The sequence below is a fragment of the Psychrobacter sp. DAB_AL43B genome, from assembly GCF_900168255.1.
GTDB lineage: Bacteria > Pseudomonadota > Gammaproteobacteria > Pseudomonadales > Moraxellaceae > Psychrobacter.
Window position 1 is genome coordinate 2,940,158 of the sequence record NZ_LT799838.1, and the last position, 57,671, is coordinate 2,997,828.

The 57,671-nt window shown below is 42.3% G+C and carries 52 protein-coding genes (1 of these 52 cut by a window edge); 30 read left to right on the forward strand and 22 right to left on the reverse strand.

Going from position 1 to position 57,671, the window contains the following annotated elements; translation table 11 throughout:
• The first annotated feature begins 78 nt into the window (after positions 1-78).
• Positions 79-1,050, forward strand: a complete 972-nt coding sequence (gene rsmI / locus DABAL43B_RS12505; protein ID WP_079692699.1) for a 16S rRNA (cytidine(1402)-2'-O)-methyltransferase — start codon at positions 79-81, stop codon at positions 1,048-1,050.
• Between the two features lie 54 nt (positions 1,051-1,104).
• The gene (locus DABAL43B_RS12510) at positions 1,105-2,124 is read left to right on the forward strand and encodes an adenosine kinase (RefSeq protein ID WP_079692700.1); all 1,020 of its coding nucleotides are present in this window, start codon (positions 1,105-1,107) and stop codon (positions 2,122-2,124) included.
• A gap of 135 nt (positions 2,125-2,259) precedes the next feature.
• Here the strand turns inward: DABAL43B_RS12510 and DABAL43B_RS12515 are convergent, their stop codons facing one another.
• Positions 2,260-3,570, reverse strand: coding sequence for an O-acetylhomoserine aminocarboxypropyltransferase/cysteine synthase family protein (locus tag DABAL43B_RS12515; RefSeq protein WP_079692701.1), 1,311 nt, complete (start codon positions 3,568-3,570; stop codon positions 2,260-2,262).
• Between the two features lie 315 nt (positions 3,571-3,885).
• The gene (gene nfuA / locus DABAL43B_RS12520) at positions 3,886-4,569 is read right to left on the reverse strand and encodes a Fe-S biogenesis protein NfuA (protein ID WP_079692702.1); all 684 of its coding nucleotides are present in this window, start codon (positions 4,567-4,569) and stop codon (positions 3,886-3,888) included.
• A gap of 719 nt (positions 4,570-5,288) precedes the next feature.
• Between nfuA and DABAL43B_RS12525 the strand changes: the two genes are divergently transcribed.
• From DABAL43B_RS12525 to DABAL43B_RS12545, 5 genes are all read left to right on the forward strand, one after another.
• Positions 5,289-5,636: a carboxymuconolactone decarboxylase family protein gene (locus tag DABAL43B_RS12525; RefSeq protein WP_079692703.1), complete on the forward strand. Its 348-nt coding sequence runs from the start codon at positions 5,289-5,291 to the stop codon at positions 5,634-5,636.
• A 183-nt stretch (positions 5,637-5,819) separates the two neighbouring features.
• Positions 5,820-6,830 carry an alpha/beta fold hydrolase gene (locus tag DABAL43B_RS12530; protein WP_079692704.1) on the forward strand — a complete coding sequence of 337 codons (1,011 nt, stop codon included), beginning with the start codon at positions 5,820-5,822 and terminating at the stop codon, positions 6,828-6,830.
• A 171-nt stretch (positions 6,831-7,001) separates the two neighbouring features.
• Positions 7,002-8,099: a bifunctional nicotinamide-nucleotide adenylyltransferase/Nudix hydroxylase gene (locus DABAL43B_RS12535; RefSeq protein WP_079693123.1), complete on the forward strand. Its 1,098-nt coding sequence runs from the start codon at positions 7,002-7,004 to the stop codon at positions 8,097-8,099.
• Between the two features lie 143 nt (positions 8,100-8,242).
• On the forward strand, positions 8,243-9,640 hold the full coding sequence (locus DABAL43B_RS12540) for a nicotinate phosphoribosyltransferase (protein WP_079692705.1): 1,398 nt from the start codon (positions 8,243-8,245) through the stop codon (positions 9,638-9,640).
• Positions 9,634-10,488, forward strand: coding sequence for an SGNH/GDSL hydrolase family protein (locus tag DABAL43B_RS12545; RefSeq protein WP_079692706.1), 855 nt, complete (start codon positions 9,634-9,636; stop codon positions 10,486-10,488). The genes DABAL43B_RS12540 and DABAL43B_RS12545 overlap by 7 nt, the downstream gene beginning before the upstream one ends.
• 134 nt (positions 10,489-10,622) lie before the next feature.
• On the opposite strand, the gene DABAL43B_RS12550 is transcribed toward DABAL43B_RS12545, so the two are convergent.
• Positions 10,623-10,904: a type B 50S ribosomal protein L31 gene (locus DABAL43B_RS12550; protein WP_011281173.1), complete on the reverse strand. Its 282-nt coding sequence runs from the start codon at positions 10,902-10,904 to the stop codon at positions 10,623-10,625.
• Between the two features lie 493 nt (positions 10,905-11,397).
• On the opposite strand from DABAL43B_RS12550, the gene DABAL43B_RS12555 reads away from it, so the two are divergent.
• Positions 11,398-12,021, forward strand: a complete 624-nt coding sequence (locus tag DABAL43B_RS12555) for a YceI family protein (protein ID WP_079692707.1) — start codon at positions 11,398-11,400, stop codon at positions 12,019-12,021.
• Between the two features lie 180 nt (positions 12,022-12,201).
• On the opposite strand, the gene DABAL43B_RS12560 is transcribed toward DABAL43B_RS12555, so the two are convergent.
• Positions 12,202-12,639, reverse strand: coding sequence for a hypothetical protein (locus DABAL43B_RS12560; RefSeq protein ID WP_079692708.1), 438 nt, complete (start codon positions 12,637-12,639; stop codon positions 12,202-12,204).
• 533 nt (positions 12,640-13,172) lie between these two features.
• Between DABAL43B_RS12560 and DABAL43B_RS12565 the strand changes: the two genes are divergently transcribed.
• On the forward strand, positions 13,173-14,750 hold the full coding sequence (locus tag DABAL43B_RS12565; RefSeq protein ID WP_079692709.1) for an FAD-dependent oxidoreductase: 1,578 nt from the start codon (positions 13,173-13,175) through the stop codon (positions 14,748-14,750).
• 163 nt (positions 14,751-14,913) lie between these two features.
• Here the strand turns inward: DABAL43B_RS12565 and DABAL43B_RS12570 are convergent, their stop codons facing one another.
• Positions 14,914-15,591, reverse strand: a complete 678-nt coding sequence (locus DABAL43B_RS12570; protein ID WP_079692710.1) for a TIGR00730 family Rossman fold protein — start codon at positions 15,589-15,591, stop codon at positions 14,914-14,916.
• Between the two features lie 343 nt (positions 15,592-15,934).
• Here DABAL43B_RS12570 and DABAL43B_RS12575 point away from each other — a divergent pair, with 343 nt between their 5' ends.
• Positions 15,935-16,831, forward strand: coding sequence for an alpha/beta fold hydrolase (locus DABAL43B_RS12575; protein WP_079692711.1), 897 nt, complete (start codon positions 15,935-15,937; stop codon positions 16,829-16,831).
• A gap of 34 nt (positions 16,832-16,865) precedes the next feature.
• On the opposite strand, the gene DABAL43B_RS12580 is transcribed toward DABAL43B_RS12575, so the two are convergent.
• The gene (locus DABAL43B_RS12580; protein WP_079692712.1) at positions 16,866-17,561 is read right to left on the reverse strand and encodes a putative quorum-sensing-regulated virulence factor; all 696 of its coding nucleotides are present in this window, start codon (positions 17,559-17,561) and stop codon (positions 16,866-16,868) included.
• A gap of 214 nt (positions 17,562-17,775) precedes the next feature.
• On the opposite strand from DABAL43B_RS12580, the gene DABAL43B_RS12585 reads away from it, so the two are divergent.
• On the forward strand, positions 17,776-18,366 hold the full coding sequence (locus tag DABAL43B_RS12585) for a M23 family metallopeptidase (protein WP_079692713.1): 591 nt from the start codon (positions 17,776-17,778) through the stop codon (positions 18,364-18,366).
• Positions 18,367-18,513: 147 nt separating this feature from the next.
• Here the strand turns inward: DABAL43B_RS12585 and phoR are convergent, their stop codons facing one another.
• From phoR to dtd, 3 genes are all read right to left on the reverse strand, one after another.
• Entirely contained in the window at positions 18,514-19,611 is a 1,098-nt protein-coding gene (gene phoR, locus DABAL43B_RS12590; protein ID WP_079692714.1) for a phosphate regulon sensor histidine kinase PhoR, read from the reverse strand.
• Positions 19,612-19,706: 95 nt separating this feature from the next.
• Complete coding sequence (gene phoB, locus DABAL43B_RS12595) at positions 19,707-20,411, reverse strand: phosphate regulon transcriptional regulator PhoB (RefSeq protein ID WP_079692715.1); 705 nt, start codon at positions 20,409-20,411, stop codon at positions 19,707-19,709.
• Between the two features lie 148 nt (positions 20,412-20,559).
• Positions 20,560-21,015: a D-aminoacyl-tRNA deacylase gene (dtd, locus tag DABAL43B_RS12600; protein ID WP_079692716.1), complete on the reverse strand. Its 456-nt coding sequence runs from the start codon at positions 21,013-21,015 to the stop codon at positions 20,560-20,562.
• 180 nt (positions 21,016-21,195) lie between these two features.
• On the opposite strand from dtd, the gene asd reads away from it, so the two are divergent.
• The 6 genes from asd (at position 21,196) to phoU (ending at position 27,511) form a co-directional block, all read left to right on the forward strand.
• Positions 21,196-22,029, forward strand: a complete 834-nt coding sequence (gene asd, locus DABAL43B_RS12605) for an archaetidylserine decarboxylase (protein ID WP_079692717.1) — start codon at positions 21,196-21,198, stop codon at positions 22,027-22,029.
• Between the two features lie 299 nt (positions 22,030-22,328).
• The gene (gene pstS / locus DABAL43B_RS12610; protein ID WP_079692718.1) at positions 22,329-23,486 is read left to right on the forward strand and encodes a phosphate ABC transporter substrate-binding protein PstS; all 1,158 of its coding nucleotides are present in this window, start codon (positions 22,329-22,331) and stop codon (positions 23,484-23,486) included.
• 180 nt (positions 23,487-23,666) lie between these two features.
• Positions 23,667-24,617 carry a phosphate ABC transporter permease subunit PstC gene (gene pstC, locus DABAL43B_RS12615; RefSeq protein ID WP_079692719.1) on the forward strand — a complete coding sequence of 317 codons (951 nt, stop codon included), beginning with the start codon at positions 23,667-23,669 and terminating at the stop codon, positions 24,615-24,617.
• An 87-nt stretch (positions 24,618-24,704) separates the two neighbouring features.
• On the forward strand, positions 24,705-25,619 hold the full coding sequence (pstA, locus tag DABAL43B_RS12620) for a phosphate ABC transporter permease PstA (RefSeq protein ID WP_079692720.1): 915 nt from the start codon (positions 24,705-24,707) through the stop codon (positions 25,617-25,619).
• Between the two features lie 231 nt (positions 25,620-25,850).
• A complete protein-coding gene (pstB, locus tag DABAL43B_RS12625) occupies positions 25,851-26,630 on the forward strand; it encodes a phosphate ABC transporter ATP-binding protein PstB (protein ID WP_079693124.1) in 780 nt (259 codons plus the stop codon).
• 143 nt (positions 26,631-26,773) lie between these two features.
• Entirely contained in the window at positions 26,774-27,511 is a 738-nt protein-coding gene (gene phoU, locus DABAL43B_RS12630) for a phosphate signaling complex protein PhoU (protein ID WP_079692721.1), read from the forward strand.
• 22 nt (positions 27,512-27,533) lie between these two features.
• On the opposite strand, the gene DABAL43B_RS12635 is transcribed toward phoU, so the two are convergent.
• From DABAL43B_RS12635 to fadB, 6 genes are all read right to left on the reverse strand, one after another.
• Entirely contained in the window at positions 27,534-28,139 is a 606-nt protein-coding gene (locus DABAL43B_RS12635; RefSeq protein WP_079692722.1) for a DUF1287 domain-containing protein, read from the reverse strand.
• 101 nt (positions 28,140-28,240) lie between these two features.
• Positions 28,241-28,870, reverse strand: coding sequence for an HD domain-containing protein (locus DABAL43B_RS12640; RefSeq protein WP_079692723.1), 630 nt, complete (start codon positions 28,868-28,870; stop codon positions 28,241-28,243).
• A 187-nt stretch (positions 28,871-29,057) separates the two neighbouring features.
• A complete protein-coding gene (locus DABAL43B_RS12645; RefSeq protein WP_079692724.1) occupies positions 29,058-29,633 on the reverse strand; it encodes an isochorismatase family protein in 576 nt (191 codons plus the stop codon).
• 202 nt (positions 29,634-29,835) lie between these two features.
• A complete protein-coding gene (locus DABAL43B_RS12650) occupies positions 29,836-31,548 on the reverse strand; it encodes a rhomboid family intramembrane serine protease (protein WP_079692725.1) in 1,713 nt (570 codons plus the stop codon).
• A 204-nt stretch (positions 31,549-31,752) separates the two neighbouring features.
• The gene (fadA, locus tag DABAL43B_RS12655) at positions 31,753-32,925 is read right to left on the reverse strand and encodes an acetyl-CoA C-acyltransferase FadA (RefSeq protein WP_079692726.1); all 1,173 of its coding nucleotides are present in this window, start codon (positions 32,923-32,925) and stop codon (positions 31,753-31,755) included.
• A 143-nt stretch (positions 32,926-33,068) separates the two neighbouring features.
• A complete protein-coding gene (gene fadB, locus DABAL43B_RS12660) occupies positions 33,069-35,228 on the reverse strand; it encodes a fatty acid oxidation complex subunit alpha FadB (protein WP_079692727.1) in 2,160 nt (719 codons plus the stop codon).
• A gap of 736 nt (positions 35,229-35,964) precedes the next feature.
• On the opposite strand from fadB, the gene DABAL43B_RS12665 reads away from it, so the two are divergent.
• The 4 genes from DABAL43B_RS12665 to DABAL43B_RS12680 all read left to right on the forward strand — a co-directional run bounded on the left by DABAL43B_RS12665 (position 35,965) and on the right by DABAL43B_RS12680 (position 39,285).
• Positions 35,965-36,978, forward strand: a complete 1,014-nt coding sequence (locus DABAL43B_RS12665) for a polyprenyl synthetase family protein (protein ID WP_079693125.1) — start codon at positions 35,965-35,967, stop codon at positions 36,976-36,978.
• 77 nt (positions 36,979-37,055) lie between these two features.
• Positions 37,056-37,553 (forward strand): diacylglycerol kinase, encoded by a 498-nt coding sequence (locus tag DABAL43B_RS12670; protein WP_079692728.1) that lies wholly within the window; start codon positions 37,056-37,058, stop codon positions 37,551-37,553.
• Between the two features lie 45 nt (positions 37,554-37,598).
• Complete coding sequence (locus DABAL43B_RS12675; RefSeq protein WP_227516691.1) at positions 37,599-38,483, forward strand: DUF72 domain-containing protein; 885 nt, start codon at positions 37,599-37,601, stop codon at positions 38,481-38,483.
• Positions 38,484-38,544: 61 nt separating this feature from the next.
• Entirely contained in the window at positions 38,545-39,285 is a 741-nt protein-coding gene (locus DABAL43B_RS12680; RefSeq protein ID WP_079692729.1) for a DUF4145 domain-containing protein, read from the forward strand.
• Positions 39,286-39,365: 80 nt separating this feature from the next.
• Here the strand turns inward: DABAL43B_RS12680 and DABAL43B_RS12685 are convergent, their stop codons facing one another.
• Positions 39,366-39,995, reverse strand: coding sequence for a superoxide dismutase (locus tag DABAL43B_RS12685; protein WP_079692730.1), 630 nt, complete (start codon positions 39,993-39,995; stop codon positions 39,366-39,368).
• Positions 39,996-40,542: 547 nt separating this feature from the next.
• Here DABAL43B_RS12685 and rdgB point away from each other — a divergent pair.
• From rdgB to DABAL43B_RS12715, 6 genes are all read left to right on the forward strand, one after another.
• The gene (rdgB, locus tag DABAL43B_RS12690) at positions 40,543-41,196 is read left to right on the forward strand and encodes an RdgB/HAM1 family non-canonical purine NTP pyrophosphatase (protein WP_079692731.1); all 654 of its coding nucleotides are present in this window, start codon (positions 40,543-40,545) and stop codon (positions 41,194-41,196) included.
• A gap of 367 nt (positions 41,197-41,563) precedes the next feature.
• Positions 41,564-42,907, forward strand: coding sequence for a trigger factor (tig, locus tag DABAL43B_RS12695; protein WP_079692732.1), 1,344 nt, complete (start codon positions 41,564-41,566; stop codon positions 42,905-42,907).
• Positions 42,908-43,362: 455 nt separating this feature from the next.
• Positions 43,363-44,058 carry an ATP-dependent Clp endopeptidase proteolytic subunit ClpP gene (clpP, locus tag DABAL43B_RS12700; RefSeq protein WP_079692733.1) on the forward strand — a complete coding sequence of 232 codons (696 nt, stop codon included), beginning with the start codon at positions 43,363-43,365 and terminating at the stop codon, positions 44,056-44,058.
• 211 nt (positions 44,059-44,269) lie between these two features.
• Positions 44,270-45,583: an ATP-dependent protease ATP-binding subunit ClpX gene (gene clpX, locus DABAL43B_RS12705; RefSeq protein WP_079692734.1), complete on the forward strand. Its 1,314-nt coding sequence runs from the start codon at positions 44,270-44,272 to the stop codon at positions 45,581-45,583.
• Positions 45,584-45,826: 243 nt separating this feature from the next.
• Positions 45,827-46,846, forward strand: coding sequence for an SDR family NAD(P)-dependent oxidoreductase (locus DABAL43B_RS12710; protein WP_079692735.1), 1,020 nt, complete (start codon positions 45,827-45,829; stop codon positions 46,844-46,846).
• 473 nt (positions 46,847-47,319) lie between these two features.
• Positions 47,320-48,306 (forward strand): c-type cytochrome, encoded by a 987-nt coding sequence (locus tag DABAL43B_RS12715; protein WP_079692736.1) that lies wholly within the window; start codon positions 47,320-47,322, stop codon positions 48,304-48,306.
• 131 nt (positions 48,307-48,437) lie between these two features.
• Here DABAL43B_RS12715 and DABAL43B_RS12720 read toward each other — a convergent pair whose 3' ends face one another.
• From DABAL43B_RS12720 to argS, 3 genes are all read right to left on the reverse strand, one after another.
• Positions 48,438-49,535 carry a PTS transporter subunit IIC gene (locus DABAL43B_RS12720; RefSeq protein WP_264753823.1) on the reverse strand — a complete coding sequence of 366 codons (1,098 nt, stop codon included), beginning with the start codon at positions 49,533-49,535 and terminating at the stop codon, positions 48,438-48,440.
• Between the two features lie 102 nt (positions 49,536-49,637).
• Entirely contained in the window at positions 49,638-50,462 is an 825-nt protein-coding gene (locus tag DABAL43B_RS12725) for an SPOR domain-containing protein (RefSeq protein ID WP_079692738.1), read from the reverse strand.
• 69 nt (positions 50,463-50,531) lie between these two features.
• Positions 50,532-52,361, reverse strand: coding sequence for an arginine--tRNA ligase (gene argS, locus DABAL43B_RS12730; RefSeq protein WP_079692739.1), 1,830 nt, complete (start codon positions 52,359-52,361; stop codon positions 50,532-50,534).
• A gap of 426 nt (positions 52,362-52,787) precedes the next feature.
• Here argS and DABAL43B_RS12735 point away from each other — a divergent pair, with 426 nt between their 5' ends.
• Positions 52,788-53,006 (forward strand): DUF2788 domain-containing protein, encoded by a 219-nt coding sequence (locus tag DABAL43B_RS12735; RefSeq protein WP_079692740.1) that lies wholly within the window; start codon positions 52,788-52,790, stop codon positions 53,004-53,006.
• A gap of 24 nt (positions 53,007-53,030) precedes the next feature.
• Here the strand turns inward: DABAL43B_RS12735 and DABAL43B_RS12740 are convergent, their stop codons facing one another.
• The 3 genes from DABAL43B_RS12740 to cmoA all read right to left on the reverse strand — a co-directional run bounded on the left by DABAL43B_RS12740 (position 53,031) and on the right by cmoA (position 56,195).
• Positions 53,031-54,215: a DUF1176 domain-containing protein gene (locus tag DABAL43B_RS12740; protein WP_227516692.1), complete on the reverse strand. Its 1,185-nt coding sequence runs from the start codon at positions 54,213-54,215 to the stop codon at positions 53,031-53,033.
• A gap of 43 nt (positions 54,216-54,258) precedes the next feature.
• Positions 54,259-55,311: a tRNA 5-methoxyuridine(34)/uridine 5-oxyacetic acid(34) synthase CmoB gene (cmoB, locus tag DABAL43B_RS12745; RefSeq protein WP_079692742.1), complete on the reverse strand. Its 1,053-nt coding sequence runs from the start codon at positions 55,309-55,311 to the stop codon at positions 54,259-54,261.
• A gap of 83 nt (positions 55,312-55,394) precedes the next feature.
• A complete protein-coding gene (gene cmoA, locus DABAL43B_RS12750) occupies positions 55,395-56,195 on the reverse strand; it encodes a carboxy-S-adenosyl-L-methionine synthase CmoA (protein ID WP_079692743.1) in 801 nt (266 codons plus the stop codon).
• Positions 56,196-56,410: 215 nt separating this feature from the next.
• Between cmoA and msrA the strand changes: the two genes are divergently transcribed.
• Positions 56,411-56,932 carry a peptide-methionine (S)-S-oxide reductase MsrA gene (msrA, locus tag DABAL43B_RS12755; protein WP_079692744.1) on the forward strand — a complete coding sequence of 174 codons (522 nt, stop codon included), beginning with the start codon at positions 56,411-56,413 and terminating at the stop codon, positions 56,930-56,932.
• 183 nt (positions 56,933-57,115) lie between these two features.
• Positions 57,116-57,671, forward strand: the 5' portion of a protein-coding gene (gene tmpT / locus DABAL43B_RS12760) for a thiopurine S-methyltransferase (RefSeq protein WP_227516693.1). It continues 143 nt past the right edge of the window; 556 of the gene's 699 nt are visible here — the first part of the coding sequence; it begins with the start codon at positions 57,116-57,118; its stop codon lies beyond the right edge, outside the window.

Below are 57,671 nucleotides of genomic sequence, written 5' to 3' on the forward strand. Positions count from 1 at the left end.
TGATGTTTTATCAATCATCGCGCCGTATCCATTTATCTATCCCCTTTTTATCTATCAAATTAATGACCCGAGGTTTTCATGTCTAGCCCTACCGCGATGCCAGCTTGTCTATATATCGTTGCCACGCCGATTGGTAATCTTAGCGACATGACGCCGCATGCGATTGATGTCTTAAAGCAAGTCGCCATCATTGCCTGTGAGGATACGCGCACCTCAGGTAAGCTATTGTCACATTTTGGCATTGATACCAAAGGCGGTAAAGCTGACGATACAAAAGATGCCGCGGCTCATAACACTGAAATCAATACCGAAGATGGTGTTGCAAATGATGCTGATACCACATCAAAGCAAAAAGGACATAATAAGCTTTGGGCTTATCATGAGCACAATAGCGCCATTCAAACGCCTAAAATTATTGAGATGATTGAGCAAGGTCATTCGGTTGCTTTGATTAGTGATGCCGGTACGCCACTGATCAGTGACCCCGGTTATCAATTGGTACAAGCCGCCCATTCTGCAGGCGTTCGAGTATCACCTATTATTGGCGCCTCCGCTGCTATTGCTGCGTTATCGGTTGCAGGGCTGCCCTCAGATCGCTTTAGCTTCATTGGATTCTTACCAGCAAAAACGCATGGTCGCCAAAAACAACTCTCTACCCTAAATACGCGTACTGAAACTTTGATATTTTATGAAGCGCCGCATCGTATTATTGCCAGCTTAGAAGATATGGCCGCCATATTTGGCGCAGAGCGCGAAGTGACGTTTTGCCGTGAATTGACCAAAACCTTTGAGACGGTACGTAAAAGCACGCTTGGCGCTTTGGTTGAGTTTGTCAAAGCAGATGACAATCAGCAGCGCGGTGAGATCGTTGTGGTGGTCGCTGGGGTCAAGGTGGCACAAGATGATGACGATATCAGCATTCATGATAAATTATTACAACGCCTGCTAGAAGATTTATCCGTTAAAAAAGCGGCTGCCTTAGGCGCTGATATCACTGGGGTAAAAAAGAACGCCTTATATCAGCGCTTACTTGAGCTACAAGCCGAATAATTTTTAGATAAAAAAAACAGACACATTTATAAATTTATTAAGGAGACATAAGCAATGTACGACGTAATGGCGATAGGCAATGCCTTGGTTGACCACGAGTATGTGTTATCAGATGCAGCATTAGAAGAAACTGATCTGACCAAAGGTAATATGACGCTGGCAGGCATTGAAGAGCAACAGCAATTATTGGCTTATTTTAAACTCGCAGAAATCAAACCGTCAAAACACGCCGGTGGTGGCTCAGCGGCCAATGCGATGTACGCTTTTGCAAGTTTAGGCGGCAAACCTTTTTATGCCTGCCGCGTTGGCGATGATAAGCAAGGTGAGTTTTACCTAAAAGACTTGCATGAGGCAGGCGTAGCCACCTCTCCACAATCTATCCATGCAGGTGGTGTGACCGGCTCATGTGTGGTTGCAGTCACTGAAGATGGCGAACGCACCATGCAGACATTCCTTGGCACATCAAGTGATATTACCGCTGATAATGTCGATTTTGAAGCGCTAACACAGGCTGATTGGCTATATTTAGAAGGCTACTTAGCCATGTCTGAAGGTATCCAACCAGCGATGAACCAATTGCGTCAACAAGCAGGAATTCATGGTGCTAAGATTGCGGTGAGCTTTGCCGACCCAGCGGTGGTGAAGTTTGCTAAAGACGGTCTACTTAATATGCTCGGCAATAAAGTCGCGGTGATATTTTGTAATAGTGAAGAAGCAAAATTATTCACCGATAAAAAGCAGCATAAATCTGCTGCGCGTGCCTTACTTGAGCATTGCCAAACTGCGGTTGTCACTGATGGTTCAAATGGTGCCGTGATCGCTCATAAACCAAATGACGAGTCAGAGGTTGAGATTTACGACGTTCCTACGCCAGTAGTGACCAATGTCATTGATACCAATGGTGCTGGCGATAACTACTCTGGGGCGTTTTTATACGCATTATCGCAGCACTATAGTTTGTCAGAATGTGGTCGTCTTGCCAGCGAAGTCGCCGCACAAGTCATTCAACAGTTCGGTCCACGTTTAGAGTCGCAAAACTACCAAGAAATTGCAAAACGTGTATTGTCTGCTTAAGCAATCAGGCCCAACATTTAACAGTATTTAGCAACTATTTAGATAGTTTAACGAATAAAAAAAGCCCATATCAAATCGATATGGGCTTTTTCATTTATAAACGCTTATGCACTTAACGAAGCAAAAATCTGCAAACTAAGCAGAAGCCAATGCTTGCTCTAAATCTGCTTTGATATCTTCGATGTGTTCAATACCAATCGACAAACGAACCATATCGGTACTTACGCCTGCGTTTTCAAGCTCTTGCTCACTGAGCTGACGGTGTGTCGTCGTCGCTGGATGGCACGCTAACGATTTGGCATCACCAATATTGACCAAGCGCGTAATCAGCTGTAAGGCATCGATAAAGCGCGCACCTGCTTCGAGTCCACCTTTTACCCCAAAGGTCAAAATAGCAGATGGCGTACCCTTCATGTATTTTTTGGCAAGCTCATGATCAGGATGATCTGGCAAACCGGCATATTTTACCCACGCTACTTTGTCATGATCACGCAGATACTCAGCAACGGCCTGCGCGTTTTGTACATGACGCTCCATGCGTAAGCTTAAAGTTTCCATACCCTGCATAATACCAAAGGCATTGAGCGGGCTAAGTGCCGCGCCGGTATTACGTAGCGGCGCAACACGTGCACGAGCAATGAATGCAGCAGCGCCAACGTCCTTAACAAAGTTTACGCCATGATAACTGGCATCAGGCGTATTAAGTAGCGGGAAGCGCTCAGGATAATCGCCCCAAGGGAATGTACCGCTATCGACAATAGCGCCACCAATCGAGGTACCTGTACCGCTCATATATTTGGTCAATGAATGAATGACGATATCAGCACCAAACTCAAACGGACGACATAGCGCAGGCGTCGCAACCGTACTATCAATCACTACCGGTACGCCGTACTCGTGAGCGATATCACTAAGCACTTGGATATCCACAATATTACCCAGTGGGTTGCCAATACTTTCAGCAAAGACCATCTTAGTTTTATCATCGATTAAATCACGAATCGCTTCAGGATTTTTGTAGTCAAAAAAGCGTACTTCGATACCTTGACGCGACAGTGCATGGGCAAATAAATTATAAGTGCCGCCATACAAAGTCGATACCGCAACGATATTATCACCGGCTTCACAGATAGTTTGAATGGCATAAGTAATAGCAGCCATCCCTGACGCAACCGCAAGCGCACCAATACCGCCCTCGAGCGCGGCAACACGTTCTTCTAATACCGTATTGGTCGGGTTCATGATACGGGTATAAATATTGCCTGCAACCTTTAGGTCAAATAAATCTGCACCGTGCTGCGTATTATCAAACGCATACGAGCTGGTATGATAAATAGGCACGGCAACCGCTTTAGTCGTCGGTTCAACGCTATATCCGGCATGAATAGCCAGCGTTTCAAGACGTTGCTGGTGTTGTGGTTGGCTAACTGATTGTTCGTCACTCATCATGTGCTCCTAAATATAAGTTAAAAAGTTATTTATCAACAATATCGCTTATCTACAATATCGCTTATCAACAACATTACTAGCAAAATATTGCTATAAGCTGCTATAAAAAGTGCACTTTTAGCGTCGCTACAAAAACTGATACATAAAAAAAGCTGAGTTAATCATAACTCAGCTTCTATATGAATAAAACAGCAAATTTATCATCGCTTAATGACTAATATTCATAAGCAACCAAACTAATGAGACAGTTAAGAGCCATCTGCATTTTTTATTTAGCGGTTATTTAGCGGTTATTTAGCGGTTATTTAACTGTTATTTATAATAAGCATTTTCAGTACGAGTATGGTCAGTCTCATCAATTACTTGAGTCAGCTCTGGTATTTGCTGTTTCAACTGTACTTCGACACCTTGGCGCAACGTCATATCAACCGCCGAACAGCCTTGGCAACCACCACCGAATTTCAATACAGCGGTCAGACCAATACCTTCTTCTTCAATCAATTCAAGCAATTGCACGTCGCCACCATGCGCGGCTAAGCTTGGATTAATCTCAGACTGCAATACATAGTTGATGCGTTCTTCAACACTGGCATCCGAACCCACTTTTGGCACTTTAGAGTTTGGCGCACGGAAGGTCAGCTGACCACCAAAACGGTCTTTATTATAATCAATGACGGCATCCTCTAGATAAGGCACTGACGCCGCTTCAATAAAAGCAGAAAAATTATCGTAGCTAAATTTTAAATCAGCACTGTCTTCTTCGCCCGGCTGATTATAAGCCATACAACACTCAGCACGCGGTGTCCCTGGATGCTCAACAAAGATACGTACACCGATACCATCGGTATCTTGCTTAGATAGTAAATCCGCCAAATAACCTTGGGCGGCCTCAGTGATGGTGATGTTACTTTTGGTCTCAGCTTGCTCAGTATCTAACGCTGACTCGTAATCGGCAGCAGGGTCTACTTGAGTATCAGTTGAATTGTGTTCACTCATAATGCTTCCTATGTGTTATGACACAAGCGTTATATTGGTCACGTCTACTGTGTCGTCAAATGTAATGTGAGGTGGAGTTATATGGAGTCGTCCATCATTTTGGCTTATCATTTTATTTGTCTGACGGTGATGGTTGTCTATTGATACTACTCATTATAGCGCACTTGGTCGACTATTCCGACTGTGCCAGTGTGAATTAGCACTGACTCCGACAAATACTGGTTATTGACTTCTCTAATGACTGCTCTGCTACCTAACATAAAGACATTGAGACCAAGGTAATAGTAGCTTTTAGATAGTAGCTTTTAGATAGTAACTTTTAAATAACGCCCTTTAAATAGTGCGTTTGAAATACTGCCTTTGAACGGTTAAAACTGCTATCGAAAAGTATTGAAGAAACATAAAAAAATGTCAGAAAATAAGCCTCTATATCTTTTTGCTCTTCATTCTATATAAAGACCCAAAACATACTTATCAAGTTTATAAAAAATATCTTTTATAAATGCCTTTTGTCCCTACTCGTTTGGCGTGTCAGATGCTTTAGCTTCGAAAATAGCACCGCGATGAACGCATCAGTTCAGTCTTCAGTTAAGTAAATTCAGTCATTAGCTTGATTTAATATATAATTTTATATATTATAATTAAATATAACAATTTGAAAACTGTCAAACTTATATCTATTAGTGTACTAATTAATCTTGCTTAACAAGGAGCATCCCATGAGCAAATCATTTAAAGACATCACTAAACACGTTTCAACCAACTTAGCAAAACTACATAAGCATATCCCTGAAACCACTAAAGCGTTCTCGCAACTTGGTGCAGCGGCAACGGCTGATGGCGTTCTGGACAAAAAAACCAAAGAGCTTATTGCCTTAGCATTGGCAGTTGGCGCGCGCTGTGATGCCTGTATCGGTTTCCATACTAAAGCCTTAGTACAGCTTGGCGCATCTGAAGAGGAGGTCGCTGAAACATTGGGCATGTGTATCTATATGGGTGGTGGTCCTTCAATGATGTATGCCGCTGAAGCTGTCGCGTCATTCAATGAGTTTAGTAAAGAAAGCTAGTTTTTGGTTCGATAGATATCAAAAAACTGCCCATGGTTGAATGACTATTGGCAGTTTTTTTATGCTTGTGATTAGGATACTTATGATAAAGCTCACATGGGAAATAAATAAGTTATGCTATAACCTACTGAACACTTACAGCATCTTCTCATGAGAATGCGCTGACTTTAAAGAGATTCCTTTATGATGACAGAAAATCTAAAATTAGTGACCACTAAGGATCATGTGCAAATCGCTATTTGGGAGATTTTCGATAGCGAAAAATACCATGATTTATCTAACCTTTCTGCTCATAAAGCACAAAACATATTTTTAACACATGGTACATTTTCAGATAAAAAAACCTGCCTAAGAATCGCTGAATACTTGGCAACACTTGGACATCATTGTTACATTATGGAATGGCGCGGTCATGGCGCGAGCGAAATACCAAAAGATAAGTTTAATTTTGAGACCATCGCGACTTATGATTTCGACGCCACCTTTCGTTATTTGTTTGATGATTTAAAACTGGATAACTTGCACTGCGTCACCCATAGCGGCGGCGGCATTGGATTGACCATGTTTCTGATCCAAAATCCACTTTATATCGATAAAATAAATAGCATCAGCATGTTTGCCTGCCAAGCCTATGGCGCTGCACTGAACCCTATCAGCTACGCTAGAATCCTCACAGCCAAAATTTTTACCCGACTATTTGGCTACATCCCTGCCAAAAAGCTCAATATGGGACCAATTAACGAAAGCTACTATGCGATGAAGCAATGGTATGACTGGAATTTGAAGCAAAATTTTAACAGTAGCTTTATCACGCAAAATGACCTGAATGAAGGCAACAATAAAGGCAATAATGAAAGCCACTGTAAAAGTGGCAATAATAAAAATATCACTCATAAAAGTACAGCCCAAAAAGTAATGGCTAATACTGAGCCTTTTGATTACCGACAGCATATGCCAAAGATTACTACCCCTATTTATGCAATCAGCGCTAAAGGAGACAAGCTCATTTCCCCCACGCGTGGTTGTCAGTTGCTTTTCAATGACTTCAACAACCCTGCTAATGTCTTTCGTGAATATTCGCTTAGCAATGGCGATTTGGATGATTATACTCATAGCCGTATCATGACCAGCCGTAACGCTGCCAAAGAGATTTGGCCAACGGTTGCCGCTTGGATTGACAAGCACAGCCGCTAACATTAGCTTCTTTCTATCAAGCTCAAAGATTCAGTGACAATTAAACCTTATAAAACATCTTTGTACTTGTCAGCAAGTTAGCTGCTGTGTCAGTATTAGCGCCATTGCACAATTTTGAATAAATAAATAATTGATAGTAATTGATCAATGTATCGCACGGAGTTGGCGTTTATGAGTAGATTATCGGAATATGACCTAATAGAAAATCCAGAAGAAAGCCAAGCAGAAAGCGCCATTGGTTTAGATGAAACAGACGCCAAACATTATCGCTATTTGGTATTTATTGGTCGTTTTCAGCCGTTCCATAGCGGCCATAAAGCCGTTATTGACGAGGCGTTAAAGCGCGCAGATGATGTGATCATACTTATCGGCTCAGCTAATCTACCACGCAGCTTACGCAATCCGTTTTCAGTTGCTGAGCGCACAGCAATGATTAAAGGCGCTTATTCTAAAGATGAGGCCGCACGTATTCACTGCGTGGCGCTCGATGATGCGCTATATAATGACACGCGCTGGCTAAAATACGTACAGGCTGGAGTAAGATCGGTCACCGGTGACTTGCAAAGCCATATCGGTTTGATCGGGCATTCTAAAGATAACTCCTCCTATTACTTATCACTATTCCCTCACTGGGCATCCATTTCTGTTCCTAGTTATCATAATCTATCAGCAACGCCTATTCGTGAAAGCTATCTGATGGGCGCAACACCTACTCCTGAGCGCACCCCAGAATCGACTCGAAAAATATTAAACGATTTCAAAAAAACAGCCGAATATCAGCAGCTTCATGAAGAAGCAGGCTTTATTGATAAGTATAAAAAACAATGGGAATCTGCCCCTTATCCACCGACATTCATGACTGCCGACGCCTTGGTAGTGCAGTCCGGACACATTCTTTTGGTAGAGCGGCGCAGTATGCCGGGGCGCGGTCTTTGGGCATTGCCGGGTGGCTTTCTTAACCCAAAAGAGACCCTATTTGATGCCTGTATCCGTGAGCTACGCGAGGAGACCCGCCTAAAAGTTCCTGAACCCGTATTGCGTGGCTCGCGCCACAGTCAACATACCTTTGACGATCCCTATCGCTCAGCGCGTGGTCGCACCATCACGCAAGCGTTTTATTTTCAGCTTAAAAATGATCCAAAAGGCTTACCAAAAGTTAAGGGTGGTGACGATGCCGCACAAGCTTTTTGGTTGCCGCTTGCTGAGCTTGATTCTAAGATGATGTTCGAAGATCACTATGCGATTATTATGAAGATGGTTGGACTGTAAGGTATTGCACAACTCAATTTTTAATCGTTAGTTTTCATTGAAAATTATTGATCTAACTTTATCAATTTTTCCGCCCGAGCCGATAGACGGCAGAGGCTAATCGCCGCAGCCATTGCGGTATCTCAAAGCAGAGGAGTTCTGTGATGTATACTAGTAATCTTAATAATTTAATTCTCAATAGCGACAGCTATAAAACCTCACACTGGGTACAATATCCAGCTGGCAGCGAATATATGTCTAGCTATGTCGAAGCGCGACATGGCGACTATGACGTGGTATTTTTTGGCTTACAAGCCTTTATCAAAGAATACCTTAGCACCCCAATTACCCATCAAGATATCGATGAAGCCGAAATGGTCATTCAAGCGCATGGTTTGACCTTTAATCGTGCTGGCTGGGAACGTTTGGTCGATAAACACGGTGGTTATTTGCCATTACGTATCGAAGCCATACCTGAAGGCAGCATCGTGCCGGTGTCCAACGTGGTCTGCCAAATCATTAATACCGATCCTGAGTTTTACTGGCTACCAAGCTATATCGAAACGGCGCTATTACGGGCGATTTGGTATCCATCAACGGTCGCTAGTGTCTCGCATTACTGCAAAGGCATCATTCGTCAAGCGCTGGAAAAATCAGCGGACAATACTGAATCGCTTATTTTCCGTTTACATGATTTCGGCTCACGCGGTGCGTCTAGTCAAGAGTCAGTCGCACTGGGCAGCTTGGCACATTTGGTCAATTTTGCAGGTACCGATTCGATGACTGCTTTGGTTGCTGCCAGCCGTTGGTACGGTATGGGCAATGATATGCCTGCATTCTCTATTCCAGCTGCTGAACACAGTACGATGACTGCATGGGGACGTGATGGTGAGACCGCTGCCTTTGCCAATATGATTGAGCAATTTAGCGGTGTAGGTAAAAGTTTTTCTGTGGTTTCTGATAGCTACGACTTATGGAATGCCATTGATAATATTTGGGGTGGGAGCTTAAAAGAAGATGTGAAAAACATGGGCGGCACTTTGGTTATCAGACCAGACAGTGGTGATCCTGCTAAAGTGGTTCGCGAAGCCTTAGAGCGTTTGGCGGTGAAATTTGGCACGACTATTAATAGTAAAGGCTACAAAGTACTGCCTGACTACGTACGCGTTATCCAAGGCGATGGTATCAGTCCGCAAAGCTTAAGTAAGATTATTGAGGTAGTAATGAAGGCAGGCTTTAGCACCGACAATGTTACCTTTGGTATGGGTGGCGGGCTACTGCAACAAGTCAACCGCGATACGATGAGCTGGGCGATGAAGGCCAGTGCCGTCTCTATCGATGGTATATGGAAAGATATTTATAAAGACCCCGTAACCAGCCGCTCAAAACGCTCAAAAAAAGGGCGCTTAGCCTTGGTTAAAGATAGTAACGGACAGCTAAAAACCATTAAAACTGAGGATTTAGCCACTGATGTAGACAACCTATTACGTGATGTTTATATCGATGGCGAATTATTGGTTGAAGACAATTTAACCACTATTCGGGAGCGTGCAGGATGGTAGCGACTAAAAAAATACAGAATAAAATAACCTCTGTTGCAAAAGATGTGCTACTTGCGCCTGTGTATCTTTATCAAGGTCGCAAAATCAAGCGTGATACTGTTCGCCTCCTTGAGCCAAATGGTGAAAGGCACGGACATATTCAACTAAACAAGTCTATTGATACATCAAAAGACGACAGCAAACAAACCTTAAACCTAATGATCGTTGGTGATTCGGCGGCGGCTGGTGTTGGCAGTGAGACGCAGCAAGAGGCGCTCGCTGGCAAGCTGATGCCAATCTTGGAGCAGCAGCCCGCTATTCATACCCAGTTTGATGCGCTGAACTGGTCTTTGCAAGCGACTACCGGACATACCAGCTTTGATATCTTGCGTAGGCTTTATGTCCTCCCCGCTCCTAGCCAGCCTATTGATGTGATGGTGCTGAGTGTCGGTGTCAATGATACAACGACGAGTGTTTCTGTGGATAAATGGCAACAGCAAATCGAAGACATTATTGCTATCGCTCAGCGTAAATTTGGCGTGCGAGAATTGATTTTTTTAAGTTTACCACCGATGGCTCAAATGCCTGCAATACCTGCCCCACTCAGTAACTTTGTGGGTGCTAAAGCGGCAATCCTTGATGAGATGTTACAGCAAGTCTGTGCTGCTCATGACCGTGTCACTTACATGGCGACTGACTTTAAGAGAATGATAGCAGAGCACTCTAATGGCACGCCAATCGATATCGCAGTGATGTTCGCCAGTGACGGTTTTCATCCAAGTAGCCTGATGTATGGCTATTGGGCACAGCAGTTAGCAGAGCTGATTACACAGTTGCTGAACCCTTCCAGCGCTGAGTTTAATGGCTGAAAACCATCTAAAACCTATCTCAAAAAACCAAAAAAACCGCTGAGTTATCAGCGGTTTTTTTATATTCTTGATACTATAACAGTGCATGCTTGAGGCAATATATCCTCAAAATAATGTCACGCAATATGTATGACTTATTCTGCAGCGTCAGTATCAGCAGCTTTCTTACGGCCACCGAAAGCACCGAAACGTTTGTTAAAGCTAGCAACACGGCCTTCAGTAGAAGTCTTACGTTGCTCGCCCGTATAGAACGGATGCGACGCACTTGAAATATCAAGTGGGTAATACGGATATTCTGACCCTTCGTATTCACGAGTGGTTTTGGTTTTAACGGTTGAACGAGTCAAGAAAAACACGTCAGCGTTAGTATCATGGAACAAAACTTCTTGGTAATTAGGATGGATATCTTTACGCATAATAATCTCTCTATGTCCGATGTATACACAAGTAGATTGACGACATATCAGAATAATCGTCAGACTGGGCATACGTAACTGAGGCACTAAGGACATCTATCAGTCTGGCAACTGCATCACTGGCTTATTCCAGCACCCAATACCACACTTCCGCTCTCTTAGCCTTTCCCCAGCGGGAAAATTAAAGAGGGATTTTAACGGTTTTTGGCGTTTGATGCAAGCACGTCGGGGCTAGGATAATAATAAAACAGTGACATTACTAAATAATAACAGAATCTAAAAATATCGCTTAATTATCATCATTGATTACTTAATGACCCGTATTCGCCTAATGTTGTTAAGTTATTTTTAATAAACCTACTGACTTTCAACGATGAATACGTTATAAATGACAAGCGTCATGCTAATAAACACTACGGTGATAAGCGTGATTTATATGATAGCTATTCATATGATAGTAACTTATAAAAAACTTCCTAAAGGACAATATAAAATGGCAACCTCTTTGTTAATAAAAACAGTAAAAACTTTACTAATGATATCCGCTCTTACGGCAGCTACTTTAGCAAGTGCGGCGCTGCCAGTTCAGTGGCAGTTAGATGACTCGCACACTCGAGTCGGATTTTCTGTCAATCATTTAGGGTTTTCGACCACCATGGGTCACTTTAATGATGTCAAAGGTGCGGTCAATTACGATATCAAAGCACCTAATAAAGCCAGTATGGACTTTAGCATTGCAACTGATAGCATCGATACCAATTGGGATGCGCGTGATGCTCATTTAAAAAAGGATGAGTTTTTTAATGTGGCAAAATATCCAACCATGACCTTTAAATCCACCAATGTCACGTTCAAAAACCCACAGCAAGCCAAAGTCACCGGCGACTTTACCATGCTAGGTCAAACCAAGCCGCTGACTCTAGATGTGACTTTAAACAAAATTGCCAATAGTCCGCTGACCAAAGAGCCTGTTATTGGTTTTCGCGCGACCGGTATCATTGACCGTGCTGCTTATGGCATGACGGCTTTTGCAAGTGGCATCACAACTGAAGTACCGATTCAAATCGATGGTGAATTGGTCGAGAAAAAAGCCACTGCAAAAAATAAAGTAAAGTAACTTATAAAATAACTCAGACTGATTACTATTAACTTTATAATCTGTTGAAAGTAAAAGCGTCATATCTAAAACTGTACTCTATTGCTATTGTTAAAAAATAATCGACTATTAAAAAAAGCATTAAAAAAAGCAGCCATTAAAAGGCTGCTTTTTTGATACAAATGAAGTTATTGTTAAACTTTATCTGGCGGTTTTAATAATATGCCAAACACCAAGTTTATTGTCGCCATCTTTGTCGCCAACCTTAGTATCATTGGCATAGAAGTATAAAGGCTTACCATTCATTGCCCACTGATATTTGCCATCTTCGCGTTTAAAAGCGGCAAACTGTCCCGAAGCTTTTGCGTTACTAGGTGCCAAAAACGCTGGCCAAGCAACCAAGCACGCAGAGCCACATTCTGATTTATTCATTGAGTCTTTATCAAAGGTATACAAGGTCATATGGTTGCTAGCATCGACTAACATGCCGTATTTGCTAGCGACTGGCGCGGTGTTTTTATTGGTAGCTTGCACATCATGCATGCCAGAATCGTCATTGCCAAACATATTGTTAAAAGTCGAACAACCGCTAAGCGCTAACGTTCCTGAAAGAACAGATAAGATAAGTATATGTTTCATAATATAACTTCCTTGTTATGGTCATAATAAGTTTTTGTTAGGTATTTTCTTGTCATCTTATGATTCAAGGCAGCTTAAAAGACTACTTAAACCTGATTTGAAGCACTTTTAATATAACATACCCAAAACAGTAGTCGTTTATAGCAATATATAAATTTACAAAAGCTCATAAAGATTACAAAACAAGCAAACTAAAATACTTAATTTAATTGATAGGCCGCTCCACTGATTACTTTTAGATATTGGAAAATTGTAGGTTTGAAATATTGGAAAATTGCGGTGTTGCTTGTTGACAAAACTCATGTACCCACTTACGTATTTGCCATCATATTACTTGTAGTTTTTCGTACAATAAGGCTATGAAAATTAAGAATTACTACACAATGGAAAATATGACCATTGCGGCCTAATATGATGGTTGAACTTGACTGGCTCTGCACGCATATCAATATGCATAAGCCAGCTAATGAATATGCCAAGTACCACTTTAAGTAACACTTGATGCAAATGCTATTAAGGATATGAACACGAAAATGACTCACTCTTTTATGATAAATAAAGCGCATTCCACCAAACGCGTCGGTATTCTCGGTGGTGGTACGGCAGGGGCAACCATCGCTATTCGCCTTGCAGCGTTAGGGCTTGAGACTTATGTTTTTGAAAAAAATAAATCGTTAATCGATGGTCCACCGATGTGCCATTTGCATGCTGGTGGCAATTTATACCGTGAAATTCCTGACGAAGACTGCGTCGCGCTGCTCAAACAATGCATCGATATTTTGCGTCTTTATCCTCATACCATCGACGTACGCCCAACGGTATTTGCCGTTCCGACTCGCGATGAAGGCTTGCCACAAGATTTGCTGCCGCGTCTCGACATATTGACCGATGCTTATCGCAAGCTTATCGCTGAAGATGCTAATAACAAAGTACTGGGCGAACCTGAAAATTATTATCAATTATATAATCATGAACAGCTGATTGAGCTGTCTGAGCGTGAACAGGCTGCAGTACCACATACGGCTGACGAGTGGATGATACCGGTCGCGAAATATCTGGATTTGAATAAAGTCAAATTTCCACTTATTGTCGTACAAGAATACGGTTGGAATATCTTTCGCTTGGCTGCCTCTGCACAATTGGCGTTAGAAGGTTATGAGCATGCCCATATCTTTACTGACACTCAGGTTAAGCAAGTGATGCCTGTCGATTGTGAAAATTGCTCAAACGCTGACCATCATGTCACTAAGTGGCGTATTGATTATCAGCAAGCTGCCAGTTCCGAACTTGAATCTGAATCTAATGGCGAATTTGAATCTATCGAAGTGGATTACTTAATCAATGCTTGTGGCTTTCGTACTGGTGTGATCGACGATATGGTCGGTGTAAAAGTCACACGCATGGTCGAGTTTAAATCCTCTTATATTACCCACTGGGGTGACACTGGCGGACAGATACCAGAGATTATCGTCTATGGCAATCGCGGTACACCAGAAGGTATGGCGCAGCTAACCCCTTATCCGGGTGGCTATTTTCAGATACATGGTATGAGTAAATTTATCACGCTGTTCGATGATGGATTGGTCGCTTCCAGTAAAGACAGCGCCCAACCTAAATTGCCACAACAATATGTACACTATATCGAAGATGGCTGGGATAAAGCGCCTCTACAAGCGCGTAGCCAGCAAGCCATTGATTATGTGGCTGAGTTTGTACCAACCTTCCATAGTGCGCGTAGCGTTGGTAATGCCTTATATGGTGGGCAACAAATTCCCGGTGAAGATGATACCTTACGAGTCGCCGATGTGAGTCTATATTCTAATATACGCTATGCGCGCGCTGAAAATGTCAAAGCGTCATCGACTTTGATAGCGGCGGATCAAATTGTCGATGAGTTGACGGAGCTTGGTTTGCTTGATTATGATACGCAAGAAAATCGGAATCGTTATGCTCATAAGTGGGCGTATCTAGCGCACAACGATAGTATCACTATTGATACACTTGCCTGTACCTTGGCTGAAGAACGCGGTTTTCCGCTGGCGATGGCGGGCGTAAATCACGGTATTTGCGAGATGACTCTAGATGATTTAAACGTCACTGAGATGCAATAACTTACCAGTGATTAATAGCTTTTTAGCAATAGCATTAGTCACGAGCTGTTCTAAAAATGAATCAAAAAAAGGAGAGAATGACTAATCATGAGTCATCCTCTCCTTTTTTATATAAAGCTATTTTCTTTCAGGATACTGTCATAAATACCCCTTACGCTAGCCTTTAGTTGCCAACCATTTTTTCAGTGTTGACAGCGTCATCTATTTTTACCAGTGTCTTTAGCAGGTCAATGGCATCATTAATCGTATTACAAACCACCAAACGCTCAAGATCTTCTCGCTTCATAAAACCTTGTTCAGCGGTATATTTTAAATGCTCAATCATACGATCATAAAAACCATTGATATTAAGAATAATCATCGGTTTTTCATGCTGATACAACTGGCGCCATGTAGCAATTTCCATAATTTCTTCTAATGTTCCAAGTCCGCCCGGCAAAGTGATAAAGGCATCAGCATATTCTGCCATCACTGTTTTACGCGTGTGCATAGTGTCGGTCAAATGCAGGCGAGTGAGCTGCTCATGGGCAATCTCGTGCTTTAGCATAAAGGTTGGAATCACACCGACTGCTTGTGCACCGCCTCGAATAACCTCGTCTGCGACCGCACCCATCAAACCGATACTCGCACCGCCATAAACCAGACCCATACCGTTGTCTGCCAAAGCACTACCAAGCTCGCGTGCTGCCTGCTCATATACTTCATTATTGCCCAAGCGTGAACCGCAGTACACCGCTACTAATGGCATGGTAAGCATTGATTTATCCACTGCTTTTTCAATATGAGTAATATCTTGGCTAGTAATAACTTCATAAGTGTTATTGTTAATTTTCATTTGCATATAGCTTCCTTAATTTTCACATCGATTGTTTTTATTGAGAACTTGTTTATTAAAGCATCTTTATTCGTACGTATTGAATATTTTAAGTAGAGATTCAGTCGAGTCTTTATGGATAATATCATGCAAGATAAACTGCAATAGAACTTAGAAGTCATATTTGAGCGCCTTCCCTACTGAGATTTATTTTAACATAAGCAATGCTATCACGCGGTAGCAACGATTTATCACTACGCAATTACTACATTTTTAAGGCTACACATTGGCAGCTGATGGCAAATTAACATTCTTTATTTATCAATAAAGCTCGCTCATAAAAACGACAAAAATATATTAAGGTTCAACCATGGAAAACACTTCTACCAATACTCAAATAGACACTTACTCATTAAGCATAATGACTGATCGCAATCAAGCATTGGCGGCGACCGTATATCGCCCTGAAAATGAAGTAAAAATAGCGCTCATGATAGCACCCGCAACAGGTATCAAACGTCAGTTTTATCATAATTTTGCCACTTATTTGGCAGAGCGTGGCTTTGGTGTGCTGACTTTTGATAACGAAGGTATCGGTGAGTCGCTTTCATGCGATTTGGCAAAATGTGATGCTTCTTTAATCAGCTGGGGGCGTCATGACATGCCAGCCGTCCTCGATGCTTTGCAGGACGAGTTTACCAACGCCACTTACCACTTAATCGGTCATAGCGCGGGTGGTCAGCTGATTGGTTTGATGCCCAATTATAAAGCTATCGCCTCAGTATTTAATGTTGCCTGCTCATCAGGTCGTATTAAAAACATGGATATGCCTTATAAGCTCAAGGCAATGGGTTTTATGGATGCTTTTATTCCACTCACGAACTTGGCATTAGGTTATACGCCTTCGGATAAAATCGGCATGGGCGAACCGCTACCACGTGGCGTTGCTCGTCAATGGCGCGAGTGGTGTAATGGCGCAGGTTATATCAAGACGGCGTTTGGCAAAAGCATACATAGCCATTTTTATGATGAGATTGACATCCAAGCATTGTGGCTAGGTTTTAGCGATGATGAAATTGCCAACAGCAAAAATATGGATGATATGATTCGCGTCTTTACGCAGATGCCGGTAGAAAAGCGCTTTTTTGCCCCTACAGACTTTGGCCTAAAAAGTATCGGTCATATGCGTTATTTTAGTAGTAGAACCAATGCCAAAGCACCTGAGCTGTGGCAAATGGCCATTGATTGGTTGAACAAGCAGCAATAGATTCAATATTCTATTTAACGTCAAATCAAGCTATTTAATCTGTCGAGTTTACCGCCTCCGCTTCTGCCTTGATACGCTTAGTCAATGCAGAATAAAGTGACGGCTGTATATTATGAATGTTACCGAGCATCCATTTAACATAGCTGATGGGCACCTCTTTAATCAGTTGTCCTTTATATTTACCAAAGGGCATTTTACTCACAGGATTGGCTTTGTTGGCGATAGCATGGGCAGCCACAAAATCAGTCGGCGCAATCTCTAAACGCTCGCAACAAGCCTGATAGAGCAAATAACACATGCGCGCATCACCCAACGCGTCATGAGCCGCTATCGTCATCCTACTCGCCTCACCCTTGCCCAATAACTGCTCAATACACTTAGACTGACCATAAGCGCTCCATTCTGGAAAGGCAACGCGCGCCAGCCTAACAGTACAAATCAGCTTGGCCGATGGACTGCCAATGACACGCCAATCAAAACGTACGTTGTGACCAATTAAATATTCTGATAATTCAAATTCATCCAATTCAAAACGCTCAAACCCAGCCACATCATCATCGGTGATACCATGAATTTTAGTCACGACTGGTGATATCGAGCGACCACTGTTGAAGTATTTCATCCACTCAAAGCCAGTAACCACATTGATCGTTGCCACTTGGATAGGTCGTGGATCACGACCTTGGTCGGTTTCGGTATCGATAATAAGTGCAGTATTAAGATTTATCATAAAAATCAGTCATAGAAAGTTATTCATAAAAAATTGGCCATCAATACCCGCCTTAATAGTCTAAAAGAAGCGTTATATTAGAGGGGTTATAGTTATAGTTACTGTATTTATATTTATGGGGATCAAAACCAGATATAACAATGCTATACAAACGTTAAAGGACAAGATCAATATAATATTAGTTAAAACAACACAATAAGTTTAAGAGACGTCGATGCGACCAAATGAAGAAAACCAACCACCACGACCAACATTGTTAAGCCGTGTGCTAAAGGTGTTGATTAAGGCTGCTGTGCTATTAGCGCTGTTATTTGTATTCGATAAACTCGTACCAAATATCAGCCAACAAACACAGTCATTTGTGCTGGCAAAATGGCAGCAGCTAAGTCTGTTACAACAAGAACCGCCGACCGAAAACAGCCTGCCCAGTCCGCTGCCAAAGCAGCATCTGACGGATACTTGGGGCGCTGCGCGTAGCCAAGGACGCTCCCATGAGGGGATTGATATTTTTGCAGATCGAGGCACGCCGATACAAGCAACGACACAAGGTATCGTCAGCAAGGTTGGAGACGATAGATTGGGTGGGCGTGTAGTGGTGGTCGTGGGACCGGGCGGTGCAGGACATTATTATGCGCATTTAGAAGACTATGCTGACATCTCTCCCAATGACTGGGTCAATGCAGGCGATATCATCGGTTATGTTGGTGATAGTGGCAACGCCAAAGGCACGCCGCCGCATGTTCATTATGGGATTTATATTAATGGCAGCGCGGTGAATCCTTACCCACTTTTACAAAAAAATTAGGCTATTTGAAAAATTTATCAATCAACATTAGGTCGTGTTGATTTATCAGAACTGTGTCCCAAACAACGCAAAAATTAACGACCAATTAGGCATCTTTACTAGATTTGAAACGCACTATTTATACCTATCAAGAAGCCCACTTTAGTATCAATTCGTAGGAGCAGAGCGAATATGAGCAGCTGGAAACACCATACTAAAGGTCGAGCCTACCCCTTCTACTGACTCAATTTGCAAGTTGGCCTCATGCTGATATAAGACGTGTTTTACAATCGCTAGTCCCAGCCCCGTACCGCCTGTGGCACGGCTACGACCTTTATCGATACGATAAAAGCGCTCAGTCAAACGCGCGATGTGCTCAGGGGCAATACCAATCCCATTATCTTCGACGGCAAACCGGCAACCTTCTGCTGTTTTAGTCCAGCTAATAGCTATATTGCCGCCCTTTGGCGTATATTTAACGGCATTAATCACCAGATTGGATAACGCACTATTTAGGTACATCTCTGAGCCTTGTAACCCGTCATAAGTATCTATCTGCAAATGAATGGTATGCCCATATTCTTGATTATAGGCTTGCGCATCATCATAAACATGCGTAAGCAGCTTGGTCATATCGATATAATTGAGCTCGTGCGTCTCTTCGATTTCAATTCGAGATAACAACAATAAGTCATTCACCACTCTATTCATACGAGCCGTCTGCTGGCTCATCAACTCAAAACCACGTCGCCAATGCGCTGGCATATCTGGCTGATCTGAGAAATTCTCTAGATAACCCATCATCACGGTCAATGGTGTACGTAACTCGTGCGAGACATTCGCCACAAAGTCGCGGCGCATTTCTTCCAAGTTATGCAAGCGCGTCACATCATAAATAATCAGTAGCTTTTCGTCACCAAAAGGCGTGAGCTCACACTTCAAATAGCGATTAGGATCTCGCCACGACACCATATGCACACCATCATGAACGCCATCGCCATCATTAGGCGTCGTGGCCGCTTGATAATATTGACGAAACTCAGGCACCCTAATAAAATCAAAGATGTGCTTGCCCTTATCAGCTGCTTGCAATAACAATAAATCTTCTGCCGCCTGATTCCACCACTCCAGACCATCATCGTCATTGAGCAAAATTACTGCATCTCGTAATGCTAGTAGAGCGCTTCTGATTTTTTTCAGCTGATCGGTTGTATTTTGTTGGGAGATTGGCTCTAATTTGCCTTGTTGATTATTTTCGGTCGGCATTATCATTCTCATCAATTAGACTTACTACTATTAGCTGCATTAGATTAGCTTCGATTGTTATTAATTTTTTTATTAGATGGCACTTTTATAGTGAATTAAATTGATTCAACCAGACTAGAAAATCGATAACCCGTACCGCGTACCGTTTGGATCAACGTATTACAATCATAAGGGTGTAGTAATTTTCGTAAACGCCGAATATGTACATCAATGGTTCTATCTTCAATATAAACATTGCCGCCCCATACTTGATCTAGCAACTGTGCTCGCGTATAAGCACGCTCTGGATGACTCATAAAAAATGCCAATAAGCGATATTCTGTCGGACCCATATCGATAATTTTATCATCAACCATGAAACGCTGGCTTTTGGGGTCTAGGCTTAGCTTTCCTATTTCGATAGGCTTATCGCTACTGAGCGCACTACTTCGACGCAATACCGCTTTGATTCTTGAGATTAATTCACGGGTAGAAAAAGGCTTGGTCATATAGTCATCAGCGCCTGCATCAAGGCCATGAACCTTACTGTCTTCTTCACTTTTGGCAGTCAACATAATGACTGGTATCTCAGCGAGCAGCGCATCATTTTTAAGCATACGGCAAAAATCGATGCCACTTTTATCTCCGGGCAGCATCCAATCCAATAAAATCAGCGCTGGTCTGTGATCCACCACTTGTTGGTGCGCCTCTGAGACGTCAGCTGCCTGCAAACTCTCAAATCCAGCCATCTCTAGTGTCATGACGAGCATCTCACGAATCGCAGGTTCATCTTCAACAATCAAAATTTGCTCATTATACATACGGCATTCTCAGTGTTAGAGGACAAAATCTAGCCTATCAAAAGGCGATAAACGCACGCGCTAGCTTCTTCCTATTAAACGAATTAATTATGACAGCTTGATGACATTTACTTTTAAAATTTTAATATTTGGCATCAAGTCTAATCGCTCAACTTACTTCTAATAAAAAGTTTAGCGGTCCATCATTGACGCTCGCAACTTGCATATTAGCGCCAAACTGACCCGTTGCAATAGCGGGATACTGAGTCTTTGCATAAGTAACCAGTTGTGCAAATAATACCTGTGCCGCATCAGGTGCCATCGCGCCGCCAAAATCAGGGCGACGACCTTTATCCGTTTTTGCCATCAAGGTAAATTGTGATACCAATAATAACCCGCCAGCCACTTGTTGGACATTTTTATCCAGTTTACCGGTTTTAGCCGGATCGTCATTATTTTCAAAGAGTCGATAAGTGAGGATTTTATCGACTAAGCGCTGCGCACTTTGTAGATTATCATCGTGACCCAAACCAATATACGCCAATACCCCATGCTGAATAGAGCCAACGCAGCAGTCATCAACGCTGACGCTGGCATGATTTACCCGCTGGATAAGTGCTCTCATTACTTACTTCCTTTAACGATTATGGTCATACAGGCAGCTGCCGACCATGATAAAATGTATTTATTTATGAATGTTACTATCTATTAATATCACTATCTATAAGTGTCACTGTCTATTATTTTCTAGCACCACTTTTTATTTTCATCATTGCTTTTTTAATCACTACTTTGGTCATCTATTATGAATGTATTTACTACCTTACAACAGTTTGTACCCCAGCAAAAAATCAGTAAAGCAGCTGGACGCTTAGCCGCCAGCCGCCATCCTTGGGTCAAACGCGCTTTCATTCGTAGCTTTGCCAAAGCTTATGATGTTAGCTTAGATGAATATGAGCGTCAAAGTTTAAACGCTTATGAGAGCTTTAATGATTTTTTCACCCGTGAGCTACAAGATGATGCGCGCGCTATCGATACTACCATCAATGGTATCGTCAGTCCTGCTGATGGGGTGATATCGCAGCTTGGGCAAATCAATGACCATAAACTACTACAAGCCAAAGGTCGCGACTATGATATCGGGCAGCTATTGGCCAACAGTGCCGACGGCGATTATTTCGCTGATGGTAGCTTTGCCACTGTCTATCTTGCCCCAAGTAATTATCACCGTGTCCATATGCCATTTGATGGTACATTGACCAAAACCCGTTATGTACCTGGCACTCTATTTTCAGTCAATAATACGACGGCAGCAAATGTGCCTGATTTGTTTGCTCGCAACGAGCGCCTAGTCTGTCTGTTTGATACTGCCTATGGTAAAGCGGCTGTTATCATGGTCGGTGCGATGATTGTCGCTGGGATCGAAACGGTAGCTACTGGTAAAATTAGCCGCACCGATGATATTCAAGAAGCGGATCATGATATGAGCTTTAAGAAAGGCGATGAGCTTGGACGTTTTTATTTAGGCTCGACCGCGATTGTGGTACTGCCAAAAGCAGCAAACACTGATTGGCAAAATACTATGAAGCATGGCTCAACGGTACAAATGGGTCAATTGCTAGGCGCTGCTAAGTTTTAATCCCATTTATCTAAGTAACAAACGCTTTTAACGAGTAGCATTGATAAATATGAGCATAGTCAGTAATAACATTACTGACTATGCTTTTTTTATGCCTGTCTATCTATTAATGTCTTTTTATAAGCCGCTATTTTTTTACACAAACGCTTTATGTCATCAAACTGTCATATTCATTTGGCACACTCTCCTTATTAACCACAGAGCATCATTTCAGCAAACCCCAGAAAACCCCAGAAAACTATTGTCATTGTTATTTATAAATGCTTGATACTCAAAATTGATTAATTTTAGGAGAAATAATGCGTCATTCATTAATAGCTGTAGCAGTCGCTGGTGCTTTTACCTTAGCAGCCTGTAGTCAAACACCCGATAGCAATGAAAGCAATGAGCCTGCCACAACAGCGCAAGCATCTACGGCCTCTAGCGGTGACTCTACAAGTAACGCTAGTGCTAGCTCAGCTGAAAATGTATCGATGAATATTACAGGGGCTGGTGCTTCTTTTCCGCAGCCTATCTATGCTAAGTGGTCAGATGCCTACAACAAAGCAACAGGTGGACAGGTTAACTATCAGTCAATCGGCTCATCCGGTGGTATCAAACAAATCGTTGCGAAAACGGTTGATTTTGGCGCATCCGACGCACCTATGACGCCAGACGAGTTAAACGAAGCCGGTCTGATTCAATTCCCAACCGTTATCGGCGGTGTGGTTCCTATCGTTAATATTGACGGTATTAAGCCCGGACAATTAAAGCTAAATGGTGAAATGTTAGCGGACATCTATCTTGGTAAAATCAGCAACTGGAACGACCCTGCAATTGCTGCCATAAACCCCGACTTAACCCTTCCTGATGCGGCTATTACCACGGTATTTCGCTCAGACGGTTCGGGTACGACGTTCAATTTCACTGATTATCTCGCAAAAGTGTCAAGCGCTTGGAATGACAGTGTTGGCGTCGATAAGACAGTGAAATGGCCAACGTCAGCAACTGGTGCGGGCGGTAAAGGTAACGAGGGCGTTTCAAGCTACGTGACGCGTATGAAAAACTCTATCGGTTATGTTGAATATGCTTACGCTAAGCAAAACGGCATGTCACACGTGGCCCTCAAAAACGCAGCTGGTAACTTTGTCCAGCCTTCTGCAAAAACCTTTGCTGCTGCTGGTGACATCGATTGGTCACAGCAAGAAGGATTTTATAAAGTCATTACCAACTCTGAGACAGCTCAAGCATGGCCTATCGCCGCTGCCACTTTCATCTTAGTACATAAGCAGCCACAAGATGCCAAACAAGTCGCTGGTGTATTAGCATTCTTTGATTGGGCATACGCTCAAGGTGGCGATGATGCTTTGGCACTTGATTACGTTCCTTTTTCTGATACTGCCGTTGCTTTATTTAAAGCAAAGTGGAATGAAGTCGTTGATAGCAACGGTCAGCCTGTCTATAAGCCTGCACAGTAACCTGTTTATCCTAGTGATTGCATAATCACTGTCGAGCCAACCTCTCAAACCACTATTCTCCGGTATGGGTTTGAGAGGTTTTATCACAGAAAATTTAAAGATTTTTCTAAGTTTGTTGTGATAAAACCTCATTGACTCTTTTACTATTTTGACTTGATTCTATTCAACGCTGAGACACTTATGAATGATTTAAGGTCCCAACTGGCAAAACAGAAACGCTACGATGCCGTTTTTGTGAATGCGACCAAAGCCTTTGCAATCTTGGTGCTATTGTCACTTGGCGGCATCATGCTCTCGTTAATTGTAGGTGCATGGCCTAGTATCACCGAGTTTGGATTGGGATTTTATACCAGCAATAACTGGGATACGGTGAACGATCAATACGGTGCGCTCGCGCCCATTTACGGGACGGTTGTCACTTCCTTTATCGCGATCTGTATTGCCGTTCCAGTTAGCTTTGGGATTGCTATTTTCTTAACAGAATTATGTCCCAATTTTTTGAAAAAGCCTTTGGGTATTGCTATTGAACTGTTGGCGGGCATCCCTTCTATTATCTACGGTATGTGGGGATTGTTTGTATTTGCACCATTTTTTGGCGATCACATTCAGCCTTGGTTTATTGAAAATATTGGTCCCCTACCTATTATTGGTAAAGTATTTACGGGTGCGCCCATGGGGCTTGGTATGTTTACCGCTTCATTGATACTGGCGATTATGATCATTCCCTTTATTGCCGCCACCATGCGCGATGTTTTCTCTGTAGTACCTGATTTATTAAAGGAATCCGCTTACGGTATGGGCGCAACCACGTGGGAGGTCATGTTCAAAATCATTTTGCCTTATACCAAAGCGGGCGTGGTTGGTGGGGTGATTTTGGGGCTTGGTCGGGCATTGGGCGAAACGATGGCAGTGACCTTTTTAATTGGTAATGCCTATAACATCAGCCCAAGTCTATTCACTTCTGGCGTTACGATTACATCGGCATTGGCCAACGAATTCGCTGAAGCTTCAAGTGAGTTACATTTAGCGTCATTATTGCACTTAGGTTTAATTCTTTTTGTGATTACCTTTATCGTGCTGTCGATATCTAAGCTGATGCTCATGCGTATTGACCAAAAAGCTGGCAATTAATAATAGTGAGCTCCTAAATACCATGTAGCTGCTAGATAGCTTGTGATATTTAAAGCAGTTATCTGATTCAAAAAGGACAAAAGCCTGATGACTTTAGCAACAGTCAATACTCATACTGCCCAGATTAGCCAGCCTGCTTTAAGCTTTGAAGACCGCTATGACAAGCGCTTATATAATAAGCGCCGTTTTATCAATAGATTGGGGCTTGGTTTTGCTCTATCAGCGATCGTCTTTGGTTTGTTTTGGCTGGTTTGGATTTTGATCACGCTGTTTGTTGAAGGCTTTCAAGGTTTAATCAAAATGCCGGTGTTTACTGCAGATACACCGCCACCTATGGGTGAAGGTGGTCTGCGTAATGCCATTATTGGTTCAGTGATGTTGGCTTTTTCAGGTTTAGCCATTGGCGCACCCATCGGCATGATGGCAGGCATATATTTGGCTGAATTTTCACATGGTAGTCTGTTAGGTAAAGTCACCCGATTTTTAAACGATATTTTACTGTCTGCTCCATCCATCGTTATTGGGCTGTTTGTTTATGCGTTGCTGGTCAAAGGTCAAAGCTTTTCAGGCTGGGCAGGTGCACTAGCATTAGCGCTGATTGTGATTCCCATTGTCGTACGTACGACGGAGAACATGCTAAATCTTGTGCCTAATACCCTGCGTGAAGCCGCCTATGCACTAGGCACACCGAAATGGAAGCTGGTCAGTACAGTCACGCTCAAAGCCGCCAAAGCAGGTTTGACCACAGGTGTGCTGTTAGCGTTTGCTCGTATTACTGGCGAGACAGCCCCCTTACTGTTTACCGCATTAAATAACCAGTACTTTAGTACAGATATGAGCCAACCGATGGCTAATTTGCCAACCACTATTTATCAGTTTGCCATGAGCCCGTATGACAATTGGCATGCATTGGCTTGGGCGGCGGCGCTGCTAATTACTATGACAGTATTGCTATTGAATATTGCGGCGCGCTTTATAGGCGGTAAAGATCATACGAGATAACTTACTATCTGAAAACTTTGACAACCATAATGAGCAGTACGGCTGATAACCCACTCCTCCTTTAACGATATTTAAAAATAGCTGGATACGATTATGACTGATGTACTAGAAAGAAAAGCCGCTAAGCAGAAAACAGATAAAGGCAGTATCAAAGGTCGTTTACTAGGTCAGCCAACCTCTACTAATAGCCAGCACAAGCAGCCAGATAGCGCTCATCTGACCAAACAAACCATGGCAGATATGCCTGACAATATGCCGCCTGCTAAGATTGCCATTCGGGACTTGGATTTTTATTATGGTGATTTTAAAGCGTTAAAAAATATCAATATCGACATCCCAGAAAAGAAGGTAACCGCGTTTATTGGACCATCAGGCTGCGGTAAATCAACGCTGCTACGCACGCTTAACCGTATGTACGACTTGTATCCTAACATGCATGCCGAAGGTCAAATCATCTTGGATAACAAAAACATTTTGGCTAAAGAGGTGGATGTCAATTTACTGCGTGCGCGGGTGGGTATGGTCTTTCAAAAGCCCACGCCGTTTCCCATGTCCATCTACGACAACGTGGCATTTGGCGTACGTTTATATGAAAAGCTGAGCAAAGCAGAGATGGATGAGCGTGTCGAGTGGGCATTGAAAAAAGCGGCGTTATGGCTCGAGGTCAAAGATAAACTTAAAGCCTCAGGATTGTCATTATCAGGTGGTCAACAACAGCGACTTTGTATCGCCCGTGGGGTGGCAACGAAACCTGAAGTACTGTTATTAGATGAACCAACCTCAGCGCTTGATCCCATCTCTACTGGCGCTATTGAAGATTTGATTACGGATTTAAAAAATGACTATACGATTGCTATCGTAACGCACAATATGCAGCAGGCCGCGCGCATCTCCGACTACACCGCTTATATGTATTTGGGTGACATGGTAGAGATGGGTGAGACGGATCAAATATTCACCAACCCAGCACAAAAAGCGACTGAAGATTATATTACCGGTCGTTACGGCTAAGTTGCTCTTTATTTAAAGAAGTTGTTTATAGCGGTTATTTATAGCAGTGATTTATAGTGATCCTTCATAACCATCCTCATTTTGGCAATATCTTTATGACCAACACCAATACGATTAAGACCGATTCGATTAAGGAGGTAACCATGCTGGTAACTGAAAAGCATTTATCAAAGAGTTTTGATAATGATTTAAATGAAGTTATTGAGTTGTTTATGCAAATGGGACGCATGGCAGCAGAGCAAGTCATGGTTGCGACCCGTGCATTGATAGCAGCAGATGAGGCAACCGCGAAAAAAGTGATTACTGATGATGATCTAATCAATCAGTTAGAAATTAAAATCGATGAGCAAATTATTTTGTTGGTTGCCAAGCGCCAGCCAGCAGCGAATGATTTGCGCTTAGTCATGGCCATTAGTAAAGGCATTGTTGACTTTGAGCGTGTGGGTGATGAAGCAGAAAAGATAGCGCGTATGGCATGCCAATTGATTGAAGATGGTGCTTCACCAAGAGGCTATTCAGAGGTTCAGCATTTATCCAATCAGGTGCGCTTAATGCTGCTTGATGCGCTTGATGCCTTCTTATGGATGAATCCTCAGCAGGCATTTTCGGTATTGCAAAGCGATGTGTCTGTCAATGAAGAGTATCAGTCTGCCACTCGCTCCTTGATGACCTATATTATGGAAGACAGTCGTCATGTGTCTAAAGTGATTAATATACTATGGGTATTGCGCGCACTCGAGCGCGTGGGCGACCATGCTCGAAATATTGCTGAGCTGGTCATTTTTTGTACCAGCGGCAAAGACGTGCGGCATACGGATTTTTTACGGGTAGAAGAAATCGTACAACAAACCACCAATGCTGGCATAAATGCTAACAAATAGTCTCTCTAACCTTGTTTTAAAATTAATAACGAAAATGTTTATTAATAGGATAGGCAAACAAAATATTCTCTTCTTGCGTACCGCGTCCAATATTATGAATAATCAGCGGTGTGCCATCAGCAGCTGCTTTGTCCGATACGATACCTGTGTGCGGTAAATTGCCGTTCGGTAGTCGCCAAGTCACCACATCTCCCGCTTGAAAGCTGGATTTTTCAGTGATTGATAACGTCTGTCCATGACGCGCAAAAAACACTTCAAGATTGGGCACACGGCGATGGTCGATATTTTTATCGGTTGATTTAAGTCCCCAAGTTTTTGGATAGCTTGACCAGTTGGATTTCATATCGTGGTTGAGCAATTGCTGTAGATCTATATTTTGCAAGCGATAAGCACGAACGACCACATCTGTACAGACACCGGTATTTATCGGCACATCGCCGCGTGGGAAATCCAGCTTACGGTAAGTAGGATCATAGCTGGTGGTAATGCCGATTTGTTTTTTGGCATCGTGTGCCAATTTACTGCCGTCGCTGATAGGGGCAATAGCTTGAGCCATTTGCGCCAATCCTAGCAGGCTGATAAAGGCTAGCGATTTAGCGAAGGCTTTATAAGTATCAGATACTCTCATGTGCCGATCTCTTTGTTATTAATTTAACTATAAATGCTCTAGCATTTGAAAATCATGACGGGCTGTAAAATACTTAAACGCTCAAACCATCTCTTATTCATTTACGCATCAATCAACCAGCCCTGCGCCGTCGCAAATTCAATCTGTCGTACCTGCCAATCATAAATACTAGGAAAGCTGTCTTTAATAAAGGCATGCGCACCCGCCACCTGTGAACGCGTAACGTTAGAATCAGTCCACGTTTTGCCATTCGTATTTAGATTGAGTAAAAACGGCAATAAGCGATCAACTACTTTCAGCAGCTGGGTTTCTTTGCTGCTGCCAGTTTCCTGCTCTTCCCAAATCTTATTTAAATCTTTAATCCCGTTACCACGTTCGGCTTGTAAGCGCGCAATGCCAGCGCGTTCTTCAAGATGCGCATCACTGCGTGTATCGGCATATAAAAAAGTATCGCCTGCATCGATTTCACCCAAATCGTGTACCAGTGCCAGCTTTAGCAATTTCTCATGATTAACATCCAACTCGAACAACTCAGCGATTGACCAACATGCCATCGCTAAATGCCATGAGTGCTCAGCGGAGTTTTCTAGACGAGTGGTAGCCGTCACATAACTGCGCCTGTTAACACGTTTAAGAGCATCAAGCTCTAGTAGAAAATGAGTGACATTATCTATATCAATGTTTGAGGCAAGCGTTGGGTTGGTTAATAAGATGGAATTGGTTGATGACATAAATTTTCTCTTAGCTTTTCTACGAATGTATAGCGCTTTATCTTATCTTTAAGCACCAGCGGTTATTATACATTTTATGAGTGTTATAAAAGAGGATGCTAGCCTGTAATTAACTGGCGCCACTATAAAAAGAAAATAGCGCTTATTTTAGTAAGCGCTATCTGTTCTAAATCGAGTAAAAAAACAACTATTTAATCAAGTTGCTAATAGTTTTGAACGCAGGGTCTTTACTACTTCGGCATAGCTCAAATAGAATGGTTTCAACTGTGGTAATAACACCACCGGCACGGCGAATACGGCGAATGGCTTGCTTTTTATCATACGGAAAACGCGAACCAACCGCATCACCAATAATGACTGGCTGCATACCATTATCTAGCAAATCAAGCGCAGTTTGTAAGACACAAACATGAGTTTCAACGCCGAACAGTAAAACAATACTGCGATTTTGCTGAGCAAGGTGATTCCATGAATCGTCATTGTCGCAGGCGCTAAAAGTGACTTTTTCAAAGCCTTTGGCATTATCGCCTTCTAATAACTCACGAATTTCGGGCAAGGTTTCGCCTAAGCCCTTTTTATACTGCTCATTGAGCATAATTGGAATATCAAGCGCTTGCAAACCTTTGATCAAAGTCGTTATTTTTTTGATAATATTTTCATGGTCATAGATATGCGGGGTCAGACGTTCTTGGACGTCGATTATCATTGCTTGGGTATTTTCACGGTCAATACGGTAGGTACGATCAGTAATCATGGTGGACATAGTACACTCCTTGTACGGCTGACTTTATTGTTAAAGGCTATGTTAGTTTTATCATTGATATTATCATTATTAGCCTTACACTCATTTAGTCATAGTTTGCTGAGTGCGTCAATGGAGATAGTCTCTAATAATGATTAATAACAATTCATCACGCTTGATTTATACTGCTTAGCATAGGTTTTTGATTATGAGTAGCCAATAACTATATATTATGGCGTCTAGCATTCCTTAATAAAGGCTGTTTTTGAGTCATTACCATGACCAAACCAAGAACAATACCAAAACACAAGGTTAAAAGATAATACACCATATAAATGAGCGTGTTTATAAATGCAAAAAACATGCTGTTTAAAGTAATGATTAATATCGCAGCGATGGTACCGCCGAACAGCTCTCGATATTTTTTATTAAAAATCTTAAAGGCCACCAACGGTATCGCGATACCAAACAAGCCAAATGTAGCACCCCAAACACCTGCCATGTCCATATCAAAATATAGGACCCCTAAAACATTAGCGAAAATACCACATATAAAAAAGGCAATCATAAAACGTACAGAACCTAATACTTTTTCCAAAATATAGCCCGCAGCAAAAAGCATTCCCAGACTCATTACCAAATGCATAATCCCTGCATGTACAAAAAGCGATGTCACTACCCGCCAATATTTACCAGCTTGCAGCGCGTCTCTGCTCAACCCGCCTACCTTATCTATCTGCCTAGATAAAGGATCAATGATATCCATACCCATGAATACGGTCAGTATAAATGCGCCTATACAAGTCAGCATTAACACTAACGTTGCAGGTTGTTTTTTATTACTTCTAAACAAAGCTACTAGACTTTTTGACACATCCTTCACTGGATCTCGTTTTTTTACATGCTTTTGTTTTTGTATATGCTTTCGTGTGCTCTTCTTTTCTTTATTATCAATATCTGCTGCAAAAATAAGCAATAAGCACACTCCCATACCAATAACAAATGAGCCAAACCCCCAGACGAAATCTCGCTCTAAACTGTCAACAAACAATCCTGATTCAGGTACCAATATCAAGGGTGTTAAATTAGACTGCTTATTAACTGTCGAAATCGTATGTAAGTAGCCACTTCTCTGATTTGACGATTTAAGTTTCTTAAAGTAGCTGATAGTAGAGAGGTCTTTGGCTTGATATTTGTGGCGAGAGTCATTAATAAATGCTGAGTATTGACGGTCTTTAATACTTTGGTCTTCACGATTATCGTAGCTTGTATGGTAACTAGAACCTAGCCAAATATTATCAGCGGCCGCAAATGGCGTCGCAATGTAATAATAGACATGCAATGTCGAGTCAAAATACCGTCCACTGACTACTTGTGTCTCTATATAAGAAACCTGCTCTGATTTTAGTGGTTTAAAATTATCCACCTTGAAATACTTTTGTTTTGGATAGTTACGAACATCATTCAGGTTGTTTACTTCAACAACCTCGTACGCAGCTTTAGACAAATAGTTTTGGCTGAGAACAAGCGGTATCACTAATGCTAAAACCATCGTTATAAAAAAGTAGCCTGAACTACTACGCTGAACCCACTTTAAAGTCAGAAGCTCGTACCTCGGCCACATCCAAATACTAACGACTAAAATAGATAAAAGAAAAGGAATACCAAAATCCCAGTAGCTTTCTTTTAAAGGTAGAACGTCTAGATAAACATCCAGTAACCAGCGTAAAGCACCAAAAATTAGAATGCTGAAGATACTTAAGCACAAATAAGGAAAAAATACCTGCTTTAGTTTTATTTTAGTCGACCCTTTAGTACGTTGGGGTTTCTGCTCCTTACGCTTGGTAATTTTACGCCTATCCTGTTTACCTACTCTATTTCTGCTTCTATTTTTATTCTTATACCTATACTGGCTTCGCTTATTATTATCTCGCATTTACCTTCACCATTCATTTATAGCAAACCACGCCCCAACTTTGATGACTTTCTTCCTTAATCGATAAAACCTGATTGGATTCAGCATATTTACTCGTATTACTTTATTGCAAACACAAAAAAGCGCCTCTAACATTAAGTTAGAGGCGCTCATTTTACAAGATATCAAAGCATATTAATCAACAAATATCAGCTTAACTGAAATTTACACACGCTCAATAATAGTCGCAATACCTTGACCAAGACCGATACACATCGTCGCTAGACCGATTTCAGTATCTGATTGCTCCATCGCATTTAGCAAAGTAACGGTGATACGAGCGCCTGAACAACCTAGTGGATGACCTAAGGCAATCGCGCCACCGTTGATGTTGACGATGTCTTGCTTATCAGTCAGGTTCAAGGCTTTAAGTACTGACAAACCTTGCGCTGCAAACGCTTCGTTAAGCTCGATCGTTTGCATATCATCGATGCTCATGCCAGCACGCTTAAGTGCTTTTTGCGTCGCAGGTACAGGACCGTAACCCATGATAGCGGCATCACAACCAGCAATTGCCATGCTACGAATACGAGCACGTGGCTTTAGACCTAGCTCTTTGGCTTTTTGCGCGCTCATGATTAGCATTGCTGATGCACCATCAGATAATGCAGATGAGGTAGCAGCAGTTACCGTACCGCCTACTGGATCAAAGGCTGGACGTAACTTTTGCATTTGCTCCATCGTCGCATCCGGACGAATCACTTCATCGACAGTACATAGCTGCAAGCGACCCGCTTCGTCATGGCCTTCGATACCGATGATTTCATTGTCAAAACGACCTTCAGTGGTCGCAGCCCATGCACGGCGATGCGATTCAAGACCAAAGGCATCTTGCTCTTCACGCGTGATATTATTCATGCGACCTAGCATTTCAGCGGTCAAGCCCATCATGTTTGAAGCTTTTGCATAATGCTTTGACGCTTCAGGGTTCAGATCAACGCCATGCATCATGCCGACGTGACCCATATGCTCAACACCACCGATGATGAATACATCACCTTGGCCGGTCATAATTTGGGCAGCAGCGGTATGTAGCGCCTGCATAGAAGAACCACATAGACGGTTAACGGTTTGACCGCCAGCTGTCTTAGGGATATCAGCTAGCAAACCGATGTTACGGCCGATATTTAAACCTTGCTCTAGCGTCTGGTTAACACAACCCCAGATGATATCTTCAACGTCACGTGGGTCAAAGTCATTACGCTCAACCAATGCACGAACCAATTCAGCAGACATGCTATCAGCGCGGACATGGCGGAACATGCCGTTTTTAGTTTTACCCATCGCTGAGCGTACGCCATCTACGATGACCACGTCTTTTGGACTTAAAATTGTCATACTATCTTCCTTTTCAATTTTTATTGTCAGTGGCAGTACTGCCATGCTCGCCTATCTAATTTAGAAGGTTACTGATAATAAATAAATTACCAGTAATCTTATCGAGCACGTGTACTGCACTTCATCCTAGTAATGACTGCCTATTACGCGGTGGCGTAAAAGGTCTCGCCTGCTGCTGCCATATCGCGAATCTTCTGCGGGGCTTCATAAGCTTTGCCAAGGTGCGCGTATTTTTCACACAGTGCCAAGTAGTTATCTAGACCCATTTGGTCGATATAACGGCAAGGACCACCGCGGAATGGCGGGAAACCAACGCCCATAATCATCGCCATATCAGCTTCTGACGGCGTGCTGACGATGTTGTCTTCTAGGCAACGGACAGTTTCATTACAGAAAGCCAGCATGGTGCGGTCGATAATAGCTTGATCATCAAATTCTTGCTTAGTGCTATCAGTGGTGGTTTTTAGCAGCTCATAAGTCGCTTCATCAGCAACTTTCTTTGGCTTGCCACGTTTGTCCATTTCATACTTATAGAAACCAACGCCATTTTTCTGACCTAAACGTTTGTTTTCATATAAAAGCTCAATCGCGCCTTTATAATCAGGCTTCATACGGTCAGGGAAACCTTCTGCCATCACTTCTGCGCCATGTACGCCCGTATCTAAACCAACAACGTCGATTAGATAAGCAGGACCCATAGGCCAGCCGAATTTTTCCATGACTTTATCGACATGCGCAAAATCAGCACCTTGCTTAAGCAATAAATCAAAAGCACCAAAGTATGGGAACAAGACACGGTTGACTAAGAAACCTGGACAGTCATTAACGACAACAGGTACTTTACCCATTTTAGAAGCTAGCGCAACAGTCGTCGCAATCGCTTCTTCAGATGATTTCTCACCGCGGATAACTTCGACCAATGGCATACGGTGTACTGGGTTAAAGAAATGCATACCAACGAAGTTTTCTGGGCGCTCAAGTGCTTCAGCCAAGAAAGTAATAGAGATCGTTGAAGTATTTGAGGCTAGGATACAGTCGTCTTTCACCAAGCCTTCAACTTCTTTTAGTACCGCACGTTTGACGTTTGGATTTTCTACGACCGCTTCGATAACGATATCCGTTTCAGCAAAATCACCATAATTCAAAGTAGGACGGATACGGCTTAAGGTTTCGCCCATTTTAGTTGGGGTCATTTTGCCGCGATCGACCATTTTGCCAAGTAACTTGCTGGCTTCGCCCATACCAAGGTCTAATTGCTCAGACTTGATATCTTTCATGATGATTGGCAAGCCTTTACTAGCTGCCTGATAAGCGATACCGCCGCCCATGATGCCTGCGCCTAGTACCGCAGCTTCATTGATTTCATGTGCTTTTTTGCTGTGCTGCTTCGCTAATTTCTTAACCAACTGATCGCTTAAGAATAAACCAACCAAGCTTTCTGCTTGTGGTGTTTTCGCCGCTTTTGCAAAACCAGCGGCTTCTACTTCGATTGCTTTATCACGTGGTAAGTTAACGTGTTTTTCCATCGCAGCAATAGCAAGTGCTGGCGCAGGATATTGCTTCGGATTGGCTTTGGCAAAGATCATACCTTTGGCACTGTTAAATGCCATCGCTTGCTCAAGCTGATTTAATTTAACTGGAACCAGCTTCTCTTCACGCTTCGCTTTCCAATCAAGCTCACCTGAGATACATTTTTTGACCAAATCAATGGCCGCATCTTGCAAGTCATCAGCAGCAACGGTCGCATCAACTAAGCCAAGTTTTAGTGCATCAAGGGCTTTTTTAGGTGTACCAGTCGCAATCAGCTCAAGCGCATTATCGATACCAATGACACGCGTAGTACGAACCGTACCACCAAAGCCTGGGAAGATACCCAGTTGAGTTTCTGGTAGACCGATGATGGCTTTGTCGCTCATGACACGGTATTCGCAAACCAAGGTCATCTCACAACCACCGCCAAGCGCTGCGCCATTGATGGCAGCTACTTTCGGGAATGGCAAATCTTCAAAGCGATTAAAGGCGTCATTAATGTTAATAACCCAATCTTTAATTTCTTCTTCTGGTTGCTTAAAAGAAGCCACAAATTCAGTGATATCAGCACCAGCGATAAACACGCCTTTGCTTGATGTTACGATCAAACCTTTAACGTCATCCGCTTTTTCTAACGCGTTAACAACTTCAGCAAATTGCTTATTGGTCTCAGCATCAAACTTGTTCACGCTCTCATTTTCGGCGTTGTACTGCATGTTGGCGATGCCATCCTCTAGCATTGTCACCGTAATGCGATTTCCTTGGTATACCATTTGGAACTCCTTGCTATATAACGAAAGCTACGTTTTAAAATTAAAAGTTTTAAAATTAAAGTACATAGCCAGTTATTGTTAGAAAAATGGGTAATAGCACCGCTAATCTGTACTTTTATTACAATTATCACAAACAACGTCGTGGTGATGTGGTTGTGATATCGCCTTAATAAAAGCAAGCCAGATTAAACAGTGCAGATATCTTTATTATCCAGCGCTTATGCTTGTACATTTATAGCTATGTACTGATGTTCTATGTACTTGTGTTCTACTATTGCCGTTGTCGCTGTTGACTGAGACTTGGTCTGATAGTCGTTTTTCGATTAAATAATGGTGTAAAACCCCACTGATTAATCGCTAGACTAATTTCACGCCAATTAGTGTAGGGGATTATGCCCCCGACTGTCACAAGCTAATACCATACTCGCAAGTCACTCTTAAATCGACAGCAGCCCTTTACCTGACTAGCAATCTGCCTTAAGTGATTGTTTGTATACTAGAATTAGCGCGTGAAAAGCAAACGCTTAACGTAACCTCTTATCAAAACATATTCAGCCGCTAAGTTAAGTCGCCAATACGTAACAACGGCTTGTTATCGTATTTCAGTGGTTCAACCGGCTTTTTTAACCCTAAAGCGTAAAAAATGATTCACGGAGGTAACGTGTGGCAGAAGGAATATAATCTATCATGCTACACTAACGATATTTTTATTATTCACCTGATAGATGGTTGGATTATGACTGTTTCTTTTACGCCAAACCTTGCAGATACCCGCTTTATGCCTTTTACCAATACCAAGCAGTTTCATCACGATGTGCGCGCGCAACTTACCCAAGATATCGAGGTGTTATTTGCTTACGCAGAGCTGCCAAGTCCGCTGCTTGATGCGTGCCGTTATGTAATGACCGGTCAAGGTAAATTGGTACGCCCATTATTAGTCGCCAGCGCCTTTGCTAGCACCTATAATAATAATTATAGTGAAAATAGCATGGCTAACGCCAATGGTTTGGAAGCTTTGTTAGAAAACGACTCGGATTATGATATGTGTCGCCGTGCTGCGTTGGCGGTGGAATTACTCCACACTTATTCGTTGGTGCACGATGACTTGCCGTGTATGGACGATGATGAGCTACGCCGTGGGCAGCCGACCGCTCATATTGTCTTTGAAGAATCGACGGCACTACTGGCAGGTGATGTATTGCAAACATTAGCCTTTGAAGTATTAACGGCAGAAATGCCAACCTTTGCGCCCTTTGATTCAGCTATCGCAAGCCAGCTATTCGCCATATTTGCCCCGCGTGCCAGACGTATGGTGTCGGGTCAAATGCTAGATCTCAATGCCGAAGCCACTACTGGTATTTCACAGAGCGATTTAGAAGCTATTCACCGTGATAAAACGGGTGCATTAATTGAAGCGGCGATGCTGATGGGCGGCATTTGTGCTGGCGCTACCGCTCCGCAGCGCATGGCATTGCAAGAATGCGCCCAGCATATTGGTCTTGCCTTTCAAGTACAAGATGATATTTTGGATGTCACTACCAGCACAGATGCGTTAGGCAAGCCTGCTGGTAGCGATGAAAAGTTAGATAAATCTACCTATGTAAAATTGATGGGCGTTGATAACGCGACCAAATACGCGCAATCGCTATTTGATGACGGACGCGCAGCCATTTCTCGTGAACTTGGTAATAGTAAAGAAAATGATGCACTTGTGGCATTGATTGAATGGTTATGGGCTAGACAAAAGTAAGTTTACGCGTGCTAAACTGTCCGCTATTCTACAACGATACTATTATATTACGATACTACGATGATTGAGACTTCTATATGAGCGACCTTAAACAGCCTAACTCTGATAAACAGCCGATTTCTCGATCGCCTAATCAGCACAATCATCATGACCATGCTGCTCATACACCAGATGCGGGAACGGAAACTGCTGAAAGCTTCGCTGTTAATGCCAAAGGCAAAACAGGCTTTGGGCGAATCGTTAAAGCTGCTGGCTACTCTGCCGATGGCTTTATGGCGGCCTATAAAAATGAAGCAGCTTTTCGACAAGCATTTTGGCTCAACTTAGTCTTGCTCATTGCGCTTGTATTCATCCCTTTGACCATCACTATAAAAATGATCCTGCTTATCGCCTCTTTTCTATCTATTATCGTTGAGCTGTTTAATACAGGACTTGAAGCAAGTATCGACCACACGTCAACTGCACAGCATCCATTAGCAAAAATAGGCAAAGATGTTGGCTCTGCCGCCCAGTTTTTGGCACTGACCTTATTGTTTGTGTTATGGCTTATGGCTTTGTCTACTTTGCTTTTTTAACCTCAACGTTTACCTGATAAAGTTCGCCTGATAAGGAATTCATTTATGATTAATGATAGTTCCGAGACTTCTAACTCCTTAAATCAGGCTACTACTATTAGTAATTCTACTAATTCCTCCAATCCGTCACCAAAAATATACCTCGGCACGGGCGGTTATAGCGATACCGACTTACTAGGTACGCTATATCCAACCGGTACCAAAAAAACGGACTTCTTACGTGAGTACGCCAAACAATACGGTGCAGTAGAAATCAATAGCACATTCTACGCACCTATCGGGCAAAAAGCCTTTGCTGGTATGGTCAATAAAGCTTATGCCGAAGCAGAAAGTGAATTAAAATTTGCCGTCAAGCTGCATCAAGACTTTACTCATGCGCGTAAAGGCACTGCCGAGCACGCCCAAGCTTTTCTTACTGCCCTCACACCACTCATCGAAGCTGATTGTCTAGCGCCACTATTATTACAATTCCCACATGGCTTTGATCGTACTCGCGAACATCGTCTATATCTCGCAAACCTTGTAAGTTGGTTTAAGGATTATCCATTAGCCGTTGAATTTCGTCATAACGGCTGGCATACCCCGCAAGTGGTCGATAGCTTTATCGAGCAAGGGCTGATTTGGTGCAGCGTTGATTATCCCAAGGTCAGCGGACTACCGCCGTCACGGCTGATATTTACTCAGCGGACGGGCTATCTACGCATGCATGGTAATAATCTAAACTGGTGGGATGCGATGAGTGCAGCTGATCGTCATGATTATCGCTATAGCGAGGCTGAAATGCAGGACTGGGCGCAAGCGATTGCCAATCAGCGTCAGCATTTTGATACGCTATATATCTTCTTTCAAAATACGGTGAATGCCCATGCTTATTATAATATTGCAATGTTGCGGGAAGCGTTGGGGAAATTTGGGTTTGAGGTGTTGTAAATCAAATTATGACTTTCTCTCAGAGTATGGTTTTTTATATAACTAACACGAGGAATAACAAATGATACCAAAGCATGGGAACAGTAAATTTCAATGTCCTCATTGTAATACCCTTGCGATGCAAACGTGGTTTACTGCATATAATGCAAGTACGACAGCTACAGGCATTCTTCATCATTTGTATCTAGATTACAGGTCTAGCATTGGTGATATTACGCAAAGGAATATTGCTACTTTTTTAGATAAAGTTAACAATAATTTCCAAGATAATTTTTATAAATTTGTACCTAAAAACTTCTCAATAGCAACTTGTTCATCCTGCAATGAAATTACAATATGGATTAATCAGGAAATTGTCTATCCTAAGAAAATAAAAGTTCCAGCACCTAATGTTGATTTAAATGAAGAAATAAAAGCTCTGTACCATGAAGCTTCATCAATCCTTATAGACTCACCAAAAGGCTCTACCGCCCTTTTGCGTTTAGCTCTTCAAAAACTTTTAAAGCAAGTAGGTAAAAGTGGAAAAAATATTAATAATGATATAAAAGATTTAGTAGCAGAAGGGTTGAGTCCTAAAATACAACAAGCATTAGATTTACTTAGAGTAATAGGCAACAATGCTGTTCATCCTGGGCAAATAAATTTAGATGATAATGCTGAAGTTGCCGAAAAATTATTTAGTATTTTAAATTTTATTGCTGATGAGTTGATTACGAAACCAAAAGAGCTAGATAGTCTATATGCAGATCTAATTCCTCTTGATACTCAGGAGCACATTAAGCAAAGAGATAAACAAGAATAATTTATCGATTTTAAAATCTTAAACCAAAAAAAGGACGCCTCTCAGCGTCCTTTTTTTAAATCAAATACTTCGGTTAAAGATTACTCTTCAACGCCAGCATCTTGACCTTTATATTTCGCATTTGCATAGTCCCAGTTCACAAGCTTGTCTAGGAACGTATCAACATAGTCAGGACGACGGTTACGATAATCGATGTAGTAAGCATGTTCCCATACGTCACAAGTCAATACCGCTACTTGGTCATGTGCAAGTGGCGTATCAGCGTTAGCAGTTTTAGCGATAGACAGTTTGCCGCCAACTTTATCAGCAACTAACCATGCCCAACCTGAACCGAACTGAGTCATTGCTGCGTTTTTGAACTCTTCACGGAACTTATCATAGCTACCGAAATCTTCTTCGATTTTAGCTTTTAGATCACCAGTAGGTTCGCCGCCGCCGTTGTCTGGCGTCATGCAGTTCCAATAGAACGTGTGGTTCCATACTTGGGCTGCTTGGTTAAACATACCTTGTTTGCTGTCATCTTTCGCAGTTGCGACGATGATTTCTGACAAAGTTTTGTCTTCTAGACCAGAACCTGGTAGCAATTCGTTCAATTTGTTCACATAAGCAGCATGATGCTTATCATGATGGTATTCTAACGTCTCGGCACTGATATGTGGCTCAAGCGCGTCTTTTGCATATGGTAGGTTTGGTAAAGTAACGTTTGACATAATTATTTTATCCTTGCTAGTTTTAGTTGTGACTTTATAGAAAATGATTAATAGAAACTGATTATAAAAACCGAATTTTACGCTATTTTTACCACGCAAAAAACCCTATAAAATAGCGAACTAAATTGGCTGAGTTTATTATTCGAAATGAATTTTATCGCTTACTACATGTTATTGTTTAACACAGTATCACGTATTATTATGAATCCAAAATTAACACTTATAATTTTCTTGCTGTGCGCTCGAAAGCCAAATACTTGGCTTTTTAAACGTTTATTAACTTAATATTCACAAGCTATAAGATATAATTCACGATAGCTTGGTAGCTATTATAGCAATAGTCGCGACAAATATCAGTTACCAAATGTTATGAAAAGTGCAACTAGCATAGCCAGTAGTTATTTATCAACTATCCGCGTAGCAATGCTCAACGTCAGGTTCAGCCAGTATTTGCGTAAATGACAAACCAATAAACAATAGCATTAGAACAGAGCTAACAGTTAAAATCAGATCATACTCTTTATTACTATATAACGGGACAGACCCAATGAGCGCTACCAGTACTTCGCTATCTTCTAACCAATCGACCACTCATAATCAGTGGGTGCTCGCCAGTAACAATAAAGGCAAACTGGCTGAGTTTAAAAGATTGTTTGCCGAAGCAAATTTGGATGTGACGATTGTGCCGCAAGGACAGCTGGATATTGAAGATGCAATCGAAGATGGCTTGAGTTTTATCGAAAACGCCATTATTAAAGCGCGACATGCCAGTCGTATTAGTGGTTTACCTGCCATTGCTGATGATTCAGGGATTTGCGTACCCGTATTAGGCAATGCACCCGGTATTTACTCTGCGCGCTATGCAGGCGAGCACGGTAACGATGACAAAAACAACGTCAAACTTATCGCTGATTTGCAGCCTATCCGCGCTGAGCAGGCTGACGAATCCATTAAAGGGCTATTTGTTTGCGTATTGGCAATGGTGCGCCATGCCGATGATCCGCTACCAATTATCGCGCAAGGTTTATGGCAAGGTGAGATTTTAGAAGCCCCTCACGGTGATGGCGGCTTTGGTTATGATCCGCTGTTTTGGTTGCCAGAGTTACAAGCAACTGCCGCCAGCTTAAGCGCTGCTGATAAAAATCGTATCAGTCATCGCGGTCAGGCGATTCAGCAATTATTAGCACAACTGCCGCTGTAACCTTATCTGATAGCAGGTAGCGGAAGGTCTATAGAAATCTTGCGCGGCGCTATTAAAGAGATAATTTTTACTTTAATAATTAGATAGATTATACTGTTCTACTTTTAAAATTTTGTTGAAAGCCGTTATTTGTCTGTATAATTCACCAAAAAGCGTTATTATGCGACCTATTAACGGTTTAATATTGATATTTGATAGCGTCCATTAAGATTTATCATTTTTCATATCAATGTCAAAGGCGATTGCCCAAGGCATTGGTGGTAAAATAGCTATCACTATCCCCTATTTATTCCAACGGCAACCAATCGTACACGCCCATATTTTGAGGCATGGTTGTCTACTATTTAATCCTAAAGGTGTAATGATCATGGCTACAGATTTACAAGTCACAACCAACAAGTTATCTAACAAAGAAACTCAGCTAACGGTTAAAGTACCCGTTGAAAAGATTCAAAACAAAGTTGAAGGTCGTATTCGTCAAGTGGCGAAAACTGCCAAGATTGACGGTTTCCGTAAAGGTAACGTCCCAATGTCACATATCCGTTCACAGTACGGTGCTGGCATTCAACAAGAAGTGATCAACGACGTCATCCGTGATACCGTTTTTGAAGCGATCAAATCTGAAGACATCCGCGCTGTGGGCATGCCTAATATCGACGACGTAAAACTTGAAGATGATTTCTTAGTTTATCAAGCAACGGTTGAAATCTTTCCTGAAGTTGATGTTCAAGGTATTGATGAGATCGAAGTTGAGCGTCATACAGCCAAAGTTGATGAAGCTGATGTCGATACTATGATCGAAAACCTACAAAAACAACGTGAAGAATTCGTTGAGAAAAAAGGTAAAGCAGACAAAGGCAATCAAGTAACTTTTGACTTTGAAGGCTCTATCGATGGCGAAAAATTCGAAGGCGGTTCTGCTGAAGACTTCAAACTGGTTATCGGTAGCAACCAGATGATTCCAGGTTTTGAAGCAGGCATCAAAGGCATGAAAGCTGGCGAAGAAAAAACCATCGATGTGACTTTCCCAGAAGATTACCAAGCTGAAAATTTAGCTGGTAAAGAAGCTCAGTTCAAAATCAACGTAAAATTGGTTGAAAAATCTAAGCTACCTGAAATCAACGAAGAATTCCTTGAGCTATTTGGTGTCAAAGAAGGTGGCGTTGAGAAGTTAAAAGATGACGTCCGTAAAAATATGGAACGTGAAATCAAAAATGCTGCGCGTAGCCAAGTGAAACAAGCGACTTTTGACGCTTTGCTAGAAAAGAACGAGTTTGACGTACCAAACGCCATGCTAGAGCAAGAAATCGAGCGTCAACGCAACATGATGATGCAACGTTTTTCTCAGCAGTTTGGTGCAAACGCGGATAGCTTCGATAAAGACATGCTACCAAATGAGCTGTTTGAAGAACAAGCGCTACGTGCTGCCCGTCTCGGCATCATCGTTGCTCGTGTTATCGATACCAAAGGCTTAGAAGTTGATCAAGAACGTGTTGAAACTTTCATCAAAGAAGCAGCAGAAAACTACGAAGATCCAAGCGAAGTCATTGAGTACTATACCAATGACAAGCAACAGCGCGCCAACATTGAGTCTGTGGTTCTAGAAGACCAAGTCGTTGATTATCTGATTGGTCAAGGTAAAGTGACTGACAAAGAAGTCAGCTACCAAGACCTATTGGCTGCTCAGCAACAACAGCAGCAAGCTATGTAGTTTAGCAAGAGCTAACTTAGCAACTTGCCTTTAAATGGTACTGATTGCTAGGGTTGATGCAAAAATGCCCTAACGCAATGCCCTAACATATGTGTTAGGGCATTTTTATTGGTAACTTATATACTATCTTTATGAATAGTTTATCGGTACAGCCCTTGATAAATGCGCATAAACCCCTTATTAATAGGGAGTCATTTATCATTTGTCACATTAAAAAGTTACTATTGTCCCGATAAAAAAGTTACCATTAGCTCAATTATTTTTAGCAGCTACGGTTCAGTACCATTATTTATCAGCTATTGACCATATATAGTTTTTCATTGAACCCAATAGGTTTTATTAGCTAGTAAGTTTTATTACAAACCAGCAATGTTTACAATGATAAACACCAATAAAAATTAACGATTTGCAAGCCTCTACCCTTTATCTTTTATATTTATAAACAGGATATTTTTATGACAGATTATGATCGCATCACTGCCAACCCGCATTTTGATATGTTGATGAGTGCACACAACGATGCTCAAAGCATGCAATATACTCAGAGCGCCCCTCAAAGCGCATTGGTTCCTATGGTGGTTGAGCAGTCAGCACGTGGTGAACGCTCGTTTGATATTTTTTCACGCCTATTGCGTGAGCGTGTTATCTTTTTGACCGGTCAAGTCGAAGACCATATGGCCAATCTTATTGTGGCGCAGTTGCTATTTTTAGAAGCTGAAAACCCTGATAAAGACATTCATTTATATATCAATTCACCAGGCGGCTCAGTCAGTGCAGGTTTGGCTATTTTTGATACCATGAACTTTATCAAACCTGAAGTATCGACCATTTGTATGGGCGGTGCTTACAGCATGGGTTCATTCCTATTGGCCGCTGGTGAGAAAGGTAAACGTTACGCATTAGCCAACGCTCGCGTGATGATTCACCAGCCTTCAGGCGGTGCGCAAGGTCAAGCAACCGATATCGAAATTAATGCGCGTGAAATCCTAAAAACTCGTGCTCGCTTAAACGAAATTTTGGCTGAGCGTACTGGGCAACCGGTAGAGAAAATTGAAAGAGACGTCGAGCGTGATTATTGGCTAGATGCTAAAGAAGCCAAAGAATATGGTCTGATCGATGAAGTATTAGAGCGTCGTCCTGCTTCTTTATAGTCACTGTTTTATAGTCACTGTTTTATAGTCACTGTTTTATAGTCACCATAAATAGTGACTATCATAGTTACCATATTAGTAACCGTATAAGAGCCTTGATAAGCCGCGATGCTTGGGTGCTCTGCCCTATTTAAACTCAAGGGCAGCACACTCAAGTATCGACGTAGACATTCAGAATATTTATAAGCATTAAATTTTAGGAGCGCCTTTTATGGCAGAAGATAATACCCCGCAATGCTCGTTTTGCGGCAAAGAAAAAAGTGAAGTGAAGCAGCTGATTGCTGCTGACGATGCCAATATCTGTAATGAATGTATTGAGCTATGTACTGACCTCATTGCCGACACTGACGAAAATGGTGATGACGATAACGACATTGATACTTCTTGGGTCAATAAAAAGCTACCAACGCCAAAAGAATTGCGTGCCAAGCTTGATGAGTACGTCATCGGACAGGATGCTGCCAAGAAAGCCTTGGCTGTTGCCGTTTATAATCATTATAAGCGTCTAAAAGTTAGCCAAACCTTAGCCAATGACAGCAAAAAAGCTAAGATCGGTGCTGATGATGCGATGGTTGAATTGTCGAAAAGCAACATCTTGCTGATTGGTCCAACCGGTTCTGGTAAGACATTACTTGCTCAAACCTTAGCACGTCTACTCGATGTGCCTTTTGCGATGGCAGATGCGACGACTTTGACCGAAGCAGGTTATGTCGGCGAAGACGTTGAAAACATCGTGCAAAAGCTATTACAAGCATCAGATTATGATGTCAGTAAAGCGGAACAAGGCATCATCTATATCGACGAGATTGATAAGATCAGCAAAAAAGGCGATAACCCTTCTATCACACGTGATGTGTCAGGCGAAGGCGTTCAGCAAGCTTTGCTAAAGCTTATCGAAGGTACGGTTGCTGCTATCCCACCACACGGTGGTCGTAAGCATCCACAGCAAGAGCTGATCCAAGTCGATACCAGCAATATCTTGATTATCGTTGGTGGCGCATTTGCTGGCCTTGATAAAGTCATTCAGCAGCGTACGGAAAAAACAGGCATTGGCTTTAATGCCGATGTGAGCTCAAAAGACGATAGTAAACGTAGCTCAGAGCTGCTGCAACAAGTAGAGCCTGAAGATTTGATTAAGTTTGGGCTTATTCCTGAGCTAATCGGTCGTCTTCCTGTCCTTGCCGCTCTCACAGAGCTTGACGAAGATGCGTTGGTTCAAATATTGACAGAACCAAAAAACGCCTTGGTTAAGCAGTATAAGTATCTGTTTGATATGGAAGGCGCTGACATTACTTTTACCAAAGAAGCGCTTGATGCGATTGCTAAAAAAGCCATGGCACGCAAAACTGGTGCTCGTGGACTGCGCTCTATCGTTGAAAATGCCCTTCTTGAGACGATGTATGAGCTGCCTTCTATGAAAGATGCTAAGACAGTACTCGTTGATGAGCAAGTAATTAACGAAGGTAAAATCCCTGAAATCACCTTCTCTAACGATGACTCAGAACAGATAGCAATAGACGCTTAAAGGGTCTTATTTGCTTTATTAAAACTGTCATTAAATTAGTAGCGTCTAGCATATCTTATGCTAGACGCTCTTTTTATGTCTGCTTATTTTTTCATTTTTTTATTGCAGCCAATGTACTGGATAAAAATGACAGCGGCGTTTATCAATCGCCATCAGTCCTCATCATAAATCATGCTAAGGTAGAAATATCGGTAAATCTCAATTATTTACCAATATTATTAATGAGACAAAGGACTGTTTATCATGCTTAATAACGTATCTGCTATAGCAACCTCACTACGTCAACACTTGCCTTTTTCTACCAATACACACCATGACATTGCTCCTTATTATCATAACCATGTCGCTGCTATTACGGGTGCAGGATCTGGTATGGGACGTCAGCTTGCCATTCATTTAGCCAAAATGGGCTGTCATGTGGCGTTATCTGATATCAACGCTGAACAGCTAATACAAACCAAAGAGCTGCTCGTTGGTTACGATATTAAAGCGACTACCACGGTACTCGATGTCTCAGATAACAAAGCCGTTGAGGCTTGGGCTGATAATGTCATGGCAGAGCATGGCAAAGTGAATTTTATCTTTAATAATGCAGGCGTAGCGCTGTATTCGACGGTCGAAGGCAGTAGCATTAGCGAACTTGAATGGGTAATGGATATCAATTTTTGGGGCGTAGTCTATGGCACTAAAGCATTTTTGCCGTTAATTAAAAATAGCGTCAAAGAAAGCGAATTTGCCAATAAAGATAATAAATGTCGCCAGTTTAAAGAACATGGTCATATCGTCAATATCTCAAGCCTCTTTGGTTTGACTGCTCAGCCTTCACAATCTGCCTATAACGCCAGTAAATTTGCCGTACGTGGCTTTACCGAGAGTTTGCGCCAAGAGCTAGATATTCAGCATTGCGGTGTGTCAGCAACCTGTATTCACCCTGGTGGTATTAAAACCAACATCGCCAATAGCGCGCGTGGTAATGACAGCATCAAAGATATCGGTATGCGCGGCGGCAGCAAAGCCATTAGTAGTTTTAATAAGTTTTTAAAATTTGATGCCAGCGAGGCCGCTTGGGTTATTTTGCATGCCGCAGCGACGAACCAGCCGCGCTGCTTGATTGGAAATGATGCCAAAATGATGGATGCTGTCCAGCGTGCGTTCCCAGCACGTTATAGCAAAGTGCTCAATGACATCAATAAAATTTCTCGGAAGTTAAAAGGTAAAAACCATACAAAAACTACTGTCCGTAAGGCGGTTATTGCTAAATAACTTGAAGCTAAATAACTTAGAGCTCAACAAGCAATGATAAAGAACATCCATACAAAAAGGGCTTAAACGCAGATAACGTTTAAGCCCTTTTTTAATCATTAAAATAATAAACACTTTATAAATAATAGGCACTTGATAATAGGCAATATACCTAATTTTATCTTTAATTTACTAAATCGGCTATTATTTTTAATTTTGAAACACTTTACGTATTTGTATTTGGTACAATTATGTTACTAGCAACTTACAGATTAATTACTTGTTATATTTTGATAGGTAGAGTTAGGCTGATTATTGAATAAGAGTGCTACGAATGCCTAAGCATACTTGTCATTGTTCTAATCATTGCCCTTGTTCTTGGCACTATGAGCATTCTATCTATTCGAAATAAAAAGTTATTTTTGCCATTATGGCAACTAAACTATCATATAAATTCAGATTTACATATTATTTTTTAAGATAAGGATATTCTAATGAAAACATTCCCTCGCGCCAAGTCCTCCTCCTTTTTAATAGCCACCATTTTTGCGATTAGTGCAGCCAGTGTGACCGGCTGTAGCGATAGTAATGAAGTCAAAGCGGTTGACCGTGTCGAAGAAGCAGCAGCAATAGCAAGGGTAAAAGACCTTCAGGCATATGCCGATACATTAAAAGGTAGTATGCCAGCTGCCAATGACACGACTGCTAGCGCAGGGGGCGACGCTACAGCAGCTGGCAAACCTTCTATCAAAATGCCGGACGAATCTACTATTCCTGATGACGAATATGGCGCAGCGGTACGCCGTGGTCTACTAATCGCTACCAATACCTACAAAGAAATGCCAGATAACGTCGGTAATCAGCTTAACTGTACCAGCTGTCACCTAGGCAAAGGCTCAGAGGCCTATGCTGCACCTTGGAATAACATGCCAAGTATTTATCCCATTTATCGTACGCGCGCTGGTCGCGTCAATACGATACAAGAGCGAATTAATGGTTGTTTTGAGCGTTCAATGAATGGTAAAGCACTTGATCTAGCTTCAGATGATATGAATGCGATGGTTTCTTACATGAGCTGGCTGTCACAAGATATGCCGTTTGGTGTGTCACCTGAAGGCCGCGGCTTTGTTAAAGTTGATAAAAACTTAGAGCCAAATACTGATAATGGTAAAAAACTATTTGCAGAGAAATGTACCGTCTGTCATGGCGTTGAAGGTGAAGGCCAATACAATGACGATGGTACTTATATCTATCCAGCGGTTGCCGGCGATAAGTCATTCAATGATGGTGCCGGTATGGCACGTACCTATACTGCCGCTGCATTTATCAAAGGTAAAATGCCATTTGGTCAAGGCAACTCATTAACTGATCAAGAAGCGGTCGATATTGCTGCTTACTTTACCCACTTGCCTCGCCCTGTAAAAGCCAATAAAGATAAAGATTGGCCAAACGGCGATGCACCTAAAGATGTGCGTCGTTAATTTTAAAAGCTTTTATAAATAAATCCTGTATAAAAGATAGAATAAAGAAAGCCCAGCTGTTTAAATAGTTGGGCTTTTTTATGAGTCATCATTAGGATAATTTTAAGCATGGAGCGTTGTGCATAAACAACCTAAGGCAGTTTCATATCACCATCGACCAACCAACCAACTCGGCGCATTATATAAGCCACCATACCAGCAATCACAGCGGGTAATACAAACATCAATAAAATAATCGCCGTCCATAACTGCCCCGTGCTCATAATCTCTTGTGACGCTTCAATCACACCAAACACGCCGACCAATCCGGCGGTACCCATACCGGCTCCTGTAGCCGTACATGCCAGCCCAAAACCGACGGTCGCGATAGGACCAACGACAGCACTTGCTACGACTGCGGGTAATAAAACGATAGGCTTTTTGAGGACATTGGGAATCTGTAGCATACTGGTTCCCAAACCCTGAGATATCACGCCGCTGATGCCATTATCTTTATAACTTGCTACCGCAAAACCTATCATATGCGCTGCACAGCCGACTACCGCTGCCCCACCTGCTACGCCACCAAGTCCAATAGCAATACAAATAGCAGCGCTAGATGTCGGCATGGTCAGCAAAATACCCACCACTACAGCAATCACAATACCCATCAATAATGGCTGAAGGGTCGTTGCTGCTTGAATGCCTTGACCAATCGCATTGACAGCCGCAACAACAGGCGGATTAAGCAGGGCGCAAACTGCCAACGCCACTGCGCATACCAATAACGGTACTAGTAAAATATCGAGCTTAGTCTTGCCAGCGACCCATGTACCAGCCCGATAAGCGAAAACTGACGTCAGATAAGCCCCAATCGGATTGCCAGGCAGCGCAACAAACGTTGCAGGGCCGCCTACTTGCGGTGTAAATAACGTCCCCGCCATCAGCGCTTCGGAATGTGCGCCCAACATCCCCGCCACTAAGCAACTGAGCATCACTAAGGTTGGTGCTTTGAGATAATAAGCGATGCCCACACCGATGCCCGCGCCCATCAATACTGATGCCAGCTTACCAACCGCAATCAATGCTGGTATATTTAGCCAGCCACCGATTTGCGAGATAATAAGACCAGCAATTAGGGTCACGAAAAGTCCCAATGCCATGCCAGTAAAGGCATCGATAAAGTATTTTTGAAAGAAAGCTTTCATCATACCGACGGGTACAGTTTCTGAATGAGTGACAGTCATCATTATGCTCTTATATGAAGTTTGATAGGATGTTCTAAAAAAAAGGGATAAAAAAAGCGTCGTTGTGACGCTTTTTATTTGATAGACCACACCAAAATACCAATCCTAACGACGCTGCTCAACAATAATAGAATCAATACCATTATTTTGTAATCGTTGCTGCGCAGTAGCAACTGCTTGGCGGTTATTCATCGGGCGCGAAATTACCTGATAAATAGGCAAGCCATTACCAGTGGTGTTCTTCACCACTCTAGCATCAACACCTGCCATAAGCACTTGCGCACGGCGACGATCCGCTTCGTCCGCATCACCAAAGCTGTTGATTTGCAAAATATAAGTCGCAGCAGGTTTGGCTGGCTGTATGCTCGCGTTACCTGCATTCGCCGTGTTTGTTCTGTTTGAGCCAGCAGCCGTATTGCTAGTAGCTGGCGTTCCATCGTAAGTCGCATCTTCTTCAACAATGACAATATCATCGCTGTTATTGCCAGTAGCAGCGTTGTTGCCGCGGCTGGGTTCAATAGTCGTGTTTTCAGAGATACCAAAATTACCGGTATCATCGTTACTATTCGGGGTAGTACTTTCAGATTGATTAACAACGACATCAGGTTCGAAATCTGTGATTTGACCTATTTGACCGTTTTCTGTGTTACCGAAATCTTCATCAGGGATAGTCGCCATCTCTTGATTGGGTAAAATATCGTAGAACTCATAATCACCATTATCAGTATCCGTATCGACTCTTTGCTGTATTTGTTTATCAGGATCCGTACCAGCAGCGCTATCACCAGGACTAAAGTTAAACAATGGTGAAAGGTATAAAAACACCCCAATCATGAGCGTTAGAACCGCTCCAACAAACATCCATAATAAGCCTGACACACTACTCGTCTTGCGCTTTTCAGTGGCACCTTTTGGTTTTTTGGCTAACATGGATCTCGTTCTCCCTACTGAATATATCTGTCATTGTCGAATTATTACTATCAATCGTCTGCTTTTATCTTACATGCTAGACGGTGCAGATAACCCTAATAAACCAAGCCCATTGCTCAATACTTGCCGTACTGCTTTAGACAAGCGTAGACGGGCTTGCATCATATCAATTTCTTCTTGGCTCGGTGTTTCGCCTGAAGTCAGACTCACCGGGAGGATGCGATTGCCGTCGTACCAACCATGAAATAGTGCGGCTAATTCTTTAAGATAGTTGGTCAATATATGCGGCTCATAGCCTGTCGCTGAGCGTAGCAAAGTAGCTGGATAAGCAGCAAGCAATTTAATCAGCTCATCTTCGCTAGGCGCAGTGAGTAACTGCTGCTGCTCGGCACCAATAGCATCATCAACACCTAAGCCACTGCTAACCAATTTCTCAAGGACGCGGCAAACGCGCGCATGCGCATACTGAATGTAGTAAACCAAATTGTCTTTACTTTGTGATTTGGCAAGCTCTAAATCAAAATCAACATGCACTTCAGGCTTACGTGCGACATAGTAAAAACGCGCCGCGTCGTTACCAACTTCATGACGCAGCTCACGTAAGGTGACAAATTTTCCAGAACGTGATGACATTTGCACTTTTTCGCTACCGCGCCATAATGCCACAAATTGTACCAGTACCACATCAAGACGATCAGCATCGATACCAAGCGCCAACAAGGCAGCTTTTACACGTGGCACATAACCATGATGGTCTGCGCCCCAAACATTAATGACCTTGTCAAAACCGCGATCGAACTTATTTTTATGATAAGCGATATCAGAAGCAAAATACGTACTTTGCCCATTAGCGCGGCGTACTACACGGTCTTTTTCATCACCAAAATCAGTCGATTTAAACCAAATATTACCGTCTTTTTCGTACAGATAGCCTTTGTCATCTAAAATCTGTAAGACTGGCTCAATCTCACTATCAATCGATCTTTCGCTAAACCAGCATTGGTAGCTTACACCGAAGTCATTTAGATCGTCTTTGATGTCAGCCAAAATACTATTCAATGCTGCATTTAAAAATAGCTCATAGCTTTCACCAAGTAGTATTTTGCTATTGGCAATCAGACCGTCGATATGGGCTTCTTTATCACCTGATAGCAGTATTTTTTCGCCATCGGCATTTATCTCATATTGCGCATCTTCTGCCACATCTTTAGCAACTTCTGCGAAGCTATGTACGTAGCTATCACCATGCTGCGCTTTTAGCGTTGCTGCGATATCGCGGACATAGTCACCGACATACGCGTTTGATGGGAAGATGACTGTTTCGTTATTAATTTCTAAGTAACGCAAATAAGTACTGGTGGCTAGGATATCCATCTGCCGACCAGCATCATTGACATAATATTCACGCGTGACGTCATAGCCAACCGCTTCAAGCAAGTTTGACACGCTCATACCAAATGCAGCACCGCGCCCATGACCGACGTGCAAGCTCGACGTTGGATTGGCAGAGACAAATTCAACTTGTACTTTTTGCCCTTCAAACTGCTTGCTTAAACCAAAGCGTTCTTGCAGATTAAAAATATCATCTAAAACGGCAAACTTGGCGTCGCTATTTAAGAATACATTGATGAATCCTGGACCGGCGATTTCTACTTGGCGGATATCTTGATTTTCAGGCAACGCATTAACGATTTTTTCAGCGAGCTGGCGTGGATTGGCTTTAGCGGCTTTGGCGGCCGTCAGGGCGATATTGCTCGCAAAGTCACCATGGCTGGCATCTTTAGTACGCGTAATTTGGCTATTGTTTTGCCAATCAGCCGGTAGTTCGCCGTCAGTTTTTAGAACTTGAATCGCACTGTCAAACAGTGAGGCGAGCGTATCAATTTGGGCTTGTGACATAGGACTATAAACTCAGATAAATAAACAAAAAATTAATGGGATATAAAATAAGAAGAAAAGATAAGTAACCTATAAATATAACAACCTTTACGTGGTATTGCACTATTTGAACCAAAAATAGCCATAAAATGCTAACTATTATAGTTGATGGTCACGACTTTTATTTGATGGCTGCTTTTGATCACTATTATAAGCGCCAAATGACTTGCGGGTCAGAGCTATTGTAGCGTTCCTGTTGCCTGAGGTTGGCGAAATATTCATACCTAGCCTATTCCGCGTTATAATAACGCCATTTATTGCCTACTTTCTCTACATATCGTGACTCTTGAATGCTTATTCAACTATTTGTAAGTATTTCATTAAAAAGTCATAAAAATAACTAATAGAGAACGTGATACTTTACTACTTTCTATACAGGATAAAATTATGTTTGCTATTGCTGCCAGTACCGTCACCAGCTGGGGACTTTACATTTTATTGCCCGTCTTTATTGCCTTCTTATTTTTTATTATTTGGGACTTATCAAAACAGTCTGGCGCTGGTCGTGCCGGTACCTTTTGGATGTTTTTGGCCCTCGGTGCTGGTTTTATCGGTTTTATCTTAAAGGTCTTGTTAGAAATGGCTTTTAACAAGTGGTTTATCTAAGTACCGCTTAAGTACCACTACGACTCACTGAACCTTGTTATCACTTCTTATGACTTCACTGGTGTAAGTTGGCAAATTCCATGCGCCACCGGCGAAACCTCGGCACATCCCTGTACTGGAATCTTCCGTTAGTGCAAAGGTTTTGCCATTCCATACCCATGTCTGGCTATTCCAGCAGTCACCTATCCCTCTATCCTTGTGAAAAGCAGAAATTTCACCATCAGAGTAATCACTCGCTGATGTCGTAATCAGTTCTGGCTTACTTGGCTTAGCATGATTTATCAGCCAAAATCCTGCACCCATATTATAGGCACCTCGCCAACAGAGGTGACTGGCCAAGGTATAATTAGCATTAACGGGTGTAAAATCCCAATCAAGATTATTACTAGAATATTTTGCTAGGTTGATAGAAGACTCACTTTTAGGATTTATAAGCTCACAATCATCCGTCGTATCTTCAGAGCCTATAAACTGCTCAGAATCAATATCGACCCAGCGATTTATATTTGCTTGAAAGTACGCCAGTTTTTTTGGGTCGAGCGCTTGCTTACCTGCTTCTAGCGCGGCATCGTCTAGATAGCTATAGTCTTTTTTAACGATAGGTATTTTCAGCGCTTTTTTAGGTGTTTGTCGATTGGGATTGTTTTTGCTGATAAATGCTAGCGGCGTACCTACGCGACCTTGTACTTCGTCAAGTTTTAGCAATATCGCCGCCAACCCTTTATCCGATACTTGCCACTTATAAACCCCTGACGTGAACTGTATCTTAGTATTCTGGTTAGCAAGTTTGAGCAGTTGCTGTAGTTGGGTGCGACTTAACTGCCCTTTTCCGTCAGCTGAAAACTGCACAATACCATAAGATTTATCATTTAATGACAGCTCAACATTGTCAGTATTTTTTGATAGTTGATCACTCACTAATTTTTCTTGCTCATCATAGTCCTCGCTACTCAAAATAACTTCTGCACTAGGCAGTTTTTCACCGGCTACGACCGTCAACAATATACTAGCTGACAGTATTTCTTCAGATACCAAACCTTCATCTGCATAACCTGCTGCTCGGCAAGTCAAGGTATTATCACATACCAGTTGCCAGTCGTCTTTGACAAAACCCCAACCTTCAAACGGCGTGCCATAAGCATCATCTGCCATCGCAGGTACAGATAACAAGCTGCCAGCAATCATAATCACAGTAGTCGATATTTTCACAATCTCTTCTCCTTGTTTTTATGACCGCCTGCCGTCATAAGTGCTATTTTTTTGCAACGATCGTTGCACGCATGGGAGCAGGATAGCCTTCGATGGTCTTTGTTGCATCAGTAGGATCTAAGAAGTCTACTAGTGAATGGTAGTTCATCCATTCCGTTTTGCGCTGCTCATCGGTCGAGGTCACTGCCACATCGACGCAGCGCACTTCTGTAAACCCAGCTTTCTCTAGCCAGCCAATAAGCGCCGCTACAGAGGGTAAAAAATACACATTATTCATCTGCGCATAACGGTCATGTGGCACCAGTACGGTATTAGCATCGCCTTCAATCACTAAAGTTTCAAGCACCAGCTCGCCACCTTTGACCAATTGTCCTTTCAGCTGTTGCAGATGCTCAAATGGCGACTGGCGATGATAGAGCACGCCCATACTAAATACTGTGTCGAACAGCTGACTATTCTCAGGTAAAGCCTCCAGTGGCACCGGAATATAATGGGTACGATAGCTGCCTGTGTCATGAGCATCGGCGCTACCGACAAAATGACGAATCGCCATAAACTGATGATAAAACAAGCACGACGGATCAATAATAATAACCGTATCCGCTCCTGCGCCTGCCATACGCCAACCATGATAACCTGAGCCACCGCCTACATCTAATACGCGACGGCCTTTTAAATTGCCCAAATGCGGCGCAACTCGTTGCCACTTCCAATCACTGTGCCATTCGGTATCGATGAAAATTGGCTCGGCTTGCTCCCCTTCATTTTGGCTACTACCAATTTGAAAAGGTCCTTTACGCCACGGCATCAGTTGCTTTAACAAAGCAGTTGCTTGTTTACGCTCAGAGTCACTCAACTGTGCATTGACTGTCAATATATCGCTATCTAACTGTACATTATCGACCGTTAATTTTGGCAATCGTGCTACCGACGCTTGATAAGCAGGCGCATGGGCATAATTGGCTTTGTCTTTTATATCATTTAACCACGTTGGTAACTGCTTGAGCCACTCATAAGCCATGGGCTGTTGCTGCGCCAGTGTCAACAAGGTTAAATACAGTTCACGTTCAGCGTGGAGAATAGTGTCGTTAAGCATAAAAGCGGATTACCGTGTTGATCGAAAGATAGTGTGAGATATAATTTAAAAAAGCTAAGCGTTATTTACATGTCGCGTAAATATTATTTAAACGCCACAATAGAGACAAAGTTTAAAAATTGAAACCAAGTAAGATGACGCTCAAAACCAACTTGTGACAAACGTGTATGATGCTCATCTAAAGTATCGGTAATGAGGACGTTTTCTAGCGCATTACGTTTGCCACTGATTTCCATCTCGGTATAACCATTGGCGCGTTTAAAGTCATAATAACGCTCAACCAACCACGCATCATACTGCTCATCAAAAGCATGAGTTTTTTCAGTCAATACCAGTATGCCGCCTTCGCTTAATGCGGCATAAACCTTCTCTAGCACTGCTACTCTATCGGCAGCTGGTAAAAACTGTAAAGTTAAATTTAAAATCACCATATCACATGGCTCAAGCTCAACATTACGAATATCAGCAGTGATAACTTCTATATCGTGCTCAGGATAATTATCACTCAGTAAGATAGTTGCTTCAGTGGTCATCGCCGGCGATATATCAATCGCTTTAATTTGTAAATCTTGCGGCTCAAACTCGCCAGCTAAAGTCATGCTTGCCGCACCAAGCGAGCAGCCCAAATCATAAATACGGCTGACACGCTGACCACTATCACCCTGTTGACGATACTTACAATGACGACGAGCAAATATCGGCAGCATCGCAAGCACTTGACCATAACCCGGTACGCTACGACGGATCATATCTGGAAAACAAGCCACCACTTGCTCATCAAAGGAAAAGCGCGCCGCTTTGTCTAGTGGTGTAGTGAACGGTTTGTCAAATAGGGTATCGTGTTTAATAATAGCAGGCTTAGATTGGCTCATGGTGCGACTCATTCTTTAATAGTAGAACTTAGATTAGAAGTATTTATCAGTTTTGTTTGATGCTATTAATCGAGAGCTGCTCAACGTAGCAAAAGCACATTATAACATTACTGTTTGTTACTTATAGCGGGCAACTGCCCTGTTAGTCTAAATGTATATCGCTGAGCAAACTATAATCGCAAAACATGCTTAGCTCATATTTTACAGTTATAAAAATAGGAAGAACTATGCAAAATATTATATTAGGCGGTGGCTGCTTTTGGTGCACCGAATCCGTATTTTTAGCCCTAAAAGGTGTACAGTCAGTAGTATCAGGATATATGGGCGGCGAGTCAGCCACGGCTAATTATCAGGCGGTATGTGGCGGCAATACAGGACACGTCGAAGTGATTAACATCACCTTTGATGAGTCTGTTCTACCGCTAGAAGTGCTACTTGATGTCTTCTTTGGTACGCACGATCCTACCACTAAGGACCGTCAAGGTAATGATGTCGGCAGCCAATACCGCAGCGTCGTGTATTACACGGATGAAGCACAAAAGCCAACCATCGATCGCACCATCAATAAGCTACGAGATATGGGGCTTAATATCGTTACTGAGGTACATCCTGCAATTGAGTTCTATGAAGCTGAAGAAGCTCATCAAGACTTTTTCAACAGAAACCCTGGTCAAGCTTACTGTAACTTTGCCATTCCGCCTAAGCTTGCCAAATTACGCAAAGAGTTTAGTCAGTATATGACGAACTAGAATGATGATCAGCTAAACAATAGGTTAAATGGATAGTTAAAATTTTTAATTTAACCTGTAATCCAAATCTTTCATAAAAGGCCAAGTACTAATATGCTTGGCCTTTTTATCGGCTACTATTAAGGTTAGTATTAACGTAGATTGGAAAAAGGCAAGTAACTGTAAAGGCGTACGAAACAGAAGATGCTTGACACCAAAAATATCATTAATAAAGGTAATAATATGAATCCTGAATTTTGGCAAGAACGTTGGCAGAACAAGCGAATTGGATTTAATCAACCGGAGGTCAATCCATTATTGATTAAATACTTCTCCACTTTGGACTTGCCAGCAGGTAGCCGGGTCTTTGTACCTTTATGCGGTAAATCAATTGACATGCTATGGCTGATAAACCAAGGCTACAACGTTGTAGGTATTGAATTAGTCGAATCCGCCGTACAAGAGTTTTTTATTGAACAAGGCATCTCACCTACAATAATTGAACATGAGCATAGTTTAGATATTAAATGCTATAAAGGTGTAGTTTCAGGTCAAACGATAGCGTTATGGGTTACCGACATCTTTGCACTGACGCCAGAGAATATTGGTAATATCGATGCGGTATACGATAGAGCCGCACTCATAGCTATGCCCACAGAGTTGCGCCCAAAATATTGCGAACAAGTTCAGCAATTGAGTGGTTATGCCGCACAACTATTGCTGACGCTCAATTACGATCAAAATGAACGGAATGGCCCAC

Bases quoted from the DNA above. Each gene is read 5' to 3' on its own strand.
- rsmI (WP_079692699.1), top strand. From the start codon at position 79: ATGTCTAGCCCTACCGCGATGCCAGCTTGTCTATATATCGTTGCCACG.
- DABAL43B_RS12510 (WP_079692700.1), top strand. From the start codon at position 1,105: ATGTACGACGTAATGGCGATAGGCAATGCCTTGGTTGACCACGAGTAT.
- DABAL43B_RS12515 (WP_079692701.1), bottom strand. From the start codon at position 3,570: ATGAGTGACGAACAATCAGTTAGCCAACCACAACACCAGCAACGTCTT.
- nfuA (WP_079692702.1), bottom strand. From the start codon at position 4,569: ATGAGTGAACACAATTCAACTGATACTCAAGTAGACCCTGCTGCCGAT.
- DABAL43B_RS12525 (WP_079692703.1), top strand. From the start codon at position 5,289: ATGAGCAAATCATTTAAAGACATCACTAAACACGTTTCAACCAACTTA.
- DABAL43B_RS12530 (WP_079692704.1), top strand. From the start codon at position 5,820: ATGATGACAGAAAATCTAAAATTAGTGACCACTAAGGATCATGTGCAA.
- DABAL43B_RS12535 (WP_079693123.1), top strand. From the start codon at position 7,002: ATGAGTAGATTATCGGAATATGACCTAATAGAAAATCCAGAAGAAAGC.
- DABAL43B_RS12540 (WP_079692705.1), top strand. From the start codon at position 8,243: ATGTATACTAGTAATCTTAATAATTTAATTCTCAATAGCGACAGCTAT.
- DABAL43B_RS12545 (WP_079692706.1), top strand. From the start codon at position 9,634: ATGGTAGCGACTAAAAAAATACAGAATAAAATAACCTCTGTTGCAAAA.
- DABAL43B_RS12550 (WP_011281173.1), bottom strand. From the start codon at position 10,904: ATGCGTAAAGATATCCATCCTAATTACCAAGAAGTTTTGTTCCATGAT.
- DABAL43B_RS12555 (WP_079692707.1), top strand. From the start codon at position 11,398: ATGGCAACCTCTTTGTTAATAAAAACAGTAAAAACTTTACTAATGATA.
- DABAL43B_RS12560 (WP_079692708.1), bottom strand. From the start codon at position 12,639: ATGAAACATATACTTATCTTATCTGTTCTTTCAGGAACGTTAGCGCTT.
- DABAL43B_RS12565 (WP_079692709.1), top strand. From the start codon at position 13,173: ATGACTCACTCTTTTATGATAAATAAAGCGCATTCCACCAAACGCGTC.
- DABAL43B_RS12570 (WP_079692710.1), bottom strand. From the start codon at position 15,591: ATGCAAATGAAAATTAACAATAACACTTATGAAGTTATTACTAGCCAA.
- DABAL43B_RS12575 (WP_079692711.1), top strand. From the start codon at position 15,935: ATGGAAAACACTTCTACCAATACTCAAATAGACACTTACTCATTAAGC.
- DABAL43B_RS12580 (WP_079692712.1), bottom strand. From the start codon at position 17,561: ATGATAAATCTTAATACTGCACTTATTATCGATACCGAAACCGACCAA.
- DABAL43B_RS12585 (WP_079692713.1), top strand. From the start codon at position 17,776: ATGCGACCAAATGAAGAAAACCAACCACCACGACCAACATTGTTAAGC.
- phoR (WP_079692714.1), bottom strand. From the start codon at position 19,611: ATGCCGACCGAAAATAATCAACAAGGCAAATTAGAGCCAATCTCCCAA.
- phoB (WP_079692715.1), bottom strand. From the start codon at position 20,411: ATGTATAATGAGCAAATTTTGATTGTTGAAGATGAACCTGCGATTCGT.
- dtd (WP_079692716.1), bottom strand. From the start codon at position 21,015: ATGAGAGCACTTATCCAGCGGGTAAATCATGCCAGCGTCAGCGTTGAT.
- asd (WP_079692717.1), top strand. From the start codon at position 21,196: ATGAATGTATTTACTACCTTACAACAGTTTGTACCCCAGCAAAAAATC.
- pstS (WP_079692718.1), top strand. From the start codon at position 22,329: ATGCGTCATTCATTAATAGCTGTAGCAGTCGCTGGTGCTTTTACCTTA.
- pstC (WP_079692719.1), top strand. From the start codon at position 23,667: ATGAATGATTTAAGGTCCCAACTGGCAAAACAGAAACGCTACGATGCC.
- pstA (WP_079692720.1), top strand. From the start codon at position 24,705: ATGACTTTAGCAACAGTCAATACTCATACTGCCCAGATTAGCCAGCCT.
- pstB (WP_079693124.1), top strand. From the start codon at position 25,851: ATGGCAGATATGCCTGACAATATGCCGCCTGCTAAGATTGCCATTCGG.
- phoU (WP_079692721.1), top strand. From the start codon at position 26,774: ATGCTGGTAACTGAAAAGCATTTATCAAAGAGTTTTGATAATGATTTA.
- DABAL43B_RS12635 (WP_079692722.1), bottom strand. From the start codon at position 28,139: ATGAGAGTATCTGATACTTATAAAGCCTTCGCTAAATCGCTAGCCTTT.
- DABAL43B_RS12640 (WP_079692723.1), bottom strand. From the start codon at position 28,870: ATGTCATCAACCAATTCCATCTTATTAACCAACCCAACGCTTGCCTCA.
- DABAL43B_RS12645 (WP_079692724.1), bottom strand. From the start codon at position 29,633: ATGTCCACCATGATTACTGATCGTACCTACCGTATTGACCGTGAAAAT.
- DABAL43B_RS12650 (WP_079692725.1), bottom strand. From the start codon at position 31,548: ATGCGAGATAATAATAAGCGAAGCCAGTATAGGTATAAGAATAAAAAT.
- fadA (WP_079692726.1), bottom strand. From the start codon at position 32,925: ATGACAATTTTAAGTCCAAAAGACGTGGTCATCGTAGATGGCGTACGC.
- fadB (WP_079692727.1), bottom strand. From the start codon at position 35,228: ATGGTATACCAAGGAAATCGCATTACGGTGACAATGCTAGAGGATGGC.
- DABAL43B_RS12665 (WP_079693125.1), top strand. From the start codon at position 35,965: ATGACTGTTTCTTTTACGCCAAACCTTGCAGATACCCGCTTTATGCCT.
- DABAL43B_RS12670 (WP_079692728.1), top strand. From the start codon at position 37,056: ATGAGCGACCTTAAACAGCCTAACTCTGATAAACAGCCGATTTCTCGA.
- DABAL43B_RS12675 (WP_227516691.1), top strand. From the start codon at position 37,599: ATGATTAATGATAGTTCCGAGACTTCTAACTCCTTAAATCAGGCTACT.
- DABAL43B_RS12680 (WP_079692729.1), top strand. From the start codon at position 38,545: ATGATACCAAAGCATGGGAACAGTAAATTTCAATGTCCTCATTGTAAT.
- DABAL43B_RS12685 (WP_079692730.1), bottom strand. From the start codon at position 39,995: ATGTCAAACGTTACTTTACCAAACCTACCATATGCAAAAGACGCGCTT.
- rdgB (WP_079692731.1), top strand. From the start codon at position 40,543: ATGAGCGCTACCAGTACTTCGCTATCTTCTAACCAATCGACCACTCAT.
- tig (WP_079692732.1), top strand. From the start codon at position 41,564: ATGGCTACAGATTTACAAGTCACAACCAACAAGTTATCTAACAAAGAA.
- clpP (WP_079692733.1), top strand. From the start codon at position 43,363: ATGACAGATTATGATCGCATCACTGCCAACCCGCATTTTGATATGTTG.
- clpX (WP_079692734.1), top strand. From the start codon at position 44,270: ATGGCAGAAGATAATACCCCGCAATGCTCGTTTTGCGGCAAAGAAAAA.
- DABAL43B_RS12710 (WP_079692735.1), top strand. From the start codon at position 45,827: ATGCTTAATAACGTATCTGCTATAGCAACCTCACTACGTCAACACTTG.
- DABAL43B_RS12715 (WP_079692736.1), top strand. From the start codon at position 47,320: ATGAAAACATTCCCTCGCGCCAAGTCCTCCTCCTTTTTAATAGCCACC.
- DABAL43B_RS12720 (WP_264753823.1), bottom strand. From the start codon at position 49,535: ATGATGACTGTCACTCATTCAGAAACTGTACCCGTCGGTATGATGAAA.
- DABAL43B_RS12725 (WP_079692738.1), bottom strand. From the start codon at position 50,462: ATGTTAGCCAAAAAACCAAAAGGTGCCACTGAAAAGCGCAAGACGAGT.
- argS (WP_079692739.1), bottom strand. From the start codon at position 52,361: ATGTCACAAGCCCAAATTGATACGCTCGCCTCACTGTTTGACAGTGCG.
- DABAL43B_RS12735 (WP_079692740.1), top strand. From the start codon at position 52,788: ATGTTTGCTATTGCTGCCAGTACCGTCACCAGCTGGGGACTTTACATT.
- cmoB (WP_079692742.1), bottom strand. From the start codon at position 55,311: ATGCTTAACGACACTATTCTCCACGCTGAACGTGAACTGTATTTAACC.
- cmoA (WP_079692743.1), bottom strand. From the start codon at position 56,195: ATGAGTCGCACCATGAGCCAATCTAAGCCTGCTATTATTAAACACGAT.
- msrA (WP_079692744.1), top strand. From the start codon at position 56,411: ATGCAAAATATTATATTAGGCGGTGGCTGCTTTTGGTGCACCGAATCC.